Here is a 56,220-nt window from a genome sequence, read left to right on the forward strand (position 1 = left end):
TGCCCGTGTTCAACACCGGCCCCGGCATCGAGACGCTGCGCGCCAACTGCGAAGCGGAAACCGGCCTGCCAGCGCCCCTGCAACCCCAATGGCCGCACCTCGAAGCGGCGGAGTGAGACGTGAACAACGGTGCATTGAAGGACATCCGCGTCGTCGAACTGGGCCAGCTGCTGGCCGGTCCGTTCTGCGGCCAGCTCTTGGGCGACATGGGCGCCGACGTGATCAAGGTCGAGCCGCCGATAACAGGCGATCCGATGCGCGAATGGGGGCAGGGCGCCGAGAAGGTCCAATGGGAAGTGATCGCGCGCAACAAGCGCTCGGTCAGCGCCAACCTGCGCGTTCCCGAAGGACAGGCGCTGGTGAAGCGGCTGATCGCGCACGCCGACGTGCTGGTCGAGAACTTCAAGCCGGGCACGCTGGAAAAGTGGGGGCTGGGGCCTGATGTCCTGCTCGCCGAATTCCCGCATCTGATCATCGCGCGTATGTCGGGCTATGGCCAGACCGGCCCTTATTCCGATCGCGCCGGCTTCGGCGGCATCGGCGAGGCGATGGGCGGCTGGCGCTACATCGTGGGTGAGCCGGATCGCCCGCCGAGCCGCATGGGCGTGTCCATCGGCGACACGCTGACCGCCACCTATGGCTGCATGGGCGTGCTCGCTGCGCTGCACGTGAAGGAAAAGACCGGCAAGGGGCAGGTGATCGACACCGCGCTTTACGAAAGCGTGCTCCAGGTCATGGAAGGCCTTGTGCCCGAATACGACCGCATGGGCCTGATCCGCGAACGCTCGGGCTCGATCCTGAAAGGCATCGCGCCGTCCAACGTCTATTCGTGCAAGGACGGCGAATTCATGATCGGGGCCAACAAGGATTCGCTGTGGAAGCGCCTTGCCGAGGCGATGGGCCGGCCTGAACTCGGCGACGATCCGCGCTATGCCACGCATCTGGCGCGCGGCGAGAACCAGGACGAGCTGGACGCGCTGATCAACGACTGGACGCGCACGCTGACCATGGACGAGGTCGATGCGCTGATGATCGAACATTCGATCCCGGCGGGCCGCGTCTACCGCGCGCCCGACATGATCGAAGATCCGCACTTCCAGGCGCGCGAGGCGATCATCGAGGTCGAGACCGAGCGCTTCGGCGCGCTGAAGATGCAGTCGAGCTTCCCCAAGTTCTCCGCGACGCCCGGCAGCGTGCGGCGTCCGGCACCTTCGGTGGTCGGCCAGCACAATGCCGAGGTCTATGGCGAACTGCTCGGGCTGGGCGAGGCGGACCTTGCCGTGATGGCGGACAAGGGCGTGATCTGATGGCGAAGGACGAGGCCGACCTTGCCGCCAATTATGCCGGGGCGTTCGACGGGCGGTTGCCCTTCGGACGCCGCCCCGCGCTGCTGCTGGTCGATCTCGTCGAAGCCTATCTCCAGCCCGGCTCGCCGCTCTATGCCGGGATCGAGGATGCCGTGGCCAGCGCGGTGCGGGTGACCGCCGCCGCGCGCGCCGCGGGCCTGCCCATCGTGTTCACCAATGTCGAATACCAGCCCGGCGGTGCGGACGGCGGAGTGTTCTACCGCAAGGTGCCCGCGCTCAAGGTGTTCGAGAAGGGCTCGCCGCTCGGCGCCTTCCCGGCAGCGCTGGCACCGCAGGACGGCGACGTGGTCATCACCAAGCGCTATGCCTCGGCCTTCTTCGCCACGCATCTCGCCTCCACCCTGACCGCGCTGGGCGTCGACACGGTGCTGGTCTGCGGCACCTCCACCTCGGGCTGCATCCGCGCCACGGCGCTCGACGCCTGCCAGCACGGCTTCGTGCCCTTCGTGGTGCGCGATGCCTGCGGCGACCGGCACGAAGGCCCGCATGAGGCCAACCTGTTCGATCTTCAGGCCAAATACGCCGAAGTCGTGGGCGAGGCCGAAGCGGTCGCCCTGCTTTCGGCGATCTGAACCGGCGGAACGTCCGAAGAATCCGGTTGCGTTCGACGCTTCTTCCTGATTGCTTTAATCAAGCAATTAAAAATTGGGAAGGAACGCCAGCATGACCCGCCGCATCGTCAAATGGTCGCCGCCCTATCGAGGGGAAAACGTCGAGCGCCCGGTATTCGACCTTGTCGATATCGAGCGCGACGGCCCCATCGGCCGGATCATCCTGAACTCTCCCGAAAAGCGCAATCCGCTGGGCTATGAACGGTTGCTCCAGATCGAGATGGCGGCCAAGGAACTCGAACTCGACGACGATGTGCGGGTGATCATCATCAAGGGTGCCGGCCCGTGCTTTTCCGCGGGATACGACATCACGCCCACCCCGCCGGGCGAGCCCAAGCGCAACACCCCCGAAAACGGCTATCACCACCCGGACCGCGATACCGCGTGGCAGGCCTACGATCACGAGCACCTGCGGATCTACACCTCGCTGTTCGATCTGCAGAAGCCGGTGATCGCGCAGATCCACGGCCATTGCCTTGCCGGCGGATCGGAACTTGCGGCATTCTGCGACCTGCGCATCGTGGCCGACGACGCGAAGATCGGCTGGCCGGTGGGGCGGCACTGGTCTCCGGGCAATCTCCAGGTCAGCCCGTGGCTGATGGGGATGACCCGCGCCAAGTACTACATGTTCACCAGCGAGCCGATCTCCGGCAAACAGGCGGCCGAATGGGCCTGGGCAAGCGAGTCCGTTCCCGCCGACGAACTGGAGGAGCGCACGGAGGCGATCGCGCGCAAGATCGCGCTTACGCCCACCGACCTGATCATGCTGACCAAGCGGTCGATCAATCGCCAGTTCGAGATCATGGGCTTCAAGACCGGCATGGCATCGAGCGCGGACCACCTGGCCATCGCCTTGCTGCGCCCCAGCTTCGCGCGCGGCGACGAGTTCATGGCGCGTGCGCAACAGGGCGGGCTGCGTGCTGCGCTCGACTGGCGCGAGGAGCATTTCGACAACGATTACAGTGGCGGCGGGGAAAGCCGCGAGGCAACTGCGCCCGGCGACACTCCACCGGCCGATGGCGACGGACCGGGGGCGCGCTACGGCGAATGAACAACTGCGGGCGGTCTGCTAATGGCCGCCCGTTATCTGTCAATTGTGCTAGGTAATGTGGTGATAGGCTGAAATACCTACCGAAAATATTTTCCGATGTAGGTGCGCTTCGGCAACACCTGCGCGAAGTGGTAGTGTTCAGTGCGCTGTAATAACGACAGAGGCCACCCCCGAACGAGGTTCACACCCGTTGGGAGGGAATATGAGGAAGGTTTATATTGGGCGGGCCCTTGCGGCTCTCGCCTGCACCACCACGCTTGCCGGTTTTTCGATGCCTGCCTTCGCGCAGGACGCGCAGGCGGAAGTGTCGGGCACTGTTGACGCCAACACCATCGTCGTTTCGGCACGCCGCCGCGACGAAACGCTCCAGACCACCCCTGTTGCCATTACTGCGGTCAATGCCGCGATGCTGGAAAACAAGGCGTCGGTGAACATCGGCGATCTTCAGGGCGATGCGCCCAACCTGCTCATTACGCAGCAGAACTCGGGCGGCCAGGCCGCCAACATCTCGATCCGCGGCCTCAGCTTCGCGAACATCGAAAAGGCCTCCACCCCCACCGTCGGCGTCGTCGTCGATGGCGTGATGATCGGCACCAACACCGGCCAGCTGCAGGACTTCTTCGACGTCGAGCAGATCGAAGTGCTGCGCGGCCCGCAGGGCACGCTGTTCGGCGCGAACACGATCGGCGGCGTGATCAACATCATGCGCTCGAAGCCGACCAAGGAAGCCGGCGCCAAGCTGGAAGCCAGCTATGGCCGCTGGAACACCTGGAGCACGCGCGCGGTCGTCAACTACGGCAACAGCACCACGCTGGGCGTGAAGCTGTGGTACTTCCACAACCAGTCGGACGGCTTCTACTGGAACGCCACGACGCAGTCGCGCGGCGGCGGCACCAACAACGACACCTTCGGCGGCTCGGTCCTGTGGGAGCCGACCGGCAGCATCTTCGATGCGCAGTTCAGCATCCAGAAGGTTCACCAGAAGTTCGACCCGACGGTGGCCAACATCACCAGCTCGGCCGAAGCTTTCAGCGCCGTGATGCCGAAGTTCCAGGTTGACCGGAACACCACGGACGACCTGTACACGGTGTTCACCACCCCGGCGACCAGCCGCTACAGCGCGCCCGATGCCAACCTGACGCTGAACTTCAACGCCGATGCGGTGAAGCTGACCTCGATCACCGGCTGGCGCCATTCGGACGAGTTCCAGGGCCAGGACTTCGACGGTTCCAGCACCAACATCTACTTCTCGGAACGCACCCAGAAGTACACGCAGTGGAGCCAGGAACTGCGCGCCGCGGGCAAGATCTTCGACGGTCTTGACTACGTGGTCGGCGGGTTCTTCTTCGACTCGCGCTTCCGTCTGTCGGCCGATACTTTCGTGTTCGGCAGCAACACCGGCACCAACGTCGTCACCGGCCACACCCGCTCGCTCGCGGCTTTCGGTGACTTCAACTGGACGGTGACCGACGGCGTGCGCGTCTCGTTCGGCGGCCGCTGGGGCCAGGACAAGCGCGAACTGACCAACAGCTACCCCGGCACGCTCGGCGTGATCGGCGAAGGCTCGCGCACGTTCCGCAAGTTCACTCCGAAGGTCGGTATCGACTGGCGTCCGAACAACGACACCATGCTCTATGCCAGCTGGTCGCGCGGCTATCGTTCGGGTGGTTTCAGCCCCCGTGCGATGACCAAGGCAACCGCAGGCACGCCGTACTTCCCCGAAACGGTGGACAGCTACGAAGCGGGCGCGAAGCTCGACCTGCTTGACCGCAAGCTGCAGTTCAACCTTGCCGGCTTCTATTCGAAGTACAAGGACATGCAGCAGGAAACCACCATTCCGGGTGGTCCGCAGGGCAGCCAGACGATCACCAGCAACATCGGTTCGGCCGATATCAAGGGTCTCGAACTCGAAACCACGCTGCGTCCGATCCCCGGCCTGAAGCTGACCGCCAACGCCGCGATCCTCGACTCGCAGTTCCACGGCTTCGTCGCGAACAACCTCTACAAGGGCACGCTGATCCCGTTCGATTACTCGAACAACAACCTGATCTACTCGCCCAAGTTCTCGGGTTCGCTCGGAGCGGAATACACCTACGACACCAGCTTCGGTAACCTGGTCGGTATCGTCGGCCTGCGCCACATCAGCCCCTATGACGAGCAGGTTTCGTCGGGCGGCCTGACCGAGCACCTGACCGGCGGCGTCGTCACCAGCGTGACGGTGAACGGCAACGATCCCCGCGTGCGTACCCGCACGCAGGACCTGGTCGATGCCAGCCTCACCGCGAACTTCAAGCTGAACGGCGCTGACGCCTACGTTCGCGTCTATGGTCGCAACCTGGCGAACATCAAGACCACCACCCACGCGTTCACCGTGGCCGGTCTCTGGTCGTTTGCCACTGCGCTCGAGCCGCGCACCTACGGTGCCACCGTGGGCGTCAAGTTCTGACGCACACCGTGCCTCGCACATGATCGGAAAGGGGCGCACCGCAAGGCTGCGCCCCTTTCTTTTTGCGTCGTTGCCGAGCCCAGGCCGCGGCGAAATGTTCGTGGGTGTGCTTTCGCCGGAGCCTGCCATCGGCGGCTGGCTGGGCGACAACGACAAGAACTACTCGGTCCGGTCGCCATGGGCGGCACGATCAAGGCGCCCGCGATGGGCAGGGGATCAAGTTCAACCCCGAAGGGTTCGCGCCGGGCGATTCTGGCGGGCGAGACGGTGATGATGAGCGCGGCCGGGGTATGTCGCGGCGTCCGATATGCCCCGGCTCGCTGTCGTCACAGGTGCTTGAGCATGTGCCAGGTGCGCTCGGTGAACAGCCAGCGGCCGCCCCTCACGGCGAACTTGTCGTGATAGATGCCTACCGCCTGCCGCGTCTCGCCTTCGGTGTTGACCAGCACTTCGTTGGTGTAGGTCCGCGCCCAGGCCGTATCGCCCTCGATCTCGATCACGCCGGGCGTGCAGACCAGGAAGCAGAACGGGAACAGCGCCTGCGCGCCCTGCCAGATCGCGTGGATCGCGTCCTTGCCGCGCACGTCTTCCAGCCCTTCCATGTCGGGCACGCTCCAGCGGCAATCGTCCGCCCACAGCGCCATGATGGCATCGACGTTGCGCTGGCAGCAGGCATCGGAATAGCGTTCGATCAGGCCGCGGATGGCGAGTTCGTCGCGCACCAGCGTGAGGTCGGCGGGGGGCATCGTGTCGGTCATCGGCTCAGACGTCCCATTCAAGGTAGAGCTCGGGGATCGCGCGGTTGGCGAACGTGGGGGCATAGGCGATGTCCTGCCCCGGCTTCAGCCGCAGCCCCGGAAGCCGCTTTGCCAGCGTGGCCAGCGCGGCGTTGAGTTCGAGCCGCGCGAGCGGCGCACCGACGCAGAAATGCTTGCCGGTGTTGAACGTCATGATCGCGGACTGGTCGGCGCGGAACGGGCAGAACTCGTCCGGATTGGAGAACTTGGCCGGATCGTGGTTGGCCGATCCGAACAGGATGATCACCTTGTCGCCCTTGCGGATCAGCTGCCCGCCCACTTCGCTGTCGGCCGCGCAATAACGATACCAGGCCAGCAGGGGCGCTTCATAGCGCAGCCCTTCCTCGACGAAGGCCGAAACCTTGTCCTGGTTGGCCAGCATCTGTTCCCAGCGCTCGCGCTTGCTCAGCATGTGGTAGATCGTGTTGGTCAGCGCCAGCTTGGTCGTCTCGTTGCCCGCACCGACGAAGCTGTGGGTGAACATGATCACCAGCTCGTCCATCGACAGCGCCGCTTCGCCCGACAGGAAGCCGAGGATCTCGCTCAGCAGGTCGTCCCGGGGATCGGCCTGCCGCGCCGCGATCTTGTCGCGGATATAGTGCTGGAACGCGACGGCGTTCTTCGCCGCGGCGACCTGTTCGTCCTCGCTCAGCTCGGCCAGCAGCATCCGGAACGTGTCGTCCACCCAGCGCGGGAACATGCTCATGTCGTCCTCGGCCTCGGTGAAGCCGATGAGGTTGAGCGTGGTCAGCATCGCCAGCGGATAGGCGAACTCGCTGACGTATTCGCACGATCCGCGCGCGATGAACTTGTCGATCAGGTCGTCCACCGTGTGCTGCACCACCGGCGCCATCTCGCGGATGCGCTTGGGGGTGATCACGCTGGTCATGGCGCGGCGGAAGCGCGCGTGGTCCGGGCCGTCGTCGGTCTGGATGTGGCGGGTCTTGGTCCAGTCCACGCCCGTGGCCAGCACGTCCATCGCGGCCGGGCAATATTGCCCGCCCTGCGCGCCCTGAAGCGCGTTCTCGACCGTGAAGTTGGGGCTCTTGGCGACCGTCGCCAGATCGTCGTAGCGGGTGATTACCCAGCCGCCATGCTTCTCCGAAAAGAAGATCGGGTGCTGTTGGCGGATCTCGGCAAGCGAGCCGTAAAGCTCGTCGTGCGAGGCGCCGGCGGGTTCGAATTCAAGGACTTCGCTGGTCATGTCATGCTCTCCGGTGGCGGTGATACCGCAAACCGAAGGGGTCATGACCTAGCGTATCGTTCTGGCGTTCCGGCACAGGTGCGGCCCGCCTTACCGCTGCAGCAGGATGTCCCGGTCCTGATCGGGCAGGGCGGTCTCGATCTCGACCATCACTTCATCAAGATGCAGGCGCATTTCCGCTGCGGCGCGCGCGCTGTCGCCCGCCAGGATCGCATCGGCGATGGTGGTGTGCGCGTGAACCGTCGCGCTGCTCAGCTCAAAGCCGATCGCGCCGATCCGCACTTGCTCGGTGACGAGAAAACCCACTGCACCCAGGATCAGCGCCAGCACCGGGTTTTCGGCCAGTTCAGCCACCGCATCGTGGAAGGCGAGGCCGGATGCCAGTGCGCGGTCGTCCAGCACGGCATCGCTGGCGAACGGCCCCATCAGCGCGCGGACGCGCTCGCGGTCGTGGTTTTCGGCGGCCAGCTGGGCCAGGATCGGCTCGACCATGCGCCACGCATCGAACAGTTGGCGCAGGCTGGCGCGCGCCATCATCAGGTAGAGCGCCAGCGTGTTCGAAAGGTTGCCCGGTTCGGGCGCGCCCACTTCGGTGCCGCTGCCGGGGCCGGGGCGGATGGTGATCAGCCCTTGCACTTCGAGCAGGCGCAGCGCCTCGCGCAGCGACGATCGGCTGACGTCGTATTGCTCCAGCAGTTCGCTTTCGAGCGGCAGCTTGGCGCCGCGTCCCTTGTTCTCGCGCACGATGTCGGTGACGATCTGGTGCGCGACCTGCTCGGACCGCTTGCGGCCGCGCGGGCGTACGCCGGTGCGCGGCGGAATGGCGTGCGGCGCGTCGGTGTCCTGCTCTTCGCTCATCGCTGTTTCCCCATCCTCCGATTCCCCTATGCGCTCTCGCTGCGCCGGTAAACGATGTTCCCGTCGATCAGCGTCAATGCCACCGGGTCGTCGTGAAACGCCAGTGCGGCCTTCGGGTCGATGGCTTGCGCGGCCCCGGTCATCGCGGCTTGCGCGCTTGTGAGATCGACGGCGGCGCTCATGCCAGCGAGGTTGAGCGGGCTATCCAGTCCTGCTGATCGCGACCTTCGCCGTCGCAGGCGATCCGGCACGGGGCGAGACCGCCGGCGAGCGGCGAGGACGCGTCAGTCGGCCAGTTCATCCCGCAGCAGCCTGCGCAGGAGCTTTCCGGTGTCGTTGTAAGGCAGGCTTTCGCGGAAATGGACCTGCGCGGGCGCCTTGGTCGAGCGCAGACGCGCGCGGACCCAGTCGCTGAGCGCGGGGCCATCGGAGAAGGCAGGATCGCGCGGCACGGCGAAGGCGACCACGCGCTCGCCCCACTGCTCGTCCGGCGCGCCGATCACGGCCACGTCAGCGACTTGCGGGTGGGTGCGCAGCACGTCCTCGATCTCGCCGGGCGAAATGTTCTCGCCCCCGCGCACGATGACATCGTCCAGCCGGCCATCGACGGTCAGATAGCCGTCGGCATCGAACCAGCCGCGATCCTTGGTGGCGAACCAGCCGTCATCGTCGGTGGCGGCGCGCTCGGCGTAGCGGCCCGCGACCTGCTCGCCGCGCACGAAGACTTCGCCCGGCTCGTTCGGGCCGCAGACGCGGTTGCCATCGCGCACTTCCACTTCGACGCCGGGAACGGGCTTGCCCACGGTGGCGAGGCGGGCAAGGCCCGCGGCATCGCCGCTGCGGGCGAGTGCGTGGTCGTCCGGCCCCAGCACCGAGATCGTCGAACTGGTCTCGGTCAGGCCATAGGCGTTGGTGAACCCGGTGTCGGGCATGAGCGCGAGCGCGCGGTGGATTACCGACAGCGGCATCCGTCCGCCGCCATAGGCAAGCGCGCGCAAGGCGGGCAGGGCGGTGCCGACTTCCTCGATCCGGTCCAGCACGCGCGCCAGCATCGTGGGCACGAGCATGGCATGACTGACCGCGAAGCGCGCGGCGGCATCGACCCAGCCTTCGGGCGTGAAGGCTTCGAGCTGGACCACCCGGCGGCCCGAATAGACCGAGGTGAGCAGCGCCAAGACGGCGGCGATATGATAGGGCGGCACGCTGACCAGTGTGGCGTCTTCCTCGTCCGCGCCGAGGAACTCGACGGTCTGGACGACATAGCTCGTCAGGTTTTCGTGGCGCAGCAGGGCGGCCTTGGGTTCGCCCGAGGTTCCGCTGGTGAACAGCAGGACGGCGGTGTCCTCGTCCTCGCTGGCGGGATACCAGTCCTCGGGCGCGGCCAGGCCGGCCAGCGTGGCGGTGCTGCGCACCTCGATGCCGTCGATCCCGGCGATACGGGCGGCCATGTCGTCGTCCGCGACGATGACCGCGGGGGCGAGGCGCGCGGCCAGCTTGCGCAGGCCGTCGTCGGGCAGGCGGTAGTTGAGCGGGGCGAAGGGCCGGTCGGCCAGCGCCGCGCCGAACAGCACCGCCGGCAGCGCGGGCGAATTGACGCCGAGGAAGCCGACATTGCGTGCCGTGCTGCCTTCGAGCGAGGCGGCGAAACCGCGCGCGCGGGCGTGAAGATCGCCGAAGGACAGGCTGCCGCCCGGCCCGTCTATGGCGATGCGGTCGGGCAGCGTTTCCGCGACGAGATCGAGCAGCAACGAGACGCGCATCAGATCAGTCCGACGACGGGAGCTTCTTGGCCTCGACCAGTTCCAGCGCGGTCCCGGCAAAGCCGAGCGCGCCGGTGCCGGCCTTGGTGCAGAGCATTTCCATGGCCAGCTCGTCGCTGCGATAGCGCTTGCCGACAAGGCAGCCGGTGTCGAGCCCGGCGAGCGCGGTTGCCGCCGCTACTTCGCCGTCCATCGGCACCATGTCCACGCCGCCGCACTGCGGCACGCCGTCGATCTTGGGCGGGCGCACCAGCACCGCTTCTGCACTGCAGACCTGGCTTTTCCAGCGGCTTCCGGGCTTGAGCATTGTTCGGATGTCCTTCGTAAATCAGGCGCCAGCGCGCTGGGCTTCAGCCCATGCCGCTTCGGCGAGGGGGGCGACGCGTGCGGCCTGCGTGGCGGCATTGGCGTCGGCGGCGTTGCCGGCTTCGAACCGGGCGACGATGCCCTGGATGATCGCGGCCACGCGGAACAGGTTGAACGCCTTGTAATAGCCAAGGTTTTCGACCGGCGGGCGGCCCACGCGTTCGCAGTAGCGCGCGGCATAGGTGTCGAAATCGGGCAAGCCGAGCGCGGCCAGATCCTTGTCCACCAGCGATCCGCGCGGGTCGATCCCGGCGGGGCGATACCATTCCATGCCGTGGTAGGTGAGATCGGCGATGGGATCGCCGGTCGTCGCCAGTTCCCAATCGAGGATCGCGACGACGCGCGGCTCGGTGGGATGGAAGATCAGGTTGTGGAAGCTGAAATCGCCGTGGGCGACGCGCGCGGGGACTTCATCGGGGACGTTGGCTTCGAGCCACGCGATGACCTTGTCCATCGCCGGGATGTCCTGCGTCTTCGATGCGGCATATTGCTTCGACCAGCGCGCGACCTGCCGGGCCAGGTAGTTGCCGGGGCGGCCGAAGTCGCCAAGGCCGACCGCTTCGGGATCGACGCTGTGCAGCGCGGCGAGGGCCGCGTTGGCGGCGTCGTAGATCGCACCGCGCTCTTCCGCTGAAAGGTCGGGCATGGCGTTGTCGAAGAAGATGCGGCCCGGCACGTGCTCCATCAGGTAGAACGCGCTGCCGATGCGGCTTTCGTCGGCGCAATAGCCCACGGGTTTCGGCACCGGCACGCCGGCACGCGAAAGCGCGTCGATCACGCGGTATTCCCGGTCGATGGCATGGGCCGAGGGCAGCAGCACGCCCGGCGGGCGGCGGCGCAGCACGAAATTGCCGGCGTCACTTTCGACCATGTAGGTCGGGTTCGACTGGCCGCCCTGGAACTGGCGCACGGTGATGGCTGCCGGCGTGGCGCCGGTGCATTCGCCGATGAAGCGGGCGATCTCGCCGGCATCGACCTCGAACCCCTCGCGCACGTCGCCCGTGGCGCCGAGATACTTTTGAGGCGTGTCGCTCACAGGATCACCCCGCCATCGAGGCGCACGATCGTGCCCGTGGTGTAGCTCGACTGCGGCGAGGCGAGATAGAGCGCGGTGGTCACGATCTCTTCCGGGCGGCCCATGCGGTGCATCGCGGAAGGGGCGTTGGCGTCGTAATCCTCGCGCCAGGACTTGGCGATGTCGGTCCAGAAGGGGCCGGCCATGATAGCGTTGACGCGCACTTCTGGGCCGAATTCCATCGCCTGACCACGGGTGAGGATGTTCATCGCTCCCTTGGCTGCGGCATAGACCGGATAGGCCGGATCGGGGCGCAGGCTGCCGATGCTGGTGACGTTGATGATCGAACCGCCGACCTTGGCCAGATGCGGCCGGGCCAGCGCCGAAAGGCGGAACGGCCCCTTGGCGTTGACCGCGAAGGTCTTGTCGAACAGCGCCTCGCTGGTGGCGAGCGAACTTTCCGCGACGGGGGCGATGCCCGCATTGTTCACCAGCACGTCGATCCGCCCGAAGGCGGCGAGCGTGCCGTCGATCAGCGCTTCCAGCCCGTCCCATTCGCCCACGTGGCAGGGGATGGCGAGCGCGCGGCGGCCCAGCGCCTCGATCTCGGCCACCACTTCGGCGCAGGCTTCGGCGCGGCGGCTGGAGACGACCACGTCGGCCCCGCGCTGCGCGAAGCCCAGTGCGATGGCGCGGCCGAGGCCCCGGCTGCCGCCGGTGACGATGACGGCCTTGCCGGTGAAATCGAAGGCGGGGTCGAGAGCGACCTGTTCCATCACGCGACCTCCGCGTACTTGGCGAGTTCCATGCGCGCCAGCTGGCGGCAGTGGACCTCGTCCGGGCCATCGGCGATGCGCAGCATGCGCGTGTTGGCCCAAAGCTCGCCCAGCCCGAAATCGTCGCAGACGCCCGCGCCGCCGTGGGCCTGGATGGCATCGTCGATGATCTTCAGGGCGATGCGCGGCGCGCCGACCTTGATCATTGCGATCTCGGCCCGGGCCGACTTGTTGCCGGCGACGTCCATCATGTAGGCAGCCTTGAGGCAGAGCAGGCGCGCCATCTCGATGTCGATGCGGGCTTCGGCGATGCGCTGTTCCCACACAGACTGCTTCGAAATGAGCGAGCCGAACGCGGTGCGCGTCTGGAGGCGGCGGCACATCTTTTCGAGCGCGGTTTCCGCGACGCCGATCACGCGCATGGCGTGGTGGATGCGGCCCGGCCCGAGGCGGCCCTGCGCGATCTCGAAGCCGCGACCTTCGCCCAGCAGCATGTTCGAGGCGGGGACGCGCACGTTTTCGAGCACGACTTCGCCGTGGCCGCCATGGCTGCCGTGGTCATAGCCGAACACCGGCAGCAGGCGCTTGATCGTGACGCCCGGGGTGTCCGCGGGGACGAGGATCATCGACTGCTGGTTGTAGGAGCGCTCGTCCGGGTTGGACTTGCCCATCAGGATGTAGATTTCGCAGCGCGGATGGCCGACGCTGGAGGACCACCACTTGGTGCCGTTGATGACGTATTCGTCGCCGTCGCGGACGATGCTGGTCTCGATGTTGCGCGCGTCGGACGAGGCGACGGCCGGCTCGGTCATCAGGAAGGCCGAGCGCATCGTGCCTTCCATCAGCGGCTTCAGCCAGCGGTCCTTCTGCTCGCGCGTGCCATAGCGCATCAGCACTTCCATGTTGCCGGTATCGGGCGCGGAGCAGTTGAACACTTCGCCGGCAAATGGGACGCGCCCCATGATCTCGGCCAGCGGGGCGTATTCGAGGTTGGTGAGGCTCTGGCCCTCCCACTCGAAAGTGTCGTCCACATGCTGATGGCCGCTGTGCGGCGGCATGAACAGGTTCCACAGGCCGGCTGCACGTGCCTTGGCCTTCAGCTCGTCGACGATGGGAACGGCCTTGAAACGGTCGCCCGCGTGATCCTGCGCGATGAAGGTCGGAATGGCCGGAATGACCTCGGCATCCATGAACGCCTGGACGCGGTCGATCCAGCGGCGCTGTGATTCACTGTATTCGAAGATCATTCCCTCTTCCCTCTTCCGGGCTTCTTCCAGCTTTGGACGAAAGTAGATTTATGATCATGAATTGGTCAACCTAACCACCTGTTCGGTTTACAGCGGGCCGGCCAAGCCACCATTTTCAGCGGGAAATTCGCCAAAAGGGCGAGGACTCGGAGAGGGTATGGCAAGGGCTGACGACTATGCGCCGTTCCGTGATCGCTGTGCGATCGCAGGGATCGGCCGCACCGAGTTCTCACGCGATTCCGGGCGGAGCGAACTGGCGCTGGCGACCGAGGCGGCGCGCGCGGCGATGGCCGATGCAGGGCTGACGGCCGACGATATCGACGGCGTGGTGCGCTGCCAGATGGACCACAATTCGGCCTCGGCGATGACGGGGGCGCTGGCGCTGCGCAACGTGGGCTTCTCCGCCGACGTGGCGGTGGGCGGCGATGCGCCCTGCGCGATGGTGGGCGTGGCGGTGGCGGCGGTGCTTTCGGGGCAGGCGCGGCACGTGCTGGTCTATCGTTCGCTCAACGGGCGCAGCGAAGGCCGGCTCGGCGCGGCGATCGCGCCCCGGCCCGAAGCGGGCGGGCACGGCAACTACGACGAGTTCTTCACCCCCTATGGCCTGCTGACCGCGCCGCAGAGCTTTGCGCTCCTCGCCCGGCGGCACATGATCGAATACGGCACCACCGAGGAACACTTCGGCGCGGTGGCCATCGCCTGCCGCGAGCACGCCAACCGCACGCCGCACGCGCAGATGCACGGCAAGCCGCTCGACATGACGCAGTATCTTGCCTCGCGCATGATCTCCGATCCGCTGCGGCTGTTCGACTGCTGCCTGGAAACCGATGGCGCGGCGGCAGTGATCGTCACCACGGCCGAGCGCGCAAAGGACCTGGCCCAGCCGCCCGCGCTGATCCGTGCCACCGCGCACGCGCCGGCCACCGGGATGAGCGGGGGCATGATGTTCCCCTCGATTACCTGGGAAGAACCGCTGAAGCTCGCTCCCAGGAACGTCGCGCGGCAGCTGTGGGCGCGCGCGGGGTTGGGGCCGCAGGACATGGACGTGGCGCAGATCTACGACTGCTTCACGATCTCGTTGATGCTCCAGCTCGAACAATACGGGCTGTGCGGCGAGGGCGAAAGCGGGCCGTTCGTCGCGTCGGGTGCGATCAGTGCTGATGGCGGATCGATCCCGGTCAACACCGACGGCGGCAACATGTCCGGTGGTTACATTCACGGGCTCAACCACATTGTCGAAGGGGTGCGCCAGATGCGCGGAACGGCGGACGTGCAGGTGAAGGACGCGGAAACCTGCCTTGTCACCAGCGGCCCGATGGGCATTTCGAGCGCGATGGTGCTGCGGAGGGCCGCATGACGCTGCCGCGCATCAGGCCCGCGACCTGGGACCGCGATACCGGCCCGTTCTTCGCCGCCGCCGCCGAACGGCGGCTGGTCTACAAGCACTGCAACGCCTGCGGGCGCGGCAACCACGTGCCCACTCCCTCGTGCCGGTTCTGCGGCAGCACCGACACCGCGTGGCGCGAGGCGGAAGGCAAGGGTACGCTCTACACTTGGACCACGGTGACCCACCCGGTCCACCCGGCTTACCCCGCACCCTACACCGTGGTGATCGTGACGCTGGAGGCCGCGCCCGACGTGCGGCTGACCGGCAGCGTGCCGGGGGCGCCGGACCTGGCCCCTGGCCAGCCCATGGAGGTCTGGTTCGAGGATCTGGGGGAGGGCTGCGTGCTGCCCAACTGGCGCCCCGCCTGAACAACACACCGCCTGAACAACACACCGTCCGAACAACACAACCCGGACTCGAACGAGGTCCGGGCAACAACACCCGCGAGGGAGGAAAAACCATGACCAAGTCTTTTGCTGTCGGCCGCAAGGCCATCGTCCTTGCCGTGCTGTCGTCCACGGCCATCGCCCCGGCCGCGTGGGCGCAGGATGCGGCATCCGCTCCGGCGCAGGCTGATGCCCCGGCCGAGGCCGCGGAGGCCGCAAGCGGCGACATCATCGTGACCGCGCAGCGCCGTTCGGAAAAAATGCGCGAAGTGCCGATCACCATGGTCGCGCAGACCGGCGCGGACCTTGCCAAGGCGGGCGTGACCAACCTGCGTGACATTGGCTCGGTTGCGCCGGGCGTGGCCTTCACGTCGCAGGGGCCGTTCGCGGAACCCAACATTCGCGGCGTTTCGACCACGTTGTCTCAGGCGGGCGCGGAATCGCCCATCGCGATCTACGTCGACGGGGTGTACCAGCCCAACCAGATCGGCAATCTGTTCGACCTGCCCGACGTGCGCCAGGTGGAAGTGCTGAAGGGGCCGCAGGGCACGCTGTTCGGCCGCAATGCCACCGGCGGCGCGATCCTGATCCACACCCGCGATCCCGAGTTCAACACCGCCGGCAATTTCGAAGTCAGCGCCGGGGTGTTCACCGGCTCGGGCGTGAAATCGTCGCCGCACATCGCCTCGCGCGGCTTCATCACCACGCCGCTGGTGGACGATGTGCTGTCGGTCAGCCTGTCCGGTTCCTACGAGTATACCCCCGGCTACCTGACCGACGTGCTGACCGACCAGCGCACCGGCACGATCCGCTCGCACAGTGTGCGCGGCAAGATCCTGTTCAAGCCGGCGCCGGGCGTGAAGTTCCTGCTTTCGGGCTACGAAGGCCAGCGTCTGGATGAAGCCTCGTCGGTTTCGGCGACGACCGGGGTCTCGGTCGCCACGCAATATCCCGATGCGGTGCTGGCGACCCGTCCGTGGCAGGTGGCAAGCGAGCTGCGCGGCAGCGTGCAGCCGGTCAAGACCCAGAGCCGGGGCGTCTCGCTGAAGGCAGACATCGACATCGGCAACGCGGGCACGCTCTCGTCGCTGACGTCCTATGCCTACACCAACGGCACCGTGCTTTCGGAAGTCGACGGCGCCTATTCCCCGTCGTGCGTCGCGGTGTTTGCCTGCATCACGCCCTATGTGGTCGAGTTTGGGCCGAGCAAGACCTTCCAGCAGGAAGTGACGTTCACCTCCAATGACTTCGGCGCATTCCACGTGACCGCAGGGATGCTCTATTTCCACGACAAGTCGGGGCTTTCGAGCTGGGTCAATCCGCCGCTGACCAATGGCGGGCTTTCGGGCGATGCGCCCTATGGTGCGCCCTACTACACCTCGACGTATGTGAAGACGAAGGCGTGGGCGGGCTTCGGCGAGCTGACCTGGAACGTGACTGATGCGCTGCATGTGATCGGCGGCGTGCGGTACAGCTGGGAGCAGCGCGAAGGCCACGGCTCGGTGCTGACGTTCCCCGAGGTCGAGTTCGGCAACCGGCCCACGTGGTCGAGCTGGACCCCGCGCATCTCGGTCCGTTACGACGTGACGCCCGAGGCCAATCTCTATGCGACCTACAGCAAGGGCTTCAAGAGCGGCGTGCTCAACGCACTGAACCTGTCGAACGACACGGCCAATCCCGAAACGCTGGAATCGTATGAAGTGGGCGTGAAGTACGGCTCGTCTGCCGCCAGCTTCAACCTTTCGGCGTTCTATTACAATTACAAGGACATCCAGATCCAGTTCTTCCTGGGTCTGGCCAACACCATCGGCAACGCGGCGCGGGCCAAGATCTATGGCCTGGACTTTGACGGCAACGTGCGACTGGGCAGCAACTTCAGCGTGCGGGCGGCGGCATCGTGGGTGCCCCATGCCGAATACAGCGACTACACGAACGGCGTGGGCTTCGTCGGCCCGATGGGACCGTATGGTCTCCAGACGGTCACCATCGACGCCAGCGGATCGCGCCTGCTCAAGACGCCGAAGTTCACCGGAACGCTGGCTTTGAACTATGACGCGGACCTGGGCAACGGCGACACGCTCGATGCCAATGCCTCGCTCTACTACTCGTCGGGCTTCCGCTGGAACCTGACCGACCGCGTGCGCACCGACCGCTATGCCACTTTGGGCGCGCAGATCGGTTATTCTCCGGCGGGCAGCGGCGCACGCTTCGCGATCTATGGCCGCAACCTGACCAACCGGGCCTACGTGGTCGCGACCACGCTTTCGGCCGAAGGCGACACGATGGGCTACTCGGCGCCGCGCGAAATCGGCGTGAGCATCGGCTACAAGTTCTGAAGCCGCGGAGGCGCACGGAGACGCTCGGGAGATGATGATGCAGGCAAAGTTCGATCTGAGCGGGCAAGTGGCGATCGTCACCGGCGCGGCGCAAGGCATGGGGGAAAGCTTCGCGGTCCAGCTTGCCGCCGCCGGCGCGCGGGTGGTGGTGGCCGACATCAACGATGCGCTTGGCACAGCCGTCGCCGAGCGCATCGGCGAAGGCGCCATGTTCGTCCATCACGACGTGACCAGTCGTGCGGAATGGGACGCGGTGATCGCCGCGGCCGAGGAACGCTGGGGTCCGGTCTCGATCCTGGTGAACAATGCCGGCATCGCCGTGTGGGGCAGCATGGAAACCGTGGACGAGGCCGAGGCGCGGAAGATGCTCGACGTGGACCTGATGGGCGTGCTCATCGGAATGCAGGCGGTGATACCCACCATGCGCCGGGCGGGGCATGGCAGCATCGTCAATATCGCCAGCGTCGCCAGCATGAAGGGCACCGAGGGGCTCACCGTCTATTCGGCGGCCAAGTGGGCCGTGCGCGGCATGACGAAGTGCGCCGCGCTGGAACTGGGCGCCGACAACATCCGCGTCAACGCGGTGCACCCGGGCATGATCGCCACCGCAATGACCGTGGATATGCCCGATCCGCAGGGCCAGCCGATCAAGCGCAAGGGCGGGCCTGACGAAGTGGGCAACACGGTGCTGTTCCTCGCCTCTGACGCTTCCTCCTACACCACCGGCTGCGACTTCGTCGTGGACGGCGGCATGACCATCGGCGTGTGAGAAAGACCATGACGAACAACGCAGGCATGGACGGCAATGTCGCCATCGTCACCGGCGGCGCGATGGGCATGGGCGAGGCCACCGCGCGCCTGTTCGCGGAGCGGGGCGCGAAAGTGATCCTGGCCGACATCAGCGACGAGGCCGGCAAACGCGTGGTCGAGGAAATCAGGGCGGCCGGCGGCGAGGCGACCTACGTGCACTGCGATGTGAGCAACGAGGACGAGGTGGCCGCAATGGTCACGGCCGCGGTGGAAACCTACGGCCGGCTCGACTGCGCCGTGAACAACGCCGCGACCATGCCCGACATGGCGCCGATCCACGAAGCGGACGCCAGCGTGTTCGACCGGATCATCACGATCAACCTCAAGTCCGTGCTGCTGTGCATGAAGCACGAACTGGGGCAGATGCTGAAGCAGGAGGATCGGGGCGGCTTCCGGATGCGCGGGTCGATCGTCAACATCGCCTCGATCAGCGGCATTCGCCCGCAGCCGGGCAATCCGGCCTACATGGCGGCGAAGTCCGGCGTGATCGGCCTCTCCCGCTCCGCCTCGTTCGACTACGCGCCTCGCGGCATTCGCGTGAACACGGTTGCGCCGGGCGCGATCAAGACGCCGATGGTGTGGAAGTCGTTCGAGGAGTTCGGCGGCAGCGAAGAGGAATACGCGCCGTACATCAGCCTGTTCAACCGGATGGGCGAGCCTTCCGAAGTGGCCGAGGCCAGCCTGTGGCTGTGCTCGGACGCGGCAAGCTATGTGACCGGGCAGGTGCTGGCGGTCGATGCAGGATACACCACGCGATGAACACGATGTCGAGCAAGGCCGCCGAACGCGCTGCCGCCTATGAAGCCGCCGCCGCCGATCCCGCGCGGCGGCCGCGCCCGTCGCACGGGCCGCTGACGGGCATCCGCGTGGCGGACTTCTGCTGGATGGGCGTGGGCGCCTGCGCCACGCGCATCCTGGCCGACCTTGGCGCGGAAGTGATCCGCATCGAGGACCGAAACCGGCTGGACATGCCGCGCCGCCTGCCGATCAACAAGACCGCCGGCGCGCGCGCCTATGGCGACGAGGATCCCGATCCCGATCCCAATGCGGGCGGGCTGTTCAACAACTACAACCGCAACAAGCTGGGCATCACGATCAACATGCGCGATCCGCGCGGGCAGGAACTGTGCCGCCGGCTGATCTCGGTTTCCAGCGTGGTGACGGAAAACTTCGCGCCCGGCGTGATGGAACGCTGGAACCTGACTTACGACCGGGTGCGCGAATTGACGCCCGAGCCGATCATGGCGCGGATGAGCGGCTATGGCCATTCCGGTCCGCACGCCGATTTCAAGAGCTATGGCCCGGTCGTTCAGGCGGTGAGCGGGCTCAGCTACATCAGCGGGCTGCCGGGGCGCGAGCCTTCGGGTTGGGGCCTCAGCTACATGGATAACATGGCCGCGTTCTATAACGGCGCGGCCCTGCTGATGGCGATCTACCATCGCAACAACACGGGCAAGGGCACCGAGATCGACGTGTCCGCAGTGGAGGCCGGCATCGGCCTGCTGGGGCCGATCATGCTGGATGTGACGGCCAACGGCCGCAAGACGCGCGGCACCGCCTATCCTCTGGGCAACCGGATCGAACATCCCCATGCCGCGCCGCACGGCGTCTATCCGGCGCGGGGCGAGGATCGCTGGGTGGCGATCGCGGTGTTCGATGATGCACAGTGGCAAGGGCTGGTGGCGGAACTTGGCCATCTGGACTGGGCCGCCGACCCGCGCTTCGCCGCGCAGGACGCGCGCCACGCCAACCAGGATGCGCTCGACGCACTGGTGGGTGCGGCCACCGCGCAGCGCGACCGGCACGACTTGATGCACAGGCTCCAGGCGCGCGGGGTGCCGGCCTCCGCCGTCCAGACTAGCGAGGACGTGGTCGACCACGATCCCCAGATCGCGCAGGCGGGCCTGTTCGTGGAACTGGACCACCCGGTGATCGGGCCGGCGAAGTTCGAGGGGATGCCGATGCAGTTTTCGCGCACGAAGGTCGATTACTGGCGCTCCGCCCCGCTGCTGGGCGAGGACAACCGCTATGTGATGACCGAAGTGCTTGGCCTTTCCGACGACGAATACGAACACTACGTGGCCGAGGGAGTGCTCTGATGTCTGGCGTGGCAGAGACGGGGCAGAAGCCGCCCTACACCGGGTTGAAGGCGATCGAGCTGGCCGAGGACGTCGGCGGCGAGTTCCTTGGCCGGATGCTGGCCGAGATGGGCGCCGAGGTGACCAAGGTGGAGCCGCCGCAAGGTTCGCCCACCCGCGCGATCGGGCCGTTCGTGCAGGGGCAGGAAGGCCCCGATGCCAGCCTGAACTTCTGGTACTACAACACCGACAAGCGTTCGCTGGTGGTGGCGCCGGAAGCGACGGCGGCGCGTTTGGCGGACCTGCTGGCCGATGCCGACGTGCTGATCGTCTCGCTCCAGCCGGCGCGTCAGGCGGCACTGGGGCTGGACCTGAACGCGATCGCTGCGGCGAACCCCAAGCTGATCGTGGTGTCGATGACGCCCTATGGCCTGACCGGGCCGTGGAAAGACTACGCGCCGTCGAACCTTACCGCGATTGCCGGCGGCGGGCCGCTGATGATGTGCGGGTATGACGATCACGCGATCCCGCCGGTCAATCCGGGCGGGGACCAAGCCTATCACACCAGTGCCGCCTTCGGGCACATCGCGGTGCTGGCCGCGCTGCTCGACCGGCAGCAGACCGGGCTGGGGCAGGTGATCGACCTTTCGATGCACAGCGCCAATGCGCTCAACACCGAACTGGGCAATCCCTACTGGTTCTACAACGGGGTGAACGTGCAGCGGCAGACCTGCCGCCACGCGCAGCCGGTGATGACCCAGCCGGCGATGTTCCAGTGCGCCGATGGCAGCTATGTCTACTACACGCTGATCCTGGCCGACCAGCACAGCTGGAAGATCCTTGTCGGCTGGATGGACGAGATGGGCATGGCCGCGATGCTGACGGAGCCGGAGTTCTCCGACGTGGTGCACCGCCAGCAGCACATGGGCGAGATCCAGGAACTGGTCGAATGCTTCTTCCTGATCCAGGATGGCCACGAGGCCTATCTCGAAGGCCAGAAGCGCGGCCTGCCTATCGGCATCGTCAACGCGCCCGAGGAACTTCTGGAGGACGAGCATTTGCGCGAACGTGCGTTCTTCGTGCCCGTGGATACCGGGACGGTGGCGGGCACGGTGCTGTTCCCCGGTGACAGCTATCGCTTTTCTGCATTCTCTGCGGTGCCCAAGCAGCGCGCGCCGCGATTGGGAGAACATGGCGGCACTTAATTCCTGACTATGATCTCTTGCGCCCACTCCGAATCCTGCTATTTCCTGATCAGGAAATAGGCGCGAGTTGAATCGCGCATTCGGAGTGGATGCGGTGCAGGAAATCGGACTGGTGCGGTTCGCGGATCCGGCAGGGGTGCGTGAAGCGGCAACTAACCTCGTAAATCTGGTGCAGGCCCGGTTGGGCGATTGGCGGATCGCGCCTTGCGCGAACCTTGCTGCGAAGCAGCCGATGGTCGACCGCGACGGATCGACGCTGGCGACATCGGTGTTCGGGTGGACCGAAAGCGAGGAGGACCGCTGGTGGCGATCCTCGCGCCTTGCGATCGATTCTCCGATGGCGCAGGCCTGCCGTTATGAAAGCGAGCCGTTCTGGTGCAACGCGCTGGGCTTCCGCACGGCGCTGCACAACCCGATGCTCGATACCGTCGATGTCAGCGACTTCGATCGCCGCGCTTTGACCACCGCGGCGATCGTGGTGCCGGTGCATATGCCGCTGGGCGTGATCGGTGCAGCCAGCCTGGTGCCCCGCGACCGGCGGATGATCGACCTGTCTGCGCCGTTTGCCGAGCATGGCGACTGGCTGGCGGGCATGATCCGCACGTTCATTTCCAGCTACGCGCGGGTGATGGGCAACGTGATGCGTTCGCACAGCGAGGCAATGGCCCTGTCCAAGCGCGAGGTCGAATGCCTGCGCTGGGCGGCGGTGGGAAAAACCAATGCCGAGATCGGCATAATCATGTCGCGCAGCCTCGCCACCATCCGGTTCCACATCCATAACGCGACCACCAAGCTCAACGCCGTCAACCGCAGCCAGGCCGTCTACAAGGCGACGCAGCTTGGCTACATCAGCCTGAACAGCTGACATGGCGGGCATCGATCAGAGCGGCCCGAGGGCCATCGCCATCGTCGGGGCTAGCGGAGGCCTTGGCGGGGCAGTCGCGCGGCGCATCGCGCAGGACCGGCCCGTGCTGCTGGGCTATCGCAGCAACCGGGCGGCGGTCGATGCGCTGGCGGAGCAGATCCGGGGCGAGGGCGGACGGGCGGACGTGGGCGCGCTGGACTTGCGTGATCCGGTCTCGGTCGCCGGCTTCCTGGCCGGTGCCGCAGCACTCGGCGGTCTGGGCGGCATCGTTTCAGCCAGCGGCGCGCCGTTTCCGATGGGACCGCTGGCCGATGCCGACGTTGGGCAACTGCGCGAGATCCTTGAAATCGAAGTGGTGGGCGCGTTCAACCTGCTGCACGCTGCGGTGCCGTTGCTGCGCGAAGCGGGCGGCGGCGCCATCGTGCTGTTCCTGACCACCGCGGTCGAGCGGACGATGGAGCACGACGCGCTGAACAGCGTGCCCAAGGCGGCCATTGCGATGATGATGCGCCACATCGCGCGCGAGGAAGGCGCCCACAACATCCGCTGCAACGGAATTGCGCCGGGCGTGATCGATGCGGGCCGAACCGACATCGTCGCCACGCTGCCGCCGATCGTGCAGCAGGTGGTGACGCAGTGCGTGGCCGACACGCCCCTGCCGCGACTGGGCCGGCCCGACGAAGTGGCCGCGCTGGCCGCACATCTGGTGTCCGATGCGGGCGGCTACATCAACGGACAGATCATCCGCGTGGACGGCGGCTACGCCGCCTGACGCCTGTGTCGAGGTTTGCGCGGCCGGGCCATCAGATAGGATAGTTGTGGCTCCCGCCCCTAGTGGCCGAACGTTCAGCGCAAGACACCGGGAGAGAATGCGATGGATGGTCGTCAACGGCTGATCGACGATGCTCAGGAAATGTTGCGGCGGCTGGAAGCCAAGACCATCACGCCCGCGCCGGGGCAGATGCGCCTGCCGTCATCCGCCTATGTCGATCCCGACCTGTTCGAGCTTGAAAAGCGAAACCTGTTCCGGCGGGTGCCGCTGATGCTGGCGGCGTCGTGCGAGTTGCGGGCGGCGGGCGACTACAAGACGATGGAAATCGCGGGCATTCCGCTGCTGCTGGTGCGGGGCAAGGATGGGCAGGTCCGCACCTTCCTCAATGCCTGTACCCATCGTGGTTCCAAGCTGGCGCGGGATTGCGGCCGGTCCACGCGATTTACCTGCCCCTATCATGCCTGGAGCTTCGGCCTGGACGGCGGCCTGATCGGCGTGGCCGCGCGGGAGGTGTTCGGCGATGTCGACGCCGAGGCCAGCCATCTGGTGACCTTTCCCACGACCGAGCGAGCCGGCCTTGTCTGGGCCATTCTCGACCCTGCGGCGCCCCCCGCCTTCGATGTGTTCCTGGCGGGCTTCGATACGCTGCTGCAGGGTTTCAGCTTTGAAAAATGGCATTATTTTGAAAGCCGGCATCTGAAGGGCGCGAACTGGAAGCTGGCGTTCGACGCGCATCTCGATTTCTACCACCTGCCCGTGCTGCACCGGGAGACGTTCGGCGCGAAGATCAGCAACCTGGCGGAATACTTCTACTACGGCCCGCACCAGCGGCTGGGGCTGGTGACGCAGGCCGATCACGTGCTGGAGCAGGACGACCTGCCCAGCCTTGCCGGGCGGCCGCAGGAAGAATGGCCGCTCGATACCCTGTTGTTCGGGGAATGGATCATCTTTCCCAATGTCTCGATCAACTGCTTCTACAAGGGCGGTCGCGGGGTCATCATCTCGCAGATCCTGCCGGGCGCGGCGGTCGGGGAATCGGTGACGGTCCAGATCTTCCTGCACGAGCAGCCCCCCGAAGGGCAGCAGATCGCCGATGCGCGCGAAATGTCGGATTTCCTGGGCCACGTCGTGGGCGAGGAAGACCTGCCGATGTCGCTTGCCCAGCAGCAGGTGTTCGCCTCGGGCTTGCTGCCCGAAGTGCAGTTCGGGCGCAACGAAGGCGGCATCCAGCATTTTCACCACTGGCTCGAACGCTTTGTCGATGCGCCGGCGGGGGCACCGCTGGAAGGGATCATGGCTGGCGGCCGAGCGGGAAAAGTGGTGGGCCCGGCAGGATTCGAACCCGCGACCTAGCCGTTATGAGCGGCCAGCTCTAACCGCTGAGCTACAGGCCCACGCGGCTGGCGTTAATCGGGGCCGCCGGGCTTGGCAAGCGGGCGCGGGTCAGACTTCGGTGGCGGCCATGATTTCGCGGACGGTGGTGGGTTTCACGCCGCGCTGGGCGAGATAACCGAAGATCGTCCGCCACCAGTCATAGAGCTGGTCGAGTTCGTCGTCGTCGCGCACGTAAGGGGTGTGGCCGGGGCGCAGGGACGGGCTGTGGAAGGAGAACACGAGCACCGGGAGGCCATCATTGATCGCCACGTCGATGCCGCGCATCGCCTCCTGCGCGCTGACGCCTTCGGGCGTGAGCGGGATGCGTTCCATCAGGCCCGCGCGCGCGAGCAGGCCGCGCAGCCGGGGCACCCGCCACATCGCGGGATGGAGCACCGCGCCGTGCCGGCGCAGCAGGCCCCAGAACACGGTGGTAAGCGGCAGTTCCATCAGTCCGCGCCGCCGGTCGATCCACCACGGGCGGACCGGGTGGTCGCGGAAGTTCGGGCCGCCATGGCTGCTGTAGTCGAAGCGCGAGCGAACCGAGGTGTCGATCGCGATGGAATTGTCGGTCAGGATTCGCGCGGTCGAGTCGCCCACCCCGTAGCGGCCCGCGCGATAGACCAGCGGGGGCGTGCCGAATGCCTGTTCGACAAGGTCGCGCAGCTTGCGGAACTTGGCGCGCTCCAGTTCGGCCGGCAGGTTGCCGGCGAAGCTGTTGTGGACGTTGACGTCCTCCTCGTGCGGGGGGCTGACCCAGGGGTGCAGCTGCACGCCCACTTCGGCGCGGCCTTCGCGCACCGCGCTGCCCAGCGCATCGCCGATGCGCGGATCGCTCGCCACCGGATAGTCGACCAGCCAGACCGGCGAAATGCCGAAGCCTTCGCAGAACTGCTGGAACTTGGCGAGCCGGGGCACATGGGCCAGGCCGTGCCCGGTGCGCTCGAACGGCTTGCTCCAGTCGAACTCTTCCTCGGTATCGACGGTGACGAGGAAGCGTTGGCCGAACGTTTCGGCGAAGCGGACGAAATCCGCCTCCCCCGGCAGGTCGAGGATGTTCGGTCGTATCACTCCGCGATGAGCCTTGCGGCTTTCACCGACCGCCGCCGGCCGCAGCGGCGCGAAGCTGGTCAGGCGTCAGCCGGTGGCCGGGCGCCAGCGGGAAATCGACCAGGATGCGTGCTCCGTTGCGGGTGAGGTGTCCGCCAGCGGTGCGCACTTCGGCAGCGGCAAGGCGCAGCGCGAAGCCGTTGCCGAGCATCGCCTGCCCCGGCATTCCGCCGGCGCGGCTGCTGTCGGGCGCGAACAGCGTGCTGTCATCGCGCATTGCCAGCGCGGCGGGCAGCGGCAGCACGAGGTGGGCATAGCCCGCGCCGCTCGCCAGCGAGAGGGCCAGCCGCTCGCCCGGCGCGGCGGTGCCGGCGATGACCGAGAGCATCCGCCACAGCGTGCGTTCCAGTTCGAGCGGGGCAACCGCGACCGGCGTGCCGGTTTCGGGCAGAGTCAGCTTGAGCCGGACTTCGCGCGGGCCGATCACCGGCTCCATCTGCGTCACCAGCCGGGCCAGGATCTCGCCCAGGTCGGTCTCGCCCTCCTCGTGATCGATCCGCCCGGTCTCGAGCTTCACCAGCCGTTCCACTTCCTCGAACCCCGCCAGCATCCGTGCGGCATCGGCCGCGATGCTCGCGGCGAGGCTGCGGTACTGGTGCGGGGTGGGCCCGAACAGTTGCTGCTGGATCAGCTCGGCAAAGCCCTGGATCGCATTGATCGGGGTGCGCAGTTCGTGGAGCAGCTGGCGCAGGCGGTCGGCGCTGCTGTCGCTGTCGTCGTTGGCGGCGGCAGGCGCGTTGCGCGCCGGTTCGGGACGGCGCAGGCGCGCGTGGTAGCCGGTGTAGTGTCCGCCGTCGCGCGCGAAGGCGGGGACCGCGTCCACGCGCCATGGGCCGGCGATGGGGGCGGTTCCCTCGAACGTCATCAGCCCGCCTTCGACAGGCTGGCGCGCGCGGAAGGCGCGAAGCGTGGAGGCATCGCAGGTGGCCGGTGCATCGACTTCGCCGGTGAAGGGGCGGTGCCCGACGAGCATCGGTGCGTGCGAGGCATCGGCGGCCACGATCATGCCGTCGGAGTCGATCCGGATGTCGATCGAGGTAAGCGCCGGACCTGCGGGTTCTTCCGGCACGTCGATGTCGATGGCGGCGGGCGCGGGGGCGGCCTCGCCGGCCTGAACCTGCGCCTCGCGCTGGCGGCGGAAGGCCTCGATGCGGCGCACGATGGCGCCGATGCCTTCGCGCTCGGGCTCGCGCTCGACGCTGGTGGGGGTGGGCGGAACGATGGAGGTGACCAGTTCCAGCGGCGGCGGGGCGGTTGGCGTGGACACCGGCGCAGGCTCAGGCGCCGCCGGGGCTTCGGCGACATAGCCGTCCGGCAGGGGCAGGGCGAAATCGTCGATGCCGAGCTGGGCCAGCAGGCTTTCGACAGCGGCGCCCAGATCGCGGCGGTGGCGCAGGACGCCGCGCGCCTGCACGGGCATGGCGGGGATCACTTCAAGCCAGGCCGCCTCTTCCAGCCGCGCCGCGCCGATCGTCGCCAGCGCCGCGCGCGGCCCTTGTCTGGCAAAGTGCAGCACGAGGCGGGGCGAGCGCAGCGCGCACGACCGGAGCAAGCTGGCGGTGTCCTCGTCGCCCAGCGCTTCGCCCAGCGCATCGAGCCGCTCCAGCGCGGCCTGCTGCGCGGCGGACCAGTGCTCGGGCGGGGTCCGGCCCAGCAGGTCTGCCAGCTGGCGGAACTGGACGCGCATCGCTGACCGGCCTGCCGCGTTTGTGCGCAGCACGGTTTCAAGGCGGTCGTCGATGATCATTTCTTGCCGTAAGCTCCTGCCCCCTGTCGCCCGGGAGGGTTTGCGGGGTTAGCCGGAAAGACACTAACAAATTGTGGAATCGCGCAAAAGGGCTACGTTGATTGCGTTGCATTGTGGAACGATTGCGATATGAAACAATAAAATTATCGCCAGCAGGCGAATGGGGTGTGGAAAGTTGCCGGCTGGCCGGCTCCTCCACCTCTCATTCCTGCAGCGCACCCGGGGTTTGCGGTAAGAAAGAATGGCCACACTGGACGGTATCGATCGGCGTCTCCTTGCCGAATTACAGGATGAGGGGCGCGTCACCAACGTGGAACTCGCACAGCGCGTCGGATTGACCGCGCCGCCGTGCCTTCGCCGCGTCCGCGCGCTGGAAGAAGCAGGCGTGATCAAGGGGTATCACGCCGAGCTCGACGCATCGAAGCTGGGCTTCGCGATCACGGTCTTCGCTCTCGTCAGTCTGAAGAGCCAGGCCGAGGAATCGCTCCGCCAGTTCGAGGAGCATATGCGCGGCCTGCCCGAAGTGCGCGAGTGCCACATGCTCAACGGCGAGATCGACTTCATCCTGAAGATCGTTTCGAAGGACCTCCAGAGCTTCCAGGAGTTCCTGACCAGCAAGCTGACGCCTGCGCCGAACGTCGCCAGCGTCAAGACCTCGCTGACGATCCGCACGGCCAAGCAGCTACCCGGCGTTCCGCTCGAAGATTGAAGGGCAGCGGCCCGAAAAATGCCCCTAAGGGATTTTGCTAAGGGGGCTGGCGGGGCAGCGGGCTGGTGCCGGCAGTTCTACCGGCCGCCTGCCTCTACCGGCCGGCTGCCTGCTCGTGGTGGCGGATCACTTCCTGGATGATGAAGCGCAGGAACTTCTCCGAAAACTCGGGATCCAGCTTCGCATCTTCGGCCAGCTTGCGCAGGCGGGCGATCTGCCGCTCCTCGCGACCGGGATCGCTGGCGGGCAGCGTGTGTGCCGCCTTGTAGGCGCCGACCGCCTTGGTGATGCGAAAACGCTCGGCGAGAATGTGGATCATGGCGGCATCGATGTTGTCGATGCTCTGGCGATAGCCTGCCAGGACCGGATCTTCGCTCATACAAACCCCCGCACGATTTGGCTTTGCGGTCCCCTAGGGTGCAACTTGCGACTTGCCAAGCGCCGACCCGTTCGCCAAGCGATCTGGCGATGACTGCATCCGTTCACTCGCTTCCCCGCCGGGCTGCGCCTACGCTTCAGCCCCTGATGTCGCTGGTTGCCGATGGCATGAACAGCGTCAATGCCGTGATCCTCGACCGGATGCAGTCGCGCATCCCGCTGATCCCGGCACTGGCGGGCCATCTGATCGCCGGAGGCGGCAAGCGGATGCGGCCTATGCTCACGCTCGCGAGCGCGGCGCTGCTGGGCTACGGCGGGAGCCGGCACTACAAGCTCGCCGCGACGGTGGAGTTCATCCACACCGCCACGCTGCTGCATGACGACGTGGTCGATGGATCGGACATGCGCCGCGGCAAGAAGACCGCGAACATCGTCTACGGCAATCCCGCGACGGTGCTGGTGGGCGACTTCCTGTTCAGCCGCAGCTTCGAGCTGATGGTCGAGGATGGCAGCATCAAGGTGCTGAAAATCCTGTCGAACGCTTCGGCGGTGATCGCCGAGGGCGAGGTCGACCAGCTGGTTGCGCAGCGCCAGATCGAAACGAGCGAGGAGCGCTATCTTTCGATCATCAATGCCAAGACCGCGGCGCTGTTCGCGGCGGCCTGCCGCATCGCGGCGGTGGTGGCGGAACGCTCGGAAGCGGACGAGATGGCGCTCGACGCCTATGGCCGCAACCTGGGCATCGCGTTCCAGCTCGCCGACGACGCGATCGACTACGATTCCGACGCCTCGGAAATGGGCAAGGACCAGGGCGACGATTTCCGCGAGGGCAAGATGACCCTGCCGGTGATCCTGGCCCATGCGCGCGGCGGCGAGGAAGAGCGCGCGTTCTGGCGCGGGGCCATCGCGGGCGATCGCAATTCCGATGCGGACCTGGCCCATGCGATCAGCCTGATCCACAAGCACGACGCGGTGCTCGCCACGCGTGAGCGGGCGCGGCACTATGCCCAGCGCGCGATCGACGCGATTGCCGGCTTCCCTGCGGGCGAGGCCAAGTCTGCCATGATCGAGGCTGCCGAATTCGCGGTGGCGCGGCGGTTCTGAGCGGCGTCTGACGCTATCTGCGCGGCCGCTTCAGGCGGCGCCACAGCCAGAAGCAGCCGCCGGCCGAAAGCGCGCACACGCCGAGAATGCCCGCGCCCACCGCTGCGCCGGTGAACAGGATGCTCGTCACAAGTGCGACGACGATCTCCAGCGTGGTCTTCATGGCCCGCGCCTTAGCCGATGCGCGTCCTACGGGGAATGAACGTGCCGTCCGGTCGGTTGCGCCCGGGCCCGCAGAATTGGATGGAGGCGGGGGCGTATAACCGCATCGGTGGTAATATTCGGCATTTCGATTTCATTGACATACGGAAGATAGATCCGTTTCGGACCTCGGGAAATTCCCGATAAATCCCCGAATTTGGGCGATCGGGAGACGGTAAATACGCGCCAATTCGTATTGGTAATAAACGAATGTCTGGCTGTGCTTTAATTTTAGTTACCATTTGATTCATCTGAATTGTTGTGACGGCAAGAACTTGCCGGGGGGTATCCGTTGCGCTGCAACAAGTAGCAGGACATCCCATCGTGGCTTTCACCCTCGCGACGCAGACCCATTTCGGCCAGGGCTGGAACATCGACTGGTTTTCCGGAGCGCTGCAAGCTGGCACCAGCCAGATTCGCGACGAAATCTCGTGGGGCGAGGCCGAAAAGGCTCCGGGCGTCTATGATTTCAGCGGTTCCAGGCTGGCCTGGATCGGCACGGCGCTGGCGCGGGGAGCGGACGTCACGCTCGTGTTCAATCCCGCCAACCCGCTCTACGATGGCGGCCAGACGATCTACACCGATGCCGGGCGCGCCGCTTTCGCGAAATATATCGTGGCGGTGATGGAGCGCTTTCCGGGCGTGAGCGCGATCGAAATCGGTAACGAATACAATTCCAACTCTTTCGTGACCGGCACGGTGCTCAACGCCTCCACCTCGGACCGTGACCTCTACTACGCCAAGATGCTGGCGGCGGTGCAGACCGCGCTGGGCGACGCGCACGTGGACGTGACGGTGATCGGCGGATCGACCCATTCGATCCCGGTCGATTATTTCGCCGAGCTGAAGGCGCAGGGTGCGCTGGTTGGTCTCGATGCGATCTCGATCCATCCTTACACGACCCCGGCGGAGCAGCTCGAGGACCAGATCGGCGTGCTGCGTTCGGTGGTCGGCAATTCGATCGCGATCCGCGCCACCGAGTTCGGCCACGATTTCGCCTCGCTTGCCGATGCGCCGGCCTATCTTGCCAAGATGGCCAGCGCGATGGGCGCGGCGGGGATCGAAAACGCCACGTGGTATGCGCTGGCGCGGCAGAGCTGGTTCCCCAACATGGAAATGTGGGACCAGTCCACGGGCAAGCTGACTCCCGCGGGCGTCACGTTCTCCGTGCTGGAGGGGATGCTGGCGGAAAACGGCACGGTGACGCATCTCGCCACCAACGATTTCAGCTATCTTTATGCCTTCGGCACGCATTCGGCGGTGCTGTGGGGCGAGCCTGGCGCCGTGACCCTTGCCGCGGGCGTGACAGCCTATGACCTTGCCGGCAACGCGATCGCCAATTTCGATGGCCGGATCAGCATGGACCAGCCGGTCATTCTCAAGAGCGGCGGTGCGATCACCGCGGCTTCGGTCACGTTCGCGCCCACGGCGCTGGTGGGGGATAGCTATCACCAGTTCGACGTGACCAACCCCGAAGGCGGCACCACCGGGTTCGAGGGGCCCTGGTCGTACTTCACGGAGAACGTCGGCACCGGCACGGTCACCCCGCTTCACACCATGGGCGGCGGGATGATGGCGGGCGAGCCGTGGACTCCCTATATCGGCAGCAACTGGCTGCGTCCGCTGGCGGTGACCGCAACGACGATCGTGCCTGCCGATTTCGGCGGCGCCAATTCGTCGAGCAAGTATGCGGTGATCGAACGCTTCACCGTGTCTAAGACGGGCACCTACGCCCTTACCGGAGACTACGACGTGTCCGACAGCAGCAGCGACGGCGTGCTGCTGACCGTGCGCGTGAACGGCAGTGCGATTGCGAGCCAGGTCATCTACGATCCGGCGAACGGCAACAAGTTCCACCTCGATCTGGCCGACGTCAGCCTCAAGGCGGGCGACAAGGTCGACTTCGTGCTCGATACCCGCGCCAATGCCGCCGGTGACACCACGGAACGTCACGTTCAGGTCCTGATCGAAGGGTACACGTTCGTTTCGTCGAGCGGGAGCGACACCTTCGTGGGCAGCGCGGGCGGCTCGGACTATGTGACCTTCGGCCTGGCGACGGGCGGGATCACCGCGGATCTCGAAAAGACCGGGGTCAATGTCACCGGCTTTGGCAACGATACGCTGACCGGGATCGAGAACCTGACCGGCTCGGCCTACAACGACGTGATCTACGGCAACGCCGCAGCCAATTCGATCAACGGCGGTGGCGGCGACGACAAGCTCTACGGGCGGGCGGGCGATGACCTGCTGGTGGCGCGGGCGGGCGCAGACCTTCTCGACGGTGGGCTGGGCGCGGACCGGATGTATGGCGGGGCGGGCAACGACGTCTATTACGTGGACAATGCGGGCGACCGCGTGATCGAATATGCCAACGAGGGCATCGACACCGTCTATTCGAGCATCAGCTGGACGCTGGGCGACAATGTCGAGAACCTGCGGATGATGGGAGCCGCTGTCGTGAACGGCACCGGGAATGCCCTGAACAACGCCCTGGTCGCCAACGACGGCGCCAACCGGCTCTATGGCATGGCCGGGAACGACGCATTGAACGGCGGTGGCGGCAACGACCTGCTCAATGGCGGCACCGGCGCCGATGTGCTGACCGGGGGCCTGGGCGCGGACCGTTTCGTGTTTACAAGCGTCGCGGACAGCCTGCCTACCGCGCGCGACCGGATCAACGATTTCAGCCGAACGCAGGGTGACCGCATCGACCTTTCGGGCATCGACGCGATCACGGGCGGGACGGACGACCCGTTCCATCTGGTCAGCAAGTTTGCCGGTCACGCCGGCGACCTGCTGGTCCAGAAGATGACCGGGTTCTACCGCGTTTCCGGCGATATCAATGGCGACAAGGTCGCAGACTTCTCGTTCGACGTGGTGGCCGCTTCCGCGCTGGGCGCGGGCGACTTCATTCTGTGACGGGGGCGCGCGCCTTCCCGGCGGGGAAGGCGCGCGCCGCGTTCACCCCATCGGGTACATGATCTCGCGGCTGACGGCGTCGACCGCCTTGATCGCTTCATCGGGCAGGACGAGGTCGGCAGCGGCGAAGATCGGGGCGAGCTGTTCCTCGCAGCTGACGCCGACGATGGTCGAGGCGACGAAATCGTGCTGCTTCGACCACGCGACCGCGAAAGTCACGGGATCGAGGCCATGCTCGGCCGCGATGGCGGCGAAGCGCTCGGTGCTTGCCAGAGACTTGTCATTGACGAAGCGCCGGCCCATCTGCGCCTGGCGGCCGCCCATGTCGAGATAGCGCGAGAAGCGTGCGCCTTCGGGGCGGGCGCCGCCGTTGTACTTGCCGGCCAGCACGCCGCCGCCGATCGGCGAATAGGGGATCAGGCTGACCCCTTCCTTGCGGCAGACCTGCGCCAGCTCGTCCTCGAAGCGCCGATTGATGAGGCTGAAGTTGTTCTGGATCGTCTGGTAGCGCGTCGCACCGAGCTTTTCCGAGGCCGAGATCGACTTCATCAGGCCCCAGCTGGTTTCGTTCGAGCAGCCGGTGATCCGCACCTTGCCCGCGCGGACCAGTTCGTCGAGCACTTCCATCGTCTCTTCATAGCCGGTGTCATGGTCGGGCCAGTGGGTCTGGTAGAGATCGATGTAGTCGGTGCCGAGCTTGGTCAGGCTGCCTTCGATCGCGGTGACGATGTTGCGGCGATCGAGCGCGGTCATGCCGTTGCGCAGCGGACTTTTGAACCAGACGTGGCTGGGACCGGACACCTTGGTGGCGAGGATGATGGCGTCGCGCGGCTTGGTCTTGAGCCACTTGCCGACGATCTCCTCGGTGCGGCCGACCCACTTGGTGTCGGGCGGGACGGGGTAGCCTTCGGCGGTATCGAAGAAATTGATGCCGGCATCGAACGACTGGTCGAGGATCCGCAGCGATGCGGCCTCGTCGGCCTGGCTGCCGAAGGTCATGGTGCCCATGCAGATGTCGGAAACGACGATGGCGGAAGTGCCGAGGCGGCGGTGCTGCATTGTTATGGGGTTCCCTTGCCCGTGGGTTGCATTTCGCAACCTGAGTGCCGGGCCAACGTGACCGGGTCAAGACGTGGCTCTCGCGTTCGCCCGATGCAGGCGATATGGGCACGGCGGTGAGCGAGCTTCCGATCCATGCCGTGCTGCCCGAATTGCTGGGTGCCTTGCGTGACCACGCCGGCGCGGTGCTGATCGCCCCGCCGGGCGCGGGCAAGACCACGGCGGTGGCCCCGGCGCTGCTGGGCGAGGGCTGGTGCACGGGGCAGGTGATCGTGCTGTCCCCCCGGCGCGTGGCGGCGCGCGCGGCGGCGGAGCGCATGGCCGAGCAGATGGGCGAGGAAGCCGGCGGCACCATCGGCTACGTCACCCGTCTGGACGCGAAACGGTCCGCGAAAACGCGCGTGCTGGTGATGACCGAGGCGATCTTCGTCTCCGCGATCCTGGCCGATCCGGAATTGCAAGGCGTGTCCGCGGTGCTGTTCGACGAGGCGCACGAACGGCATCTCGACAGCGACCTTGGCCTTGCGCTGGCGGTGGAAGCGCAAGGCGTGCTGCGCGAGGACCTGCGCATTCTCGTCATGTCGGCCACGCTCGACGGGGCGCGCTTCGCGCAGCTTCTGGCGCGGGACGGGCAGCCGGCGCCGGTGGTGGAGAGCGCGGGCAAGGCCTGGCCGCTCGACATCCGCTGGCTGGGCGCGCGCGCCGATCTGAAAGTGGAGCAGCAGGTTGCCTCTGCCGTGATGCAGGCATGGCGCGAGGAGACGGGCGACGTGCTCGCCTTTCTGCCCGGCGTGGCGCAGATCGAGCGCTGCGCCGACCTGCTGCGCGACAAGCTGCCGCAGGCGCTGGTCCTGCCGCTGCATGGGCAGGTCGAACCGGCGGGCCAGCGCGCTGCCATCCGGCGCGATCCGCAAGGGCGGCGGCGCGTGGTGCTGGCGACCAGCATCGCCGAAACCTCACTGACGCTGGACGGCGTTTCGGTGGTGGTGGATGCCGGGCTTTCGCGCCGTGCCGAGTTTGACAAGGTGGCGGGCGTGACCCGGCTGGTTACCCACCGCGCCAGCCAGGCGTCGGCGGCGCAGCGCGCGGGCCGCGCGGCGCGGCAGGGGCCGGGCGTGGCCTATCGCCTGTGGGAAGAGGCCGGACACGCGGGGCGCGCCGCTTTCGATCCGCCGGAAATGCTGACCAGCGACCTGACGCCGCTGGCCCTGACTCTGGCGCAGTGGGGCGCGGGCGATCCCCGCGCGATGGCATGGCTCGATCCGCCGCCCGAAGCCGCGCTGGCCGCCGCGGAGGCGCAATTGCGCGCACTGGGGGCGCTCGATGCCGAAGGGCGGATCACGCCGCACGGCCGGGCAATGGCGCGGCTGCCGATGGAACCGGCACTGGCGCACATGATGCTGTTCGCGGCGCGGCACGGCGCAGAGCGGGACGCGGCGCGGATGGCACTGCTGTTGCAGGAGCGCGGGCTGGGCGGACGCGGCGAGGATCTGGCGCTGCGGCTGGATCGCTGGGCGGGCGAGCGCGGCGGCCGGGCCGAGGCTTCGCGCAAGCTGGCGGCGCGCTGGGCGGAAACGGCGGTGCGCGTGCTGGGGCAGGCGCCCGCGAAGCACGCGGCGCCCCCGCTTGCCGTGTTGCTGGCCGAAGCTTTCCCCGATCGGATCGCGCGTGCGCGGTCGGGCAGCGGCGAGGAATGGCTTTCCGCCGGTGGGCGCGGCTACCGGCTCGATCCGGCTTCGCCGCTCGCCACCGCGAAGTGGCTGGTGATCGGCGACGCGCAGGGCGAGGCCAAGGGAGCGCGGATCATGGCGGCGGCGGCGCTGGACGAAGCCGACATCGCCCGCTGGCTGCCGCACCGGCTGGACGAACGCCATGCGCTGACCTGGAATGCGGACGAGCGCCGGGTGGAGGCGCGGCTGGAACGCCGGCTGGGCAGCATCGTGCTGGCGCGCGTGCCCGATCCGAAGCCCGACCCCGTCGCCGTCACCGCGCTGCTGGTGGAGCGGGTGCGCGCCGAAGGTCTGGGCGCACTGCCGCTGGGGGCAGGGGCCAAGGCGCTGATCGTGCGCGGTACCTATGCCGGGCTGGAAGCGCTGTCCGAAGCGGCGCTGCTCGATTCGCTGAAGGACTGGCTGGCGCCGGTGCTGGCCGGGCGGCGCGATCTCGACGTGGCCGGGGGCAAGCTCCACGAAGCGCTGCTGGGCCGGCTTGACTGGAACGAGCGGCAGTTGCTCGACAAGCTGGCGCCGGCCGAGTTCCGTTCGCCCGCCGGCACCAGCCACGCCATCGACTATGGTCACGAAGGCGGGCCGATGGTGGAATTGCGCGTGCAGGCGCTGTTCGGGCTGGACCGTCATCCTTGCGTGGGCCAGCCGCCACGGCCGCTGCTGCTGTCGCTGACTTCGCCCGGCGCCAAGCCGATCCAGACCACCGCCGACCTGCCGGGGTTCTGGCGCGGATCGTGGCGTGACGTGGTCAAGGACATGAAGGGCCGCTATCCCAAGCACCGCTGGCCGGACACGCCGTGGACCGAGGACCCCAGCCTGAAGACGCGCAACGCCTTCGAGGCATCACGGAAATAGGGGGCGCAAGCAGGGAGGCAGGCAACCAGAGCGGCCTCCCCCTTTTTGCGCACTTGATTTGCGGCGCGATTCGCCCGAAAGCGCGCTCCATGTCAGCACGCATCTACCAGCGCCCGAAGAATGCCATGCAGTCCGGCAAGGCCCGGACCAGCGACTGGCTGCTCGAATTCGAACAGTCGGAAGCCCGGCGACCCGATCCGCTGATGGGCTGGACCGGCTCCGGCGACACGCAGGTGCAGGTGACGCTCAAGTTCGCCTCGGTGGACGAAGCGAAGGCCTATGCCGACAAGCACGGCATCGAGGCGCACGTGATCCCCACGCCGCCCAAGCGCCTGAAGCTCCAGAGCTACGCCGACAACTTCAAGTAAGTCTCTCTCCGGACGAGGCTGGACAAAGCCCGGCCGACCCACCATATGGCGCTCCGGGAGTCGGGTGGACGTTTGCGTTCGCCAACCTGGTCAGGTCCGGAAGGAAGCAGCCACAACGAGTTGCGGCGGGTCGCTCGGCTCCTCTGAATTTGGAAAAGGCGGCTGCGGGCCGCCTTTTTTATTGCCCGCGGTCAGTCCCCTGCCGCCGCTTTCATGCGGCTGCGCGCTTCGGCGCGCGAGCCGGTGGCGGGGATGAGGCCGGCGACCTTGCCGAGGCCGAAAGGCGGCATGTTGCCATAGATCGTCTCGTGCGCGCCCGCCGCGACCGCGTAGGTTTCGTGGAAGATGCCCACCGTGCCGTCGTTGCCCACCGCCTTGTTGAACGCGGTCCATGCGGGCCAGTGGCGGCGATCCCGCGCGCGGGCATAGGTTTCGAGCGAATCGAAATCGCGCCAGTACTGCGTCAGCATGATCGTGCGCGGTCCGGCGAGGGCCATCTGGTAGCCCAGGAAGCCGCTGTCCCGATCTTGCGAAAGTTCCGTCAGCATCGGTCCCATCGCGCGCACCACCGGGAGCCATTTGCCGGGCCTGAGCAGCCGGTTGATCCGCATCCCGATCAGGAACACGACCAGCGGGCCTTCGTGAGCGGCGGTAAAACGCCCTGGGTGAAGCGTTGTCATGCATGGCCTCCTATCACAGATAGGCTCTCTTCCTATCACAGATAGGAAAGCAATCCACGACGAAGTCGCCGCGCCCCCTTCGACAAGTGCGGCGCGAGCCCCTACTTAGGCAGGCGATGGCCGAATCCACCGACATGTTTGGCGAAACGCCCGAAGACGAGGATGGCCCCAGCGCGGCCGAACTGGAAGCAGCGGGGCAGTCCTCGATGTTTGGCGAGCCTGCGCCGACCGCAGAGCCCGTGGCCGAGGCGGTGCCTGCACCCGCACCTGCGCCCACGCCTTCGCCCGAAATCGCGGCGGCTCCTGAACCTGCGGCCAAGGCCGCGCCGGTGCAGCCCTATCGGGTGCTGGCGCGCAAGTATCGGCCGCAGACCTTTTCCGAGCTGATCGGGCAGGAAGCGATGGTCCAGACGCTGGGCAACGCGATCCGCCGCGACCGGCTGGCCCATGCCTTCCTGATGACCGGCGTGCGCGGGGTGGGCAAGACGTCCACCGCGCGGCTGATCGCCAAGGCGCTGAACTGCATCGGCCCCGACGGGCAGGGCGGGCCGACGATCGATCCGTGCGGCCAGTGCGAGCCTTGCGTCGCCATCGCCGAGGGCCGTCACATCGACGTGATCGAGATGGACGCGGCGAGCCACACCGGCGTGGACGACGTGCGCGAGATCATCGAGGCGGTGCGCTATGCGGCGGTCTCGGCGCGCTACAAGATCTACATCATCGATGAGGTCCACATGCTCTCGCGCAACGCGTTCAACGCGCTGCTCAAGACGCTGGAGGAGCCGCCGGCGCACGTGAAGTTCCTGTTCGCCACGACCGAGGTGGACAAGCTGCCGGTGACGGTGCTCAGCCGCTGCCAGCGGTTCGACCTGCGGCGCATCCAGACGAAGGTGCTGGCCGCGCATTTTGCGCGCGTGTGCGGAGCGGAAGGCGTCGAGGCCGAGGACGAGGCGCTGGCGATGGTCGCCGCCGCCGCCGAGGGATCGGTGCGCGACGGGTTGTCGATCCTCGACCAGGCGATCAGCCATGCGGACATGGCGGGCGGCGACAAGGTCACCGCCGAGCAGGTTCGCGAAATGCTCGGCCTGGCCGACAAGACCATGCAGCGCAGGCTGTTCGCGTCCGTGCTGGGGGGCGAAGGCTCCGCGCTGCTTGAGGAAGTGGCGCACCAGTATGCGCTGGGGATCGAGCCGATCGCGATGATGCGCGCGCAGATGGACCTGGTCCACCGGGTGACGGTGGCGCAGGTCGCGGGCGCAGCCGACGCCCGATCGGCGGAGGAGCGCGCGGCGCTGGACGAATGGGCCAAGGCGCTTGCACCCGGCCAGCTTCACCGCCTGTGGCAGCTTCTCCTGAAGGGCCATGACGAAGTGAAGGGCGCGCCCGATCCGCTGGTGGCGGCGCAGATGGCGCTGCTGCGCGTGCTCCACGCCTCGGAAATGCCCGATCCTTCGGGGCTGGTGCGCAAGCTGGAGGAAATCGCGGCGCGGCCGGTGACGGTGGTGGCGGCCGCCGAGAGCGCGGGCGGCGATGGCCCGGCGATGCTGGCGGCACCGATGATGCCCGCCGCAGCGCCAGCGCCGATCGCGCCTGACTGGGAAGCGCTGGTCGAGCAGGTCGAGAATATGTCGCCGCTGACGGGATCGTCGATGCGGCTTTCGGTGCGGGTGATCGAGCTGAAGCCGGGCCACTTGCGCTATGAACAGGCGCCTGGCCTGCCGGGCGATCCTTCGCAGGACATCCGCAAGGCGTTGCAGGCCGTGACCGGCGAGGCGTGGCAGGTGGAACGCGTAGCGGCCGGCGATGGTGTGACCGCGCTGCCGAGCCTTGTCGAGGTGAAGGAACTGCGCGAAAAGCAGGCGGAAGCGGAAATGATGGACGATCCGCTGGTGAAGGCGGCCTTTGCCGCATTCCCCGGCGCGCGGATCGTCGATGAAGACAGCTCTTCGGAGCATTCGAACAGACCCTGGAGCAGGCGCGCATGAAGTCGATGGAAGAGATGATCCAGGCAGCCCAGAAGGCGGCCGAAACGATCCAGAAGCAGATGGAGGACGCGCAAGGGCGCCTCGACGCGATCGAGGTCGAAGGCGTTGCCGGCGGTGGGCTGGTCAAGGTCAAGGCTTCGGCCAAGGGCCGCGTGATCGGCGTGTCGATCGACGACAGCCTGCTGGTGCCTTCGGAAAAGGGCATCCTGGAAGATCTGGTTGCCGCTGCGTTCAACGATTGCCGGACCAAGGCCGATGCCGCCGCCGGTGAGGAAATGCAGAAGGTGCAGATGGCCGCCGGTATTCCGCCGGGTTTCAAGCTGCCGTTCTGACACGCTTTTCAGGCAGGCGCGGCCGGACGCACGTGTGATGCGACCTGCCGCGCGCGCGGCCCTTGTGGGCCGAAGCCCCGCTCTCCATATGTCGACACGGTGACGGTTTGTTGTAAGGCTGCGATCGAGAATTCGGCGGCCGGGCCGTGGCGTGCCTGCTTGAGGAGCTGACCTGCGTGACCCTGTCGATTCTGGCCGCTTCGGCCGTGCTCGCGGTAACTCCGACTGCGGAAGCCGCTGACGCGCCTCGTGTGCCCGATGTGATGGCCGGTTCGGTGCAGGCGGCGCCTGTTGCGCCTGCATCCGTGCCCGCCGCAGATGCGGTCACGCCGCAGCCGGGCACGCCTGCACCGGCTCCTGCTCCTGCTCCTGCTCCTGCACCGGTCCCCGCGGGCTCGGGCGAGATCGTGGTGTCCGGCCACACCAAGCCGCCGCCGCAGGATCCGATGGAGGCGATCAACGTCAAGTCGTTCGAGACGGTGCAGAAGGTTGACGACGCCGTCGTTGCGCCGATGGCGCGCGGTTATCAGAAAGCGCTGCCAAGGCCGTTGCGCATGGGCCTGAGGAACTTCCTGTCCCACCTGACCGAGCCGGTGGTCGCGCTCAATTTCCTGCTGCAGCTGAAGCCGGGCAAGGCGGCCGAGACAGTCGGGCGTTTCGCGATCAATTCCACTATCGGCATCGGCGGGCTGATCGACGTTGCCAGAAGCAAGCCTTTCCACCTTCCCTACCGGCGCAACGGACTGGCGTGGACGCTGGGATACTATGGCGTCGGTCCTGGTCCGTACCTGTTCCTGCCGTTGGTTGGCCCGACCACGATGCGCGACCTGTTCGGGTTGACGATCGACCGGGCGATCGTGCCGTTTGCGGTGGGCAAGCCGCTGACATCGCCGGTTTATGTCGCGACTTCGAACGTCGTGAAATCGCTCGATGACCGTATCCAGACCGATGCGGAACTGCAGCAGATGCGCGATAGCAACGATCCTTACGGCAACTACCGCCAGGCTTACCTGCGGCAGCGGCAGGCTGAGATCGACGCGCTCCACGGACGCAAGCCGGTGGTCGAGGCGCCGAAGGTTGTCGCGCCCCCGACCACGCCCGCGACCACGCCCGCGCCGGAGCCGGTGGCTGCTCCGGTCGCGCCGCCTGCGCCGGTGTTCGTGTCGATTCCGGTAATCCAGCCGATCCCCGGCTCCTGAGCCGCGATCAGAACCGCGCCGCGACTCCCAGCGTCCAGCGGCGCGGGGCGCCTGGGCCATAGAAACGGGGGCTTGAGGCACCGGGCGCTTCCGCGAGCGTGAGGTCGCCCAACTCGCCGAAGGTGCCCACGGTCGCATAGCTGCGGTTGAAGAGGTTGCGCACTTCGCCGGTCAGCGACAGGCCGGGCGCAAGCTCAATGCTTCCGCGCAGGTTGACCAGCATGTAACCCGGCACTGGCGGGGTGAGGTTGGCCGCGTCCCCGATCAGCACTTGCCCGGAGCGGACGACGACATCCCCGCCGAAGGTCGCGCTGCGCGCGCCAATCCGGGTTTCGTGATCGATGGCGAGCGTGGCGCTGTGGCGTGGCACGCCGGGCAGGCGATTGCCGCGCGACACGGCGATGGTGCCGTCTGCGTCGGCGAAAGGATTGTCGGGGCTGGAAAGCGTCAGCGCGGATAGGCTGACGGCGTCGGTGAAGGCATAGCTGGCATCGACGCGCCAGCCGCCGCGCCGGGCTTTCACGCCCAGTTCCAGCCCTTGCCGCCGCGTGCGGCCGATGTTGCGGAAATAGGCACGGCCGCGCACGCGCGAGGCGACGTGCTGGATATCGTCGCTGTTGACGGTGCGGTAGAAGGAGGCGAGCCATTCGATCCGCCATCCAGCCACGTCTGCGCCGCCCGATGCGCCCAGTTCCAGTGTTCGTGCCACCACCGCCTTCAGATGGGGGTCGGCGACGAAGAAATTGGCGAGGCTGCACGGTGCGTCCTCGCTGGCGCAGGAAAGCTCGGCCGGGGTGGGCGTGCGGTTGGTTTCGGCATAGCCCGCGCGCAGCGCCAGCCCAGGGGACAGCTTCCAGTCGAATTCGAGCCCCGGGTTCAGCCGTGCATAGTGGTGCGCGCCGTTCAGCGCGCTGCCGATGCGATCTTCCAGCCGGATCAGCGCGTGGTTCCAGCGCAGGCCGATCTCGGCGGACAGGCCGGGTGCGATGGGCAGCGTGTCGGCCACGAACAGGCCCCAGTTGTCCGACCGCGCGATCAGGCTGACGGGGCCGACGGGGCCATCGCCCGGGCCGATCACCTCGCCAAGCCCGGCGACGCGGCGGTCCTCGCCGAGCATGGCGAGTTCAACTGACGTGACGAAATCTGTGCGGCCGGAATCGAAGCTGAACCCCGCGGCGAGATGGTTGGTGCCGCTGCCCAGCGCGCGCTTGTCGATTACTTGCGCCAGAATGCCCCAGGCGCGGGTCTGCGAGGTGGCCCGGTTGAGCACGCCGTAGACCGGTTCTTCCATCGCGCTGGCTATTGAAGGGGCGACCATGGCCATTCCGGGCAGCAGCGCTTCCCTGGCATTGAGGTCCTGGGCGCAGAGTGCCGAGAGATCGACGGCGCAAGGCGCGATGTCGGCAAGATCGCCGTTGATGCTGCGCACGGTCAGGCGCTGGCGGTAGACGGTGCCTTCGAGATGGGTCTGGGGCGAAAGCGACAGCTGAGGATGCAGGCTGATGCGGGCGTAGCGGCTGCGCGCGTTGTCCGGCCATGTGAAGACCGCATTGGGTGCTGCGCCGAGCAGATCGACCGGGGCGACACCATTGCCGGTGAGATCGGTATCCGCGACGACCAGCTTGGCGTGGAGCCCGGCGCTGTCTCCATCATAGCCCACATCGGCATAGCCGTTGGCGAGCCGGGAGGGGCTGTGGGCACGCCATCCATCCTCGCGCCGGGCCTGGCCCGCGACGAACCAGCTGAACCGGCCATCGTTGCGGCCGGCGGAAACGCTTGCCTCACGCGTGCCATAGGAGCCGGCGGCAAGGTTTGCGGAAAAGCCGGGATCGTTCATGCCCGTGGCGGTTTCGATCACCAGCGCACCGCCCAATGCGTTGAACCCGTAGACCGGGCTGGCATCGAGCAGAGTGATCGAGCGGATCGCGGCATCGGGGATCAGGTCGAAGCCGACGGTATCCCCGAACGGCTGGTTGAAGCGGCCCCCATCGAGATAGGCGGCCAGCCCTTGCGCCGCGCCCTGCAAAGGTGAGGCGACGAAGCCGCGATAGACCAGCGCGGGCTGCCAGGGATTGCCTTGCGCATCCTGCAGCGTGACGCCCGCGATGGTGCGGGTGAGGGCGGCCAGCACATCGGGCTTTCCGGTACGCGCGATCTCGCGCCGATCGATGGTCAGCGCGTCGTCGCGGTCGGGCGCATCGCCCGGCGCGATCACGACGATGGGGTGCAGGTCGTCGCCGGCGGGGGCGGCCAGCGCGGCGCCGGCGGGCGCGAATGCTGCGGCTGTCAGTATCGCACGCACGGCGCGATGCGCGCATAGTCCGGTCTGCGGTATCACGGCGTGTTGCTGCTCCCCATGGACCGCCATAGGCGGGGGCGGGGGCGCGAGGCCAGCCGGCCAAGCATTAAAATGCTGTGTCGGATCAGCTTTCCAGCATCAGTGCATGATCGCGCAGCGTTTCGAACGCGCGGGCATTTTCGAGCGTCAGCAGGTCGTCGAATTCAAGGCCGCACAGGCGCTTGATCTGGCGCGCCAGCAGCGGGCGGTTGGATGCGGGAAGGCCGTGGATGCTCGCCAGCACATCGGGATTGTGGCTGATCGTGCGGTCGAACAGCAGGTCGAGGTTCTGCGGATGAAAGCCGAAGCCAAGGAACACGATGCGCTTGGCCTCTGCCACGGAGCGGCGCAGGCGGCCCGTCCATTCGCGGTCGGCCAGGCGTTCGGAGCAGGTGCGGATCTGGTTGGCGATGGCGTGGATGTTCCACGGCTGCTCGCTGCCCGCCCACTCGGCCTGCGCATCCTGCCCCAGCTGCCAGGGGAGCCGCCCGACTGAGCCGTAGGGGTGGAGGATGACAAGGTGCTGCGCCACGATGGCCTGCGCTTCCTTCAGTGTCAGGCCATAGGCCATGACCAGCGCGTGGGGGAGGAAATGCTCGATCGAGCGGTCATAGTTGAACGACACGATGGTCAGGTCGGCGAAGGCCTTTTCCAGCTTCGAGCGGGGCAGGCCGGCAGTGAACAGCTGGCCCAGCCAATAGAGCCAGGTTTCCTCGGGCTTGCCCTGGATCGGCAGTTCGCCCGCCACGCGCGGGGCCTCGCGCAGCGTGGCGCGGGTTTCCGCCTGCCCCACGAAAAAGGCAATGGCCAGCTTGCCGCAAGCGACGACCAGCGGATCATGGTCGTACTGCTCGATGATCGCGTCGATCGACTTGCCGACGCGGGCGGCGTTGCGGAGCGCCTGCGCGGCGACGATGATCTCGCGCTGCTCGCGCCCCATCCGCTCGGCCAGCTTGGACAGGTGGCGGGCGAGCATGACGCTTTCGCGCGATTGCGATTCGGTGCCGAGCCGCGAGAAGTCGTAGCCTTGGACGATCCGCGCGAGCAGGTCCGCACCGGACGGCATCTGCAATTCGCAGCTCGCGCCCGCACCGATCACCATGACTGTGCGCGTCCTGATCATGGCGGCGAGAACCGGATCCCTTGCGTCGGGCGCGCGGGCGGCGTGCCGTGAAGGGACACCCCTGGCAGCGTTATGCCTAACATCGGGTATACAAGGGCGGTCGAAGGGCCGTGGCTTGCTGAATTATCCCGATCCACAGCCGTTATCCCCTTTGCCATTGCGAGTGGGCCGCACGGCTCCCATATCTGGGTCAAGCCCCGCAGGACCCCTGCAATCGACCTGGCGGGCCGGACGGAAACGACTTATGAATCTCTATCCCCTGCTTCCCTTGCGCGACATCGTGGTGTTCCCCGGCATGGTTGTGCCGTTGTTCGTGGGGCGCGAGAAATCGGTCGCGGCGCTTGAAGCCGCGATGGCCGGCGACAAGGACATCTTCCTGCTCGCCCAGCTCGATCCGGGCTGCGACGATCCCGATCGCGACGATCTTTACGACATGGGCGTGATCGCCACCGTTCTCCAGTTGCTGAAGCTGCCCGATGGCACGGTGCGCGTGCTGGTCGAAGGCAACCGCCGCGCCAGCCTCCAGTCGCTGCGTGCAGAGACCGGCAGCGGCGGCGAGATGCTCGTCGCCCAGGTCGAGCCGATCGATCCGGTCGAGGCCGAGGGCACCGAAGTCGAAGCGATGATGCGCTCGGTGGTGGAGCAGTTCGGCGAATATGCGAAGCTTTCCAAGAAGCTGCCGCAGGATGCCGGATCGCAGCTGGGCGATATCGAGGAAGCCGGCAAGCTGGCCGATGGCGTCGCGTCCAACCTGGCCGCCAAGGTGGCGGACAAGCAGGCGGTGCTGTCCGAAAGCGATCCGCTCAAGCGCCTGGAAATGGTGCTCTCCTTCATGGAGGGCGAGCTGGGCGTGCTGCAGGTGGAGCGCAAGATCCGCGGGCGCGTGAAGCGCCAGATGGAGAAGACCCAGCGCGAATACTACCTCAACGAACAGCTCAAGGCGATCCAGTCGGAGCTGGGCGGCGGCGATGGCGAGGAAGCCAACGAGATCCAGGAGCTTCAGGAGAAGATCGATACCCTGAAGCTGACCAAGGAAGCGCGCAGCAAGGCGCAGGCGGAGCTGAAGAAGCTCAAGTCGATGCAGCCGATGAGCGCCGAAGCGACCGTCATCCGCAATTACCTCGATGTGCTGCTGGGCCTGCCGTGGGGCAAGAAGTCCAAGCTCAAGAAGGACATCGCGGCGGCGCAGCAGATCCTCGACGCGGACCACTATGCGCTCGACAAGGTCAAGGACCGGATCGTCGAGTATCTCGCGGTGCAGGCGCGCACCAACAAGCTGAAGGGGCCGATCCTGTGCCTCGTCGGCCCTCCGGGCGTGGGCAAGACCAGCCTTGGCAAGTCGATCGCCAAGGCGACCGGGCGCCAGTTCATTCGCCAGTCGCTGGGCGGCGTGCGTGACGAAGCCGAGATCCGCGGCCACCGCCGCACCTACATCGGCTCGCTGCCGGGCAAGATCGTGACCAACCTGCGCAAGGCTGGTACGGCCAACCCCCTGTTCCTGCTCGACGAAATCGACAAGCTGGGCCAAGACTTCCGCGGCGACCCGGCATCGGCGCTGCTCGAAGTGCTCGATCCCGAACAGAACGCGAAGTTCCAGGATCACTATCTGGAAACGGATATCGACCTGTCGGACGTGATGTTCGTCTGCACCGCGAACAGCCTCAACCTGCCGCAGCCGCTGCTCGATCGCATGGAGATCATCCGCCTCGAAGGCTATACCGAGGACGAGAAGGTCGAGATCGCCGAGCGGCACCTGATCGACAAGCAGATCCAGGCGCATGGGCTGAAGAAGGGCGAGTTCACGCTGACCCACGAGGGCCTGCGCGACCTGATCCGCTACTACACCCGCGAGGCGGGCGTGCGCACGCTGGAGCGCGAGATCGCTCGGCTGGCGCGCAAGAGCCTGCGCCAGATCCTTGAAGGCAAGGAAACGGCTGTCACGATCACGTCGGAAAACCTCTCGGACTATGCCGGCGTGCGCAAGTTCCGCCACGGTGTGTCCGACGAGGAGAACCAGGTGGGCGCGGTGACGGGTCTGGCCTGGACCGAAGTGGGCGGCGAACTGCTGACGATCGAAAGCGTGACCGTGCCCGGTAAGGGCGCGGTGCGAACCACCGGCAAGCTGGGCGAAGTGATGAGCGAGAGCGTCCAGATGGCGTTCAGCTTCGTCAAGGCGCGCAGCCCGGCCTACGGGATCAAGCCGTCGATCTTCGGGCGCAAGGACCTGCACATCCACTTGCCCGAAGGCGCAGTGCCCAAGGACGGGCCGTCTGCGGGCATCGGCATGGTTACCGCGATGGTGTCTACGCTCACCGGCATCCCGGTGCGGGCAGACGTGGCGATGACCGGCGAAGTCACGCTGCGCGGGCGCGTGCTGGCGATCGGCGGGCTGAAGGAAAAGCTCCTCGCGGCGCTGCGAGGCGGTATCAAGACGGTGCTGATCCCCGAGGAGAACCGCAAGGATCTCGCGGACATCCCGGCCAACGTGAAGGAAGGTCTGGACATCATACCGGTGAGCCACGTGGACGAAGTGCTCGCTCACGCGCTGGTTTCGATGCCGGAGGCGATCGAATGGACCGAGGCCGACGATCTGGCTAGCCAGCCGACCCCGGCCGGCGCGGGGCCGGCACCGGCGCCTACGGCCCATTGATCGCGGGGCCGGACGATCCCCCGGCTTACAGGATGACAGCGCAAACGACGCCGCGCGCAAGGAAATTGCGCGCGGCGTTCCTTTTGCCAAAAATCGACGGGATTCCGGGGATAACGCGCGCTGATTCGTCGCATTTGCCTTTGACAGTCAATTTTTTCTCGTCTCTCTTCCCGGCCACCCAAAAAGCGATTCCAAACCGCAGTTTTCCCAAGAAAAGGTAGGGGGTTCCGCAATGAACAAAAACGATCTGATCAGCGCTGTTGCCGACGCGAGCGGCCTTACGAAGGGGGATGCCACGAAGGCGGTCGAGGCCGTTTTCGAATCCGTCTCGGGCGCTCTGGCGAAGGGTGACGAAGTGCGTCTGGTCGGTTTCGGCACCTTCTCGGTCGCAAAGCGCAAGGCCTCGACCGGCCGCAACCCGCGCACTGGCGAGCCGATGTCGATCAAGGCTTCGGCCCAGCCGAAGTTCAAGGCCGGCAAGGGCCTGAAGGACGCCGTCAACTAATCAGCGGATCGAGCCTCTTCGGCGCGAACGGGTCGCGTCGCCGGAGCTTGGACGAAATCAGGAAGGGCCGCCCCGCCAGAACGGGAGCGGCCCTTTTCTATGGCCAATGGTGGCTCGGTTGCGCAGCCGGGTCAGTGCAGCCGGGTCAGTGCAGGCGGATCAGTGCAGGCGGATCAGGGCGGTCGGCGGCGCGGTGGTGCGCTGGGAGACTTTCCAGGTCAGCTGCTGTCCGCCAGCCACCGCAGCAGGGCCTTCGTCGGTGTTGTTGGCCAGGATCGCACCGTCGCTGGTAAGCACAAACGTGCCGTCCATCTGCGGTGCGCTTTCCGTGCCCTTTTCGGCTGGCGAGGATGTCAGGCCGGGCAGTGCGGGGTTGGCGGTGCCGGGCGAAAACGCCGGGGCTTCGATCCTTACGGTGCCGTCTCGGCGGCGGATCACGGTGACGAACGGGATCACCAGAGGCAGTCGCTCGATCGTCGGGAAGCTGAAGTCGTGATCGAGCCGGCCCTTGACCGCATATTCCACGTCGAACACGCCGCCACCCTTGCTCACCACCGAGGTCCAGCCTTCCTGCCGGGCGAGCCGGTCGGCGAATTCCTGCGCGGCGCGCGGATCGGCCGGATCGATGCCGCCGAGCATGGCCTGCATCGCCTTGCGCGCCTCGGCATCATCCTTTTCCTTGCGCGCCTTGCGGGCGGCACGTTCGGTTTCCCAGTCCTTGCGCTGGGTGGCGATCTCCTCCGGCGTGCAGTCGCGGTTGTCGCCGGTGGTCTCGTCCGAGCAGGCGGCAGGCTCGAACGCCTCGTCGCTCTCGGTGCGCTGCGGCGGCTGGGCGAGGGCCGTCAGCACGATCTCGCCCTTGTAGTGAAACGCGAACCCGCCATCGCGGCGCACGTCCAACTCGCTTGCGAAGCGGCCTGGCAGCAGCATGCACCCGGCCAGCAACAGCCCGAGCGTGGCCGCGAAGGCTGCCGCGATTCGTTTCCGGTAGGTCATCGTCCCCGCCCCTTGCATCGGCGCGGGGACGAACGGATCAGTCGTCGTCGCCCGCGCGCGTCGCCACCGCATAAAGCGCGATGGCCGCTGCGTTCGATACATTGAGGCTTTCGATCGCCGATGCAATCGGCAGGCGCGCGATCGAATCGCAATGCTGCGCCACGTTGTGCCGCAGCCCTTCGCCTTCGGCGCCCAGCACCAGCGCAACCGGCCCGGTCGGAAGCGCCGAGGGGAAGACAGCCTTGCCATCGCCATCAAGGCCGATGCGCCAGTAGCCCGCTTCCGAAATCGATTCGAGCGCGCGGGCGAGGTTCACCACGCGCACCCACGGCACCACTTCCAGCGCGCCCGAAGCAGCCTTGGCCAGCGTGCCCGATTCGGGCGGGGCGTGACGATCCTGCGTGATCACGGCGGCGACGCCGAACGCCGCGCACGAGCGCAGGATGGCGCCCACGTTGTGCGGATCGGTAACCTGGTCGAGAATCACCAACGGGCGACCCTCGGCTTCGTCGAGCGCCTCGTCGAGCGCGACGTCGTCGAGCGGCAGGCATTCGAGCACCAGCCCCTGGTGCGGTGCGTCGCGTGCGACAAGCCGGGCCAGATCGGCGGCTTGCGCATATTCCACCGGCAGCGAGGCGGGCAGTTCCGCATCGTGCGCGTCGAGCATTTCCTGAATCGCCTCGCGCGTGCCCCACAGCTTCTTGGCGGTGCGATTCGGATTGGTCAGCGCGGCTTCGATCGCGTGGCGACCCCATAGCCGGACCGTGCCGGTGCTGCCCCGGCCAGAGCCACGTCCGCCCTGCATGCGGCCCGCGCGCCCGCGCAGCGCCCTGCCGCCCTTTCGTCCGTCGTCGCGTTGTTGGTCGTGCGGGGGCATGGAAGGTACCTTCTGTCTGGAATGCGAAAATATCCTGCGCCCTCTGCCAGCCGACCCATTGACAGGCAAGCGATGCTTCGCCAAAGGGGCGCCTCCTCGGCCGGACGGCATCCTTCGGGACGCCAGAAACAGCAGGCCAACCCCGCAAGGGGAGACGCCTCGCACCGGCAGCACTGGTGTGGACAGGTGGCCGAGTGGTTAAAGGCAGCAGACTGTAAATCTGCCCGCGCAAGCGTACGCTAGTTCGAATCTAGCCCTGTCCACCACCCGCCTCCGATCATGATCAGCCGGTTTCCCCTGCGGGGACGCACCGGCCTCGATCATGCTTCTTAATCGATCCATTAAATCGGCTTGCGGATCGGGTGCCGTTGCGTCACCTTTGTTGGATGAACACGATAAGAATCCCGGTAACGGGGGGGATCGCAATCACCGCGGACGAGCTGGGGCCGAAAGGCGCACCCACGGTCATCCTCGGCCATGGCGGCGGGCAGACGCGGCATAGCTGGGACCGGGCGGGGCATGATCTCGCCGAAGCCGGGTACCACGTCCTCAATTACGACCTGCTCGGCCATGGCGAAAGCGATTGGGAACCGGAAGGCGACTATTCGCTGCTGCGCCGGGTCGAGGATCTGCGCTGCATCATCGAATCCGCGGGGCGCCCCTACGCCTTTGTCGGAGCTTCGCTGGGCGGCATGTCGGCGATGGCAGCGGCCTCGCACGGGCTGGAGCCGGCGGCGATCGTGCTGGTCGATGTCGTGGCGAAGCTGGCACCGGCCGGGGTCGCGCGGATCGTTGGGTTCATGACGGCCAACCCCGATGGTTTCGCCAGCCTGGAGGACGCGGCGGACGCGATTTCCGCCTACTACCCCGATCGTCCGCGCCCGCGCAGTCTCGATGGTCTGCGCAAGAACCTGCGCCTGGGCGAAGACGGGCGTTTCCGCTGGCATTGGGATCCGCGTTTCATCCAGCGCGACCCGGATCACACCACCATCCCCGATATGCTGGCCGCTTCGGATTGGGGAAAGCGTATCCCGACGTTGCTGGTGCGGGGGATGAAGTCCGACATCGTGACCGAAGAAGGCGTGGAGGACCTGCGCCAGCGGATTCCGGCGCTTGAAGTGGCGGATATCGGCAACGCCGGGCACATGGTCGCGGGCGACCGGAACGACCTGTTCAACGCGGCGGTGCTTGCATTCCTGACGCGGGTGATGCCGCCCCGTTAGGGCGTGGCGGCGGCTGCCCGTGCCACCGCGCTTGTCGGCGAGGGGGCAAAGGCCTAGATGGGGCCGATGCCCGGAGATATTCTAGACAACCGTGGTCGCGGCAGCGCAGGCTGGAGCTGGCCCTCAATTCATCCCGAAGGACGCAAGTTCGCGTTGATTGCCGCGGCAGTGGCCGCGCTTTGCGCGTTCATGGCGTGGGAAACGCTGGCCTGGCCGCTCGGTGTTCTGGTGGTGGGCATCCTTGCCTTCTTCCGTGACCCCGTCCGCGTCACGCCGCGCGAGGATCGCCTCGTGATCTCGCCCGCCGATGGCCTCATCACCCTGATCCAGAAGGTGCCGCCGCCGCGTGAGCTTTCCGCCGACGACGGCAGCGGCGTGATGGGCATGAGCGATACGCCCGTGACGCGCGTGTCGATCTTCATGTCCGTGTTCGACGTGCACATCAATCGCGCGCCCATCGGCGGCACCATTCGCCGCGTGGTCTATATCCCCGGCAAGTTCCTCAACGCCGACCTCGACAAGGCGAGTGAAGAGAACGAGCGCCAGCACTTTCTCGTCGAGCGGGGAGACGGCGTGCAGATCGGCTTTACCCAGATCGCCGGGCTGATCGCGCGGCGTATCGTGCCGTTCGTGAAGGCGGGCGACATCGTCGCGGCGGGCCAGCGCGTCGGCCTGATCCGCTTCGGCAGCCGGGTCGATGTCTATCTGCCCGAAGGAACCGAGCCCAAGGTGCTGATGGGCCAGAAGGTCATCGCGGGTGAAACCGTTCTTGCCGAGATCGGGCAGGCGCCGATGATCGAGGGTGTCAGCCAGTGAACCAGGCCGGCGAGGACGTGTCGTTCCCCACGGGCGACGACTTCGGGCGCCAGCGCCTGCCTCGCGGACTGACGCTGCGGGCGCTTGTGCCCAATGCGATCACTTCCGCAGCGCTGTGCTGCGGGCTGACCGGCATCCGCTTCGCCATCGGCGGTGATTTCAAGAGCGCGGTTCTGGCGGTGATTCTCGCCGGTGTGCTCGATGGGATCGACGGCCGGGTGGCGCGGCTCATGAAGGCGCAATCGCGCTTCGGTGCCGAACTCGACAGTCTGTCGGACGCGATCTCGTTCGGCGTCGCGCCGGCGCTGATTCTGTATCTGTGGTCCTTGCAGCAAGTGCCGCGCTTCGGCTGGTTCGCCGCGCTGGCGCTGGCGGTATGCTGCGCGCTGCGCCTTGCGCGTTTCAATGCCCGGATCGACATGGCGGAGCAGCCGCACAAGAGCGCCGGGTTCCTGACCGGGGTCCCGGCTCCGGTGGGCGCGGGCCTTGCTTTCCTGCCGCTTTACCTGTGGATCGCCAGCGGCCGCGAGGAGTTCCGCATGGCGCTTCCAGTGGCGGTCTGGGCGGCGCTGATCGCGTTCATGATGATTTCCAACATGGCGACCCTGAGCTGGGCGTCGCTGCGCCCGCGCCGCTCTATCCGGCTGGAAGTCATTGCGTTGTTCGGACTGGTGATCGCCGCGCTGCTGACCGAGCCGTGGCTCACGCTCTCGGCCATTTGCGGCATTTACGTGTTGTTCGTGCCGATCGGCGTTGCCCGTTATGCGCGGGTCAGGCGGCAGCGCGCTGCGGCTGCGGCGAGCGTTCGGTAACGCGACGAACCGCACGCTGCGGCGTGCGGCGCAGCCTGGCAAACGAGAAGGGCGAGGCCGGACGCTGATCGCTTGTCATCCAGACCAGGAATTCACGATCCTGCTGCATCGAGCGGGCCTCGTCGAAAAGGCGGCCTACCGCGCCCGATTGGGCGCGAATGGTCAGGACGATCGACGCGATCGCAGCGACGCCGGCACCGGCGATGACGAGCGAAGCGAGAATTCCCAGCATGGCAACCGGCCTTTCAAACTTCCGTCGCACTGCCCGTCGCATATGCTTGACAGGCTGTGGACTTCCTGTGGATAACCGCCGGGAACCCGAGTAGTTCCGGTCGGCGTTTCTTGCTCGCTCAATGTTCTCTTTTTGTTCCGGTGCGTCAAGAGAAATGTGGGGCAGCACGTTCCAGAAGCGCGAGCGACGGACGTCGGTCTTAGGAATTCCGCGATATTTTAGGGTCTTTGCGTCCGGCCCGGCAGGGCGCGGTCCAGCTGTTCCAGTGCGTGCCCCATCCCGAATCGGCGGGGTTTTGCGATTCGCCGTCCTTTGCCTCCGCCCCGGCTTTGCATTAGGGGTGGATTTCGCGGGGTGCCTGCGCTAAGCGCCGCGCCGCCGGGCGGTGAATCGGGGCAAGTCCGCCTCGTTCGCGACAGCCGGCAAATCCACACGGGAAGCGCACAAACCGGTGCCGCATGCGGGTCCCTCCGCAGTGGTTCCAGCTTCCCGGAGGCGAAACCGGAAAGGAAAGACCTATGGCGGCTCCCGTCGTCACCATGAACCAGCTCGTCGAGGCCGGTGCCCACTTCGGCCACCAGACCCACCGCTGGAACCCGCGGATGAAGCCGTACATCTTCGGCGCCCGCAACGGCATCCACATCCTCGACCTGTCGCAGACCGTGCCCCTGATGGCACGTGCGCTCGAGTTCATCTCGGCCACCGTCCAAGCTGGCGGCAAGGTTCTGTTCGTCGGCACCAAGCGTCAGGCCCAGGAGCAGATTGCTCAGGCCGCGCGCGCTTCGGGCCAGCACTACGTCAACCACCGCTGGCTGGGCGGCATGCTCACCAACTGGAAGACCATCTCGGGCTCGATCAAGCGCTTCAAGGCGCTGGAAGAGCAGCTTTCGGGTGACACCGCCGGCCTGACCAAGAAGGAAGTGCTGCAGCTCACCCGCGAGCGCGACAAGTTCGAGCTTTCGCTCGGCGGCATCCGCGACATGGGCGGTATCCCGGACGTGATGTTCGTGATCGACGCCAACAAGGAAGAGCTGGCGATCAAGGAAGCCAACGTCCTCGGCATCCCGGTCGTTGCGATCCTCGATTCGAACGTTTCGCCCGATGGCATCGCGTTCCCGATCCCGGCCAATGACGACGCTTCGCGCGCCATTCGTCTGTACTGCGAGGCGGTTGCTGCCGCCGCCACCAAGGGTGGCCGCGAAGCGATGATCGCTTCGGGCGCCGACCTTGGCGCGATGGACGAGCCGCTGGCTGAAGAGGTCGTCGAGGGCTGAGGCGGTTCCCGGTCTGACGGCCGCTTCGGCGGCCGTCACCGAACTGACCCGGACACGACTTACGGGCCGCGGCACTTGCTGCGGCCTCTCCCGTTTCAAGATTGAGAAGGATCAACGCGATGGCTTACACCGCCGCTGACGTGAAGAACCTGCGCGAGCGCACCGGCGCCGGCATGATGGACTGCAAGAAGGCGCTCGACGAGAGCGGCGGCGATTTCGAAGCCGCCGTTGACGCGCTGCGCGCCCGGGGCCTTGCTGCTGCTGCCAAGAAGTCCAGCCGCACCGCGGCCGAGGGCCTCGTCGGCGTGGCCGTTTCGGGCACCAAGGGCGTCGCTGTCGAAGTGAACTCGGAAACGGACTTCGTCGCCAAGAACGATCAGTTCCAGGACTTCGTCCGCAAGGCCACCGAAGTTGCGCTGTACACCGGCGTGTCGGACGTCGAGGCGCTGAAGGCTGCGGGTTACCCCGATGGCGGCACCGTTGCCGACAAGCTGACCAACAACGTCGCGACCATCGGCGAAAACCAGCAGCTGCGTCGCATCAAGCACGTGTCGGTGTCGAACGGCGTGGTCGTGCCTTACATGCACAACGCGGCCGCCACCAACCTCGGCAAGATCGGTGTGCTCGTCGCGCTTGAATCCGAAGCTGCCGCCGACGTGCTCGAAGCACTGGGCAAGCAGATCGCGATGCACATCGCCGCTGCGTTCCCGCTGGCGCTGAACGCTGACGATCTCGACGCCGAACTGATCGCCCGCGAGCGCAAGATCGCGGCCGAGAAGGCTGCCGAAAGCGGCAAGCCGGCAGAAGTCCAGGCCAAGATGGTCGACGGTGCCGTCGCCAAGTACGCCAAGGAAAACGCGCTGCTGTCGCAGGTGTTCGTCATGGACAACAAGACCCCGATCGCACAGGTCGTCGAGCAGGCTGGCAAGGCCGCCGGCACCAAGATCACGCTGGTCGACTATGTCCGCTTCCAGCTCGGTGAAGGCATCGAGAAGGAAGAGACCGACTTCGCGGCCGAAGTCGCCGCGGCTGCCGGCATCAAGTAAGCGTTACGCGTTCGCTGTCCCCGCGCCGGCGGTTCCGTTTCGGAACTGGTCGGCGCGGGGACAGTCGTGTCGGGCGCATCCGACAGAAACGTGCCGGCCATGCCCCGCAAAACCTTTGCGGGCGCCCTTGGCACGCGGCACGCGGCGCGTATAAGAGCCGCCATCCCGGCCCATCGTGACAAGAGTATCGGTTTTCCCATGAGCCTCCCCCCGTTCAAGCGCATCCTGCTCAAGCTTTCGGGCGAGGTGCTGATGGGTAACCAGCAGTTCGGAATCGACACCGATTTCGTCGCTGCGCTGGCGGCCGAAGTGAAGGCGGCGAAGGACAGCGGGCTTGAAATCTGCCTGGTGATCGGCGGCGGCAACATTTTCCGCGGCATGGCCGGTGCGGCCAAGGGCATGGATCGTGCGCAGGCCGACTACATGGGGATGCTGGCGACGGTGATGAACGCGCTCGCCATGCAGTCCGCGCTGGAGCAGCTTGGCGTGCCCACCCGCGTCCAGTCGGCGATCGAGATGGACAAGGTGTGCGAGCCGGTGATCCGCCGCCGCGCCGAGCGCCATCTCGAGAAGGGGCGAATCGTGATTTTCGCGGCGGGCGTCGGCGCTCCCTACTTCACCACCGATTCCGGGGCGGCGCTGCGTGCGGCGGAAATGAGGTGCGACGCGCTGCTGAAAGGCACCAGCGTGGACGGCGTCTATGATGCCGATCCCAAGAAGGATCCCACCGCCAAGCGTTACGACACGGTCGATTACGACACCGTGCTGGCCGACAATCTTCAGGTGATGGACGCCAGCGCCGTTGCCTTGTGCCGTGACAATCGCATTCCCATCGTCGTGTTCTCTATCCGCGAGCAGGGCAATCTTGCCCTTGTGCTTGGCGGGAAGGGCACGCAGACCATCGTCCAGAAGGAGGCCTGAATCATGGCCAAGTACGACAAGGCCGATCTTGAGCGCCGCATGAAGGGCGCCGTCGAAGCTCTCCGCCACGATCTCTCCGGCTTGCGCACCGGCCGCGCGAACACCGCGCTGCTCGATCCGGTGACCGTCGATGTCTATGGTTCGCGCATGCCGCTGAACCAGGTGGCGACCGTTTCCGCGCCGGAACCGCGCCTGCTTTCGGTGCAGGTGTGGGACAAGTCGAACATCGGCCCCGTCGAAAAGGCGATCCGTTCGGCCGGTCTCGGCCTGAACCCGATCAACGACGGCAACAACCTGCGCCTGCCGATCCCGGACCTGACCGA

Annotated in this window: 50 protein-coding genes, 2 tRNA genes, 1 other RNA gene and 1 pseudogene (1 of these 54 only partly in view); 33 read left to right on the plus strand and 21 right to left on the minus strand. The window is 66.6% G+C overall.

What is annotated here, in order from left to right; all coding sequences use genetic code 11:
* The first annotated feature begins 119 nt into the window (after window positions 1-119).
* The 4 genes from OLX02_RS17800 to OLX02_RS17815 all read left to right on the plus strand — a co-directional run bounded on the left by OLX02_RS17800 (window position 120) and on the right by OLX02_RS17815 (window position 5,475).
* Window positions 120-1,307: a CaiB/BaiF CoA transferase family protein gene (locus tag OLX02_RS17800; protein ID WP_264424976.1), complete on the plus strand. Its 1,188-nt coding sequence runs from the start codon at window positions 120-122 to the stop codon at window positions 1,305-1,307.
* Entirely contained in the window at window positions 1,307-1,939 is a 633-nt protein-coding gene (locus OLX02_RS17805) for an N-carbamoylsarcosine amidohydrolase (RefSeq protein ID WP_264424978.1), read from the plus strand. Before OLX02_RS17800 ends, OLX02_RS17805 begins: the two co-directional genes overlap by 1 nt.
* A gap of 91 nt (window positions 1,940-2,030) precedes the next feature.
* Complete coding sequence (locus OLX02_RS17810) at window positions 2,031-3,029, plus strand: enoyl-CoA hydratase-related protein (RefSeq protein ID WP_264424980.1); 999 nt, start codon at window positions 2,031-2,033, stop codon at window positions 3,027-3,029.
* A 202-nt stretch (window positions 3,030-3,231) separates the two neighbouring features.
* The gene (locus OLX02_RS17815; protein ID WP_264424982.1) at window positions 3,232-5,475 is read left to right on the plus strand and encodes a TonB-dependent receptor; all 2,244 of its coding nucleotides are present in this window, start codon (window positions 3,232-3,234) and stop codon (window positions 5,473-5,475) included.
* A gap of 326 nt (window positions 5,476-5,801) precedes the next feature.
* Here OLX02_RS17815 and OLX02_RS17820 read toward each other — a convergent pair whose 3' ends face one another.
* The 9 genes from OLX02_RS17820 to OLX02_RS17860 all read right to left on the minus strand — a co-directional run bounded on the left by OLX02_RS17820 (window position 5,802) and on the right by OLX02_RS17860 (window position 13,498).
* On the minus strand, window positions 5,802-6,233 hold the full coding sequence (locus OLX02_RS17820) for a nuclear transport factor 2 family protein (protein WP_264424984.1): 432 nt from the start codon (window positions 6,231-6,233) through the stop codon (window positions 5,802-5,804).
* Between the two features lie 4 nt (window positions 6,234-6,237).
* Window positions 6,238-7,476, minus strand: coding sequence for a cytochrome P450 (locus OLX02_RS17825; RefSeq protein ID WP_264424985.1), 1,239 nt, complete (start codon window positions 7,474-7,476; stop codon window positions 6,238-6,240).
* Window positions 7,477-7,566: 90 nt separating this feature from the next.
* A complete protein-coding gene (locus tag OLX02_RS17830) occupies window positions 7,567-8,334 on the minus strand; it encodes a FadR/GntR family transcriptional regulator (protein WP_264424986.1) in 768 nt (255 codons plus the stop codon).
* A gap of 26 nt (window positions 8,335-8,360) precedes the next feature.
* Complete coding sequence (locus tag OLX02_RS17835; protein WP_264424987.1) at window positions 8,361-8,516, minus strand: hypothetical protein; 156 nt, start codon at window positions 8,514-8,516, stop codon at window positions 8,361-8,363.
* A gap of 102 nt (window positions 8,517-8,618) precedes the next feature.
* Window positions 8,619-10,094 (minus strand): class I adenylate-forming enzyme family protein, encoded by a 1,476-nt coding sequence (locus OLX02_RS17840; protein ID WP_264424989.1) that lies wholly within the window; start codon window positions 10,092-10,094, stop codon window positions 8,619-8,621.
* A gap of 4 nt (window positions 10,095-10,098) precedes the next feature.
* Entirely contained in the window at window positions 10,099-10,401 is a 303-nt protein-coding gene (locus OLX02_RS17845) for a hypothetical protein (RefSeq protein WP_264424991.1), read from the minus strand.
* A 21-nt stretch (window positions 10,402-10,422) separates the two neighbouring features.
* Window positions 10,423-11,496 (minus strand): phosphotransferase family protein, encoded by a 1,074-nt coding sequence (locus OLX02_RS17850; RefSeq protein WP_264424993.1) that lies wholly within the window; start codon window positions 11,494-11,496, stop codon window positions 10,423-10,425.
* On the minus strand, window positions 11,493-12,251 hold the full coding sequence (locus tag OLX02_RS17855) for an SDR family NAD(P)-dependent oxidoreductase (protein WP_264424995.1): 759 nt from the start codon (window positions 12,249-12,251) through the stop codon (window positions 11,493-11,495). The genes OLX02_RS17850 and OLX02_RS17855 overlap by 4 nt, the downstream gene beginning before the upstream one ends.
* Window positions 12,251-13,498, minus strand: coding sequence for an acyl-CoA dehydrogenase family protein (locus OLX02_RS17860; RefSeq protein WP_264424997.1), 1,248 nt, complete (start codon window positions 13,496-13,498; stop codon window positions 12,251-12,253). Before OLX02_RS17860 ends, OLX02_RS17855 begins: the two co-directional genes overlap by 1 nt.
* 157 nt (window positions 13,499-13,655) lie before the next feature.
* Here OLX02_RS17860 and OLX02_RS17865 point away from each other — a divergent pair, with 157 nt between their 5' ends.
* The 10 genes from OLX02_RS17865 to OLX02_RS17910 all read left to right on the plus strand — a co-directional run bounded on the left by OLX02_RS17865 (window position 13,656) and on the right by OLX02_RS17910 (window position 24,690).
* A complete protein-coding gene (locus tag OLX02_RS17865) occupies window positions 13,656-14,855 on the plus strand; it encodes a thiolase C-terminal domain-containing protein (RefSeq protein WP_264424998.1) in 1,200 nt (399 codons plus the stop codon).
* Window positions 14,852-15,253: a Zn-ribbon domain-containing OB-fold protein gene (locus OLX02_RS17870; protein ID WP_264425000.1), complete on the plus strand. Its 402-nt coding sequence runs from the start codon at window positions 14,852-14,854 to the stop codon at window positions 15,251-15,253. Before OLX02_RS17865 ends, OLX02_RS17870 begins: the two co-directional genes overlap by 4 nt.
* A gap of 92 nt (window positions 15,254-15,345) precedes the next feature.
* Window positions 15,346-17,607 (plus strand): TonB-dependent receptor, encoded by a 2,262-nt coding sequence (locus OLX02_RS17875; protein WP_264425001.1) that lies wholly within the window; start codon window positions 15,346-15,348, stop codon window positions 17,605-17,607.
* Between the two features lie 37 nt (window positions 17,608-17,644).
* Window positions 17,645-18,376: a glucose 1-dehydrogenase gene (locus tag OLX02_RS17880; RefSeq protein WP_264425003.1), complete on the plus strand. Its 732-nt coding sequence runs from the start codon at window positions 17,645-17,647 to the stop codon at window positions 18,374-18,376.
* An 8-nt stretch (window positions 18,377-18,384) separates the two neighbouring features.
* Window positions 18,385-19,176 (plus strand): SDR family NAD(P)-dependent oxidoreductase, encoded by a 792-nt coding sequence (locus tag OLX02_RS17885; RefSeq protein ID WP_264425005.1) that lies wholly within the window; start codon window positions 18,385-18,387, stop codon window positions 19,174-19,176.
* Window positions 19,173-20,516, plus strand: a complete 1,344-nt coding sequence (locus tag OLX02_RS17890) for a CaiB/BaiF CoA transferase family protein (RefSeq protein WP_264425006.1) — start codon at window positions 19,173-19,175, stop codon at window positions 20,514-20,516. Before OLX02_RS17885 ends, OLX02_RS17890 begins: the two co-directional genes overlap by 4 nt.
* Window positions 20,516-21,700, plus strand: a complete 1,185-nt coding sequence (locus OLX02_RS17895; RefSeq protein WP_264425008.1) for a CaiB/BaiF CoA transferase family protein — start codon at window positions 20,516-20,518, stop codon at window positions 21,698-21,700. Before OLX02_RS17890 ends, OLX02_RS17895 begins: the two co-directional genes overlap by 1 nt.
* A 67-nt stretch (window positions 21,701-21,767) precedes the next feature.
* Window positions 21,768-22,565: a helix-turn-helix transcriptional regulator gene (locus tag OLX02_RS17900; protein WP_264425010.1), complete on the plus strand. Its 798-nt coding sequence runs from the start codon at window positions 21,768-21,770 to the stop codon at window positions 22,563-22,565.
* Window position 22,566: 1 nt separating this feature from the next.
* Window positions 22,567-23,337 (plus strand): SDR family NAD(P)-dependent oxidoreductase, encoded by a 771-nt coding sequence (locus OLX02_RS17905; RefSeq protein WP_264425012.1) that lies wholly within the window; start codon window positions 22,567-22,569, stop codon window positions 23,335-23,337.
* A 102-nt stretch (window positions 23,338-23,439) separates the two neighbouring features.
* A complete protein-coding gene (locus OLX02_RS17910; RefSeq protein WP_264425015.1) occupies window positions 23,440-24,690 on the plus strand; it encodes an aromatic ring-hydroxylating oxygenase subunit alpha in 1,251 nt (416 codons plus the stop codon).
* Here OLX02_RS17910 and OLX02_RS17915 read toward each other — a convergent pair.
* The 3 genes from OLX02_RS17915 to OLX02_RS17925 form a co-directional block, all read right to left on the minus strand.
* Window positions 24,656-24,731 (minus strand) — tRNA-Ile (locus OLX02_RS17915). The genes OLX02_RS17910 and OLX02_RS17915 overlap by 35 nt on opposite strands.
* 49 nt (window positions 24,732-24,780) lie before the next feature.
* The gene (locus OLX02_RS17920) at window positions 24,781-25,782 is read right to left on the minus strand and encodes a polysaccharide deacetylase family protein (RefSeq protein ID WP_264425017.1); all 1,002 of its coding nucleotides are present in this window, start codon (window positions 25,780-25,782) and stop codon (window positions 24,781-24,783) included.
* A gap of 22 nt (window positions 25,783-25,804) precedes the next feature.
* Window positions 25,805-27,568 carry a histidine kinase dimerization/phospho-acceptor domain-containing protein gene (locus OLX02_RS17925; RefSeq protein WP_264425020.1) on the minus strand — a complete coding sequence of 588 codons (1,764 nt, stop codon included), beginning with the start codon at window positions 27,566-27,568 and terminating at the stop codon, window positions 25,805-25,807.
* A gap of 241 nt (window positions 27,569-27,809) precedes the next feature.
* On the opposite strand from OLX02_RS17925, the gene OLX02_RS17930 reads away from it, so the two are divergent.
* A complete protein-coding gene (locus tag OLX02_RS17930; RefSeq protein WP_264425022.1) occupies window positions 27,810-28,277 on the plus strand; it encodes an Lrp/AsnC family transcriptional regulator in 468 nt (155 codons plus the stop codon).
* A 94-nt stretch (window positions 28,278-28,371) separates the two neighbouring features.
* Here OLX02_RS17930 and OLX02_RS17935 read toward each other — a convergent pair whose 3' ends face one another.
* Entirely contained in the window at window positions 28,372-28,656 is a 285-nt protein-coding gene (locus tag OLX02_RS17935) for a chorismate mutase (protein WP_264425025.1), read from the minus strand.
* 89 nt (window positions 28,657-28,745) lie between these two features.
* On the opposite strand from OLX02_RS17935, the gene OLX02_RS17940 reads away from it, so the two are divergent.
* Window positions 28,746-29,759 (plus strand): polyprenyl synthetase family protein, encoded by a 1,014-nt coding sequence (locus OLX02_RS17940; protein ID WP_264425027.1) that lies wholly within the window; start codon window positions 28,746-28,748, stop codon window positions 29,757-29,759.
* 13 nt (window positions 29,760-29,772) lie between these two features.
* On the opposite strand, the gene OLX02_RS17945 is transcribed toward OLX02_RS17940, so the two are convergent.
* Window positions 29,773-29,922: a hypothetical protein gene (locus OLX02_RS17945; RefSeq protein ID WP_264425029.1), complete on the minus strand. Its 150-nt coding sequence runs from the start codon at window positions 29,920-29,922 to the stop codon at window positions 29,773-29,775.
* 362 nt (window positions 29,923-30,284) lie between these two features.
* On the opposite strand from OLX02_RS17945, the gene OLX02_RS17950 reads away from it, so the two are divergent.
* On the plus strand, window positions 30,285-32,879 hold the full coding sequence (locus OLX02_RS17950; RefSeq protein ID WP_264425031.1) for a calcium-binding protein: 2,595 nt from the start codon (window positions 30,285-30,287) through the stop codon (window positions 32,877-32,879).
* A 42-nt stretch (window positions 32,880-32,921) separates the two neighbouring features.
* On the opposite strand, the gene OLX02_RS17955 is transcribed toward OLX02_RS17950, so the two are convergent.
* Window positions 32,922-33,938, minus strand: coding sequence for an aldo/keto reductase (locus OLX02_RS17955; RefSeq protein ID WP_264425033.1), 1,017 nt, complete (start codon window positions 33,936-33,938; stop codon window positions 32,922-32,924).
* 116 nt (window positions 33,939-34,054) lie between these two features.
* Between OLX02_RS17955 and hrpB the strand changes: the two genes are divergently transcribed.
* The 3 genes from hrpB (at window position 34,055) to ffs (ending at window position 37,036) form a co-directional block, all read left to right on the plus strand.
* Window positions 34,055-36,520, plus strand: coding sequence for an ATP-dependent helicase HrpB (gene hrpB / locus OLX02_RS17960; protein ID WP_264425035.1), 2,466 nt, complete (start codon window positions 34,055-34,057; stop codon window positions 36,518-36,520).
* An 89-nt stretch (window positions 36,521-36,609) separates the two neighbouring features.
* Entirely contained in the window at window positions 36,610-36,888 is a 279-nt protein-coding gene (locus tag OLX02_RS17965; RefSeq protein ID WP_264425037.1) for an ETC complex I subunit, read from the plus strand.
* A 53-nt stretch (window positions 36,889-36,941) separates the two neighbouring features.
* Window positions 36,942-37,036, plus strand: an RNA gene (ffs, locus tag OLX02_RS17970) — signal recognition particle sRNA small type.
* Between the two features lie 43 nt (window positions 37,037-37,079).
* Here ffs and OLX02_RS17975 read toward each other — a convergent pair.
* Complete coding sequence (locus OLX02_RS17975; protein ID WP_264425039.1) at window positions 37,080-37,568, minus strand: DUF4188 domain-containing protein; 489 nt, start codon at window positions 37,566-37,568, stop codon at window positions 37,080-37,082.
* Window positions 37,569-37,684: 116 nt separating this feature from the next.
* Here OLX02_RS17975 and OLX02_RS17980 point away from each other — a divergent pair, with 116 nt between their 5' ends.
* From OLX02_RS17980 to OLX02_RS17990, 3 genes are all read left to right on the plus strand, one after another.
* Window positions 37,685-39,553, plus strand: a complete 1,869-nt coding sequence (locus tag OLX02_RS17980; protein ID WP_264425041.1) for a DNA polymerase III subunit gamma/tau — start codon at window positions 37,685-37,687, stop codon at window positions 39,551-39,553.
* Complete coding sequence (locus OLX02_RS17985) at window positions 39,550-39,885, plus strand: YbaB/EbfC family nucleoid-associated protein (protein ID WP_264425043.1); 336 nt, start codon at window positions 39,550-39,552, stop codon at window positions 39,883-39,885. The genes OLX02_RS17980 and OLX02_RS17985 overlap by 4 nt, the downstream gene beginning before the upstream one ends.
* A gap of 176 nt (window positions 39,886-40,061) precedes the next feature.
* The gene (locus tag OLX02_RS17990; RefSeq protein WP_264425045.1) at window positions 40,062-41,084 is read left to right on the plus strand and encodes a VacJ family lipoprotein; all 1,023 of its coding nucleotides are present in this window, start codon (window positions 40,062-40,064) and stop codon (window positions 41,082-41,084) included.
* A gap of 7 nt (window positions 41,085-41,091) precedes the next feature.
* Here the strand turns inward: OLX02_RS17990 and OLX02_RS17995 are convergent, their stop codons facing one another.
* Window positions 41,092-43,452: a TonB-dependent receptor gene (locus OLX02_RS17995; RefSeq protein ID WP_413630392.1), complete on the minus strand. Its 2,361-nt coding sequence runs from the start codon at window positions 43,450-43,452 to the stop codon at window positions 41,092-41,094.
* 55 nt (window positions 43,453-43,507) lie between these two features.
* On the minus strand, window positions 43,508-44,545 hold the full coding sequence (locus OLX02_RS18000; RefSeq protein WP_264425049.1) for a hypothetical protein: 1,038 nt from the start codon (window positions 44,543-44,545) through the stop codon (window positions 43,508-43,510).
* 244 nt (window positions 44,546-44,789) lie between these two features.
* Between OLX02_RS18000 and lon the strand changes: the two genes are divergently transcribed.
* Entirely contained in the window at window positions 44,790-47,195 is a 2,406-nt protein-coding gene (gene lon / locus OLX02_RS18005) for an endopeptidase La (RefSeq protein WP_264425051.1), read from the plus strand.
* A 187-nt stretch (window positions 47,196-47,382) separates the two neighbouring features.
* A pseudogene (locus tag OLX02_RS18010) lies at window positions 47,383-47,700 on the plus strand (HU family DNA-binding protein); the annotation flags it as partial.
* 159 nt (window positions 47,701-47,859) lie between these two features.
* Here the strand turns inward: OLX02_RS18010 and OLX02_RS18015 are convergent.
* Together OLX02_RS18015 and rlmB are read right to left on the minus strand one after the other, a co-directional pair.
* Window positions 47,860-48,696, minus strand: a complete 837-nt coding sequence (locus OLX02_RS18015) for a hypothetical protein (protein WP_264425053.1) — start codon at window positions 48,694-48,696, stop codon at window positions 47,860-47,862.
* A gap of 37 nt (window positions 48,697-48,733) precedes the next feature.
* Complete coding sequence (gene rlmB / locus OLX02_RS18020; RefSeq protein WP_264425055.1) at window positions 48,734-49,573, minus strand: 23S rRNA (guanosine(2251)-2'-O)-methyltransferase RlmB; 840 nt, start codon at window positions 49,571-49,573, stop codon at window positions 48,734-48,736.
* 180 nt (window positions 49,574-49,753) lie between these two features.
* Here rlmB and OLX02_RS18025 point away from each other — a divergent pair.
* From OLX02_RS18025 to OLX02_RS18040, 4 genes are all read left to right on the plus strand, one after another.
* Window positions 49,754-49,839 (plus strand) — tRNA-Tyr (locus OLX02_RS18025).
* 120 nt (window positions 49,840-49,959) lie between these two features.
* Complete coding sequence (locus OLX02_RS18030) at window positions 49,960-50,796, plus strand: alpha/beta fold hydrolase (RefSeq protein WP_264425057.1); 837 nt, start codon at window positions 49,960-49,962, stop codon at window positions 50,794-50,796.
* Between the two features lie 66 nt (window positions 50,797-50,862).
* Window positions 50,863-51,612: a phosphatidylserine decarboxylase gene (locus tag OLX02_RS18035; protein WP_264425058.1), complete on the plus strand. Its 750-nt coding sequence runs from the start codon at window positions 50,863-50,865 to the stop codon at window positions 51,610-51,612.
* Window positions 51,609-52,424 (plus strand): CDP-alcohol phosphatidyltransferase family protein, encoded by an 816-nt coding sequence (locus OLX02_RS18040; protein ID WP_264425060.1) that lies wholly within the window; start codon window positions 51,609-51,611, stop codon window positions 52,422-52,424. The genes OLX02_RS18035 and OLX02_RS18040 overlap by 4 nt, the downstream gene beginning before the upstream one ends.
* Here the strand turns inward: OLX02_RS18040 and OLX02_RS18045 are convergent.
* Window positions 52,384-52,656 (minus strand): hypothetical protein, encoded by a 273-nt coding sequence (locus OLX02_RS18045; protein ID WP_264425061.1) that lies wholly within the window; start codon window positions 52,654-52,656, stop codon window positions 52,384-52,386. The two genes, OLX02_RS18040 and OLX02_RS18045, sit on opposite strands and share 41 nt — an antisense overlap.
* Window positions 52,657-53,174: 518 nt before the next feature.
* Here OLX02_RS18045 and rpsB point away from each other — a divergent pair.
* The 4 genes from rpsB to frr all read left to right on the plus strand — a co-directional run.
* A complete protein-coding gene (rpsB, locus tag OLX02_RS18050; RefSeq protein ID WP_264425063.1) occupies window positions 53,175-53,930 on the plus strand; it encodes a 30S ribosomal protein S2 in 756 nt (251 codons plus the stop codon).
* A gap of 119 nt (window positions 53,931-54,049) precedes the next feature.
* A complete protein-coding gene (tsf, locus tag OLX02_RS18055; RefSeq protein WP_264425065.1) occupies window positions 54,050-54,976 on the plus strand; it encodes a translation elongation factor Ts in 927 nt (308 codons plus the stop codon).
* A 198-nt stretch (window positions 54,977-55,174) separates the two neighbouring features.
* Complete coding sequence (gene pyrH / locus OLX02_RS18060) at window positions 55,175-55,897, plus strand: UMP kinase (protein ID WP_264425067.1); 723 nt, start codon at window positions 55,175-55,177, stop codon at window positions 55,895-55,897.
* Window positions 55,898-55,900: 3 nt separating this feature from the next.
* On the plus strand, window positions 55,901-56,220 hold the 5' portion of the coding sequence (gene frr, locus OLX02_RS18065; RefSeq protein WP_264425069.1) for a ribosome recycling factor. It continues 238 nt past the right edge of the window; 320 of the gene's 558 nt are visible here — the first part of the coding sequence; the start codon lies at window positions 55,901-55,903; its stop codon lies beyond the right edge, outside the window.

The organism is Novosphingobium sp. KCTC 2891, assembly GCF_025938155.1.
Lineage (GTDB): Bacteria > Pseudomonadota > Alphaproteobacteria > Sphingomonadales > Sphingomonadaceae > Novosphingobium.

Coding starts and splice junctions, on each gene's coding strand:
- OLX02_RS17805 (WP_264424978.1), top strand. CDS start 1,307: ATGGCGAAGGACGAGGCCGACCTTGCCGCCAATTATGCCGGGGCGTTC.
- OLX02_RS17810 (WP_264424980.1), top strand. CDS start 2,031: ATGACCCGCCGCATCGTCAAATGGTCGCCGCCCTATCGAGGGGAAAAC.
- OLX02_RS17815 (WP_264424982.1), top strand. CDS start 3,232: ATGAGGAAGGTTTATATTGGGCGGGCCCTTGCGGCTCTCGCCTGCACC.
- OLX02_RS17820 (WP_264424984.1), bottom strand. CDS start 6,233: ATGACCGACACGATGCCCCCCGCCGACCTCACGCTGGTGCGCGACGAA.
- OLX02_RS17825 (WP_264424985.1), bottom strand. CDS start 7,476: ATGACCAGCGAAGTCCTTGAATTCGAACCCGCCGGCGCCTCGCACGAC.
- OLX02_RS17830 (WP_264424986.1), bottom strand. CDS start 8,334: ATGAGCGAAGAGCAGGACACCGACGCGCCGCACGCCATTCCGCCGCGC.
- OLX02_RS17835 (WP_264424987.1), bottom strand. CDS start 8,516: ATGAGCGCCGCCGTCGATCTCACAAGCGCGCAAGCCGCGATGACCGGG.
- OLX02_RS17840 (WP_264424989.1), bottom strand. CDS start 10,094: ATGCGCGTCTCGTTGCTGCTCGATCTCGTCGCGGAAACGCTGCCCGAC.
- OLX02_RS17845 (WP_264424991.1), bottom strand. CDS start 10,401: ATGCTCAAGCCCGGAAGCCGCTGGAAAAGCCAGGTCTGCAGTGCAGAA.
- OLX02_RS17855 (WP_264424995.1), bottom strand. CDS start 12,251: ATGGAACAGGTCGCTCTCGACCCCGCCTTCGATTTCACCGGCAAGGCC.
- OLX02_RS17860 (WP_264424997.1), bottom strand. CDS start 13,498: ATGATCTTCGAATACAGTGAATCACAGCGCCGCTGGATCGACCGCGTC.
- OLX02_RS17865 (WP_264424998.1), top strand. CDS start 13,656: ATGGCAAGGGCTGACGACTATGCGCCGTTCCGTGATCGCTGTGCGATC.
- OLX02_RS17870 (WP_264425000.1), top strand. CDS start 14,852: ATGACGCTGCCGCGCATCAGGCCCGCGACCTGGGACCGCGATACCGGC.
- OLX02_RS17875 (WP_264425001.1), top strand. CDS start 15,346: ATGACCAAGTCTTTTGCTGTCGGCCGCAAGGCCATCGTCCTTGCCGTG.
- OLX02_RS17880 (WP_264425003.1), top strand. CDS start 17,645: ATGCAGGCAAAGTTCGATCTGAGCGGGCAAGTGGCGATCGTCACCGGC.
- OLX02_RS17885 (WP_264425005.1), top strand. CDS start 18,385: ATGACGAACAACGCAGGCATGGACGGCAATGTCGCCATCGTCACCGGC.
- OLX02_RS17890 (WP_264425006.1), top strand. CDS start 19,173: ATGAACACGATGTCGAGCAAGGCCGCCGAACGCGCTGCCGCCTATGAA.
- OLX02_RS17895 (WP_264425008.1), top strand. CDS start 20,516: ATGTCTGGCGTGGCAGAGACGGGGCAGAAGCCGCCCTACACCGGGTTG.
- OLX02_RS17905 (WP_264425012.1), top strand. CDS start 22,567: ATGGCGGGCATCGATCAGAGCGGCCCGAGGGCCATCGCCATCGTCGGG.
- OLX02_RS17910 (WP_264425015.1), top strand. CDS start 23,440: ATGGATGGTCGTCAACGGCTGATCGACGATGCTCAGGAAATGTTGCGG.
- OLX02_RS17925 (WP_264425020.1), bottom strand. CDS start 27,568: ATGATCATCGACGACCGCCTTGAAACCGTGCTGCGCACAAACGCGGCA.
- OLX02_RS17930 (WP_264425022.1), top strand. CDS start 27,810: ATGGCCACACTGGACGGTATCGATCGGCGTCTCCTTGCCGAATTACAG.
- OLX02_RS17935 (WP_264425025.1), bottom strand. CDS start 28,656: ATGAGCGAAGATCCGGTCCTGGCAGGCTATCGCCAGAGCATCGACAAC.
- OLX02_RS17940 (WP_264425027.1), top strand. CDS start 28,746: ATGACTGCATCCGTTCACTCGCTTCCCCGCCGGGCTGCGCCTACGCTT.
- OLX02_RS17945 (WP_264425029.1), bottom strand. CDS start 29,922: ATGAAGACCACGCTGGAGATCGTCGTCGCACTTGTGACGAGCATCCTG.
- OLX02_RS17955 (WP_264425033.1), bottom strand. CDS start 33,938: ATGCAGCACCGCCGCCTCGGCACTTCCGCCATCGTCGTTTCCGACATC.
- OLX02_RS17965 (WP_264425037.1), top strand. CDS start 36,610: ATGTCAGCACGCATCTACCAGCGCCCGAAGAATGCCATGCAGTCCGGC.
- OLX02_RS17975 (WP_264425039.1), bottom strand. CDS start 37,568: ATGACAACGCTTCACCCAGGGCGTTTTACCGCCGCTCACGAAGGCCCG.
- OLX02_RS17980 (WP_264425041.1), top strand. CDS start 37,685: ATGGCCGAATCCACCGACATGTTTGGCGAAACGCCCGAAGACGAGGAT.
- OLX02_RS17985 (WP_264425043.1), top strand. CDS start 39,550: ATGAAGTCGATGGAAGAGATGATCCAGGCAGCCCAGAAGGCGGCCGAA.
- OLX02_RS17995 (WP_413630392.1), bottom strand. CDS start 43,452: ATGGCGGTCCATGGGGAGCAGCAACACGCCGTGATACCGCAGACCGGA.
- OLX02_RS18000 (WP_264425049.1), bottom strand. CDS start 44,545: ATGATCAGGACGCGCACAGTCATGGTGATCGGTGCGGGCGCGAGCTGC.
- lon (WP_264425051.1), top strand. CDS start 44,790: ATGAATCTCTATCCCCTGCTTCCCTTGCGCGACATCGTGGTGTTCCCC.
- OLX02_RS18015 (WP_264425053.1), bottom strand. CDS start 48,696: ATGACCTACCGGAAACGAATCGCGGCAGCCTTCGCGGCCACGCTCGGG.
- rlmB (WP_264425055.1), bottom strand. CDS start 49,573: ATGCCCCCGCACGACCAACAACGCGACGACGGACGAAAGGGCGGCAGG.
- OLX02_RS18030 (WP_264425057.1), top strand. CDS start 49,960: ATGAACACGATAAGAATCCCGGTAACGGGGGGGATCGCAATCACCGCG.
- OLX02_RS18035 (WP_264425058.1), top strand. CDS start 50,863: ATGCCCGGAGATATTCTAGACAACCGTGGTCGCGGCAGCGCAGGCTGG.
- OLX02_RS18045 (WP_264425061.1), bottom strand. CDS start 52,656: ATGCTGGGAATTCTCGCTTCGCTCGTCATCGCCGGTGCCGGCGTCGCT.
- rpsB (WP_264425063.1), top strand. CDS start 53,175: ATGGCGGCTCCCGTCGTCACCATGAACCAGCTCGTCGAGGCCGGTGCC.
- tsf (WP_264425065.1), top strand. CDS start 54,050: ATGGCTTACACCGCCGCTGACGTGAAGAACCTGCGCGAGCGCACCGGC.
- pyrH (WP_264425067.1), top strand. CDS start 55,175: ATGAGCCTCCCCCCGTTCAAGCGCATCCTGCTCAAGCTTTCGGGCGAG.